This window comes from Klebsiella sp. CB_Kp196 (assembly GCF_040061575.1).
Classification (GTDB): domain Bacteria; phylum Pseudomonadota; class Gammaproteobacteria; order Enterobacterales; family Enterobacteriaceae; genus Klebsiella; species Klebsiella michiganensis.
The window spans coordinates 1-57,164 of sequence record NZ_JBEAFH010000003.1 but is presented as its reverse complement, the minus strand read 5'-3'; the positions used below and the strand labels follow the sequence as shown (position 1 = coordinate 57,164).

Sequence of the window (57,164 nt, the reverse complement as noted above, 5' to 3'; positions counted from 1 at the left end):
CGGAGACGGTTCGCGAAGCGCGCGCCGAGGCCTATGTTGAAATGCAGGCTACGACGCTGGCGATGATTATCGACGGTAGCCATCACAAAGGCGATGTCTTTGCCACCGCGCGCATTGCCGGGATCCAGGCGGCAAAACGCACCTGGGAGCTGATTCCGCTTTGCCATCCGCTGATGCTGAGCAAAGTCGAAGTCAATCTGCAGGCGCAGCCCGAGCATAACCGGGTGCGTATCGAATCCCTGTGCCGTCTGACCGGGAAAACCGGCGTTGAGATGGAAGCCCTGACCGCCGCTTCCGTCGCCGCGCTGACGATTTACGATATGTGCAAAGCGGTGCAGAAAGATATGGTGATAGGTCCGGTGCGCCTGCTGGCGAAAAGCGGCGGCAAGTCCGGCGATTTCAGAGTGGAAGATAGCCATGATTAAGGTTCTTTTTTTTGCCCAGGTGCGCGAACTGCTCGGCACCGACTCCCTGACGCTCGATCCGCAAGGCCTGACCACGGTTGAAGCCGTTCGCCAGCAGCTGATCGCCCGAGGCGGCCGCTGGGCGCTGGCGCTGGAGGAGGGCAAGCTGCTGGCGGCGGTAAACCAGACGCTGACGACGTTTGATCACCCGCTGGCGGCCGGTGATGAAGTGGCGTTTTTCCCGCCGGTCACCGGGGGGTAACATGACGCAGACGCGTATTATTGTCAGCCATGACCGCTTTAAGGTCGGCGACGAATACCCCTGGCTGGCCGAGCGCGATGAAGACGGCGCGGTAGTGACGTTTACCGGCAAGGTCCGCAACCACAACCTTGGCGACAGCGTCAAAGCGCTGACCCTCGAACACTATCCGGGGATGACGGAAAAGTCGCTGGCGGAGATTGTGGAACAGGCGCGCGAGCGCTGGCCGCTGGGCCGGGTGACGGTGATTCACCGTATCGGCGAGATGTGGCCCGGGGAGGAGATTGTCTTTGTCGGCGTCACCAGCGCCCACCGCGGTAGCGCGTTTGCGGCGGGGGAGTTTATTATGGATTACCTGAAGACCCGCGCGCCGTTCTGGAAGCGGGAGGCGACGCCGGAAGGCGAGCGCTGGGTCGATGCGCGAGATAGCGACCGTGAAGCGGCAGAACGCTGGTAGTGTGGTACGCTTAGAAGATAAATTTCGTTAATCAGGAGACAGTCATGGATAGATATCCTCGTTCCGGGTCGATCGTACAGGGTCGCAGCGGACTTCAAACTTATATGGCGCAGGTGTACGGCTGGATGACGGTCGGGCTGCTGCTCACGGCGTTTATCGCGTGGTTTGCGGCCAACACCCCTGCGGTGATGATGTTTGTCTTTTCCAGCAAAATAACCTTTTTCGGCCTGATCATCGCCCAGCTGGGGCTGGTATTTGTGCTCTCCGGCATGGTGCAGCGGCTGAGCGCGGGAATGGCGACCACTCTGTTTATGCTCTATTCGGCGCTAACCGGGCTCACCTTATCCAGTATATTCCTCGTCTATACCTACTCATCGATCGCCAGTACCTTCGTGGTGGCAGGCGGGATGTTTGGCGTGATGAGCCTTTACGGCTATACCACTAAACGCGACCTGAGCGGCTTCGGCAATATGCTGTTTATGGCGCTTATCGGTATCCTGCTGGCGTCGCTGGTTAACTTCTGGCTGAAGAGCGAAGCGCTGATGTGGGCGGTGACCTACATCGGGGTGATCGTCTTCGTCGGCCTGACCGCCTATGACACCCAGAAGCTGAAAAACATCGGCGAGCAGATTGACGTTCGCGATGCGTCAACGCTGCGCAAATACTCGATTCTTGGGGCGCTGACGCTGTATCTGGACTTTATCAACCTGTTCCTGATGCTGCTGCGCATTTTCGGCAACCGTCGTTAACTCGTTCCCGGATGGCGGCGCGATGCGCCTTATCCGGGCTACCAGACCGCAGAAAACGATGAACCTGTAGCCCCGGTCAGCATCCGCGACCGGGGCTTTTTTGACTACTCGCCCGCCAGCTTGCGCTGGTTTTTCTCCCGCAGATGCTTCGCCCGGCTCTCCAGAATCAGGTAGCCGATGGTCGCCAGCAGCAGCGGCAGGAAGTAGTACAGGGCGCGATAGGCAAGCAGGGCGGCAATAATCGCGCCGCGCGAAATCTCTTCCCCGGAAAGCATGGCGATAAATACCGCCTCAAGCACGCCAATGCCTGCCGGAATATGCACGATAACCCCCGCAATGCTGCTGACCAGCAGCACGCCGAGCACGAGAAAATAGTCCACCTGCGGGCCCAGCAGCAGCCAGATAATCGCCCCCATCGCCATCCAGTTCAGGCTGGAAACCGCCATCTGCAATAACGCGAAGCGCCAGGACGGCAGAACCAGCCGCTGGCCTTTTATCGTCAGATGGCGCTTTTTAGCAAAGGCGCAGGCCCACAGGTAAAACGCGGAAATCAGCAGTAAAACGACGCCCAGAATTTGCAGCGACGACTGGCTGATATACCAGCGCTCGGGCACCTTCACCATGCCGGAGCTAAAAATAATGCCGCCGAGCAGAATATAGCCCAGCCAGTTGGTGGTAATGCTCAGGGAGAAGATACGGGTAATGGTTGCGCCGCTCAGGCCGAGGCGCGAGTAGAGCCGATAGCGCATACCAATCCCACCCACCCAGGTGCTGAGCGTCAGGTTAAAGGCGTAGCAGATAAACGACACCAGCATCACCTGGCGTTTAGCCAGCTTGTGGCCGCAGTAAGCGCGCCCCAGCAGGTCGTAGCAGCCATAGATCAGGTAGCTGGCGATAACCAACCCGATGGCGCTGAGCAGCGCCGTACGGTTGTAATCGCGAATGACCTTCCACACGTCCTGCCAGTCGATTTTTTGCGCATAGACCACCAGCAGAACGACGACGGCGATAAAAAAGAGCACCGTCAGGATTTTTTTCGCCATCCGCCAGCGAGGGTGAGATTTCGCCATCAGGATTTCACCTCCTGGTTTTCCGGGTCCACGCGGTCCTGGGTTTCTATTTCTGGCTGTACCGGGGGCTGAACCCGCGACAGCAGCGGCGTATGGGCCGGTAGCCATCCGACCCAGGCAGGGAAGTGGCGCAGGAAGTGGAACGCCAGCACGCTAATGCCGAGCCGCCACCAGGTTCGTTTCGACAAAATGCGCTTATCGACCTCGCGGCAGTCGTTAAGGATTAAGCCATTGAGATTATCGCGCAGCGTCTGGTTAAACTCGCGGTCGTGAATCACCAGGTTGGCTTCCAGATTCAGCGACAGGCTCAGGGGGTCGAGGTTGCTGGAGCCCACAGTGGCCCAGTGATCGTCCGCCAGCGCCACTTTGCCGTGCAGCGGACGGCGGCGATATTCGAAAATCTGCACGCCGCCTTTTACCAGATAGTGGTAGAGCAGGCGCGCGCCGAATTTGACAATCGGAATATCCGGCTCACCCTGAACGATGAGCTTAACGCGCACCCCGCGGCGGGCAGCGTTGCGCATAGCGTGCAGCAGCCGATAGCCGGGGAAAAAGTAGGCGTTAGCGATAATCACTTCCCGGCGGGCGCTGGTCAGCATCTTCAGATAGTGACGCTCAATATCATCGCGATGATCCTGATTATCCCGCCAGATAAACAGCGCCTGCGCTTCGCCGGGGTTGCGGTTGATTTCAGGCTTATGCCGACGCCGCTGCCACCAGCGTCGGGTCGCTTCGCTGGTGGGGAGGTTTTCGAGTTCAAATTGCAGAATATCGAGCACCACCGGCCCTTCGACCTGTACGGCGTAATCCTGTTTGGCCTCCGGACCGTAATCGGTCATGTGCTCGGCGGAGTAGTTAATGCCGCCGACAAAGGCGGTAACGTCGTCGATCACCACGATTTTGCGATGCATACGGCGAAATAAATTAGTGCGCATGCCGAGCAGGCGCGGGCGCGGATCGTAATAGCGAAAAATCACGCCAGCCGACGTCAGCTCGCCCACAAAGCTTTCGCTTAAATCCGGCGAGCCGTAGCCGTCCAGTAAGACCTCGACGCGCACGCCGCGCTGGGCCGCTTTTAACAGAACGGCATGGAGCTGTTTGCCGACGTCATCTTCAAACCAGATAAAAGACTCAAGGATCACCCGCTGCTGCGCGCGGCCGATGGCGGCAAACAGGGCCGGATAATAGTTATCGCCATTTTCTAATAGCCGAATGCGGTTTCCTTCCTGCCAGCTGCATTTCACAGATGTATCTCCACGCTAAGCGGTGCATGATCGGACAGATGACGCCACTGTTTTAACGCCAGCGCTCTGGGCTGGCTGGCGTGGGCGTTTTTTACGTAGATGCGGTCAAGTCGCAGCAGCGGAAAGCTGACCGGGAAAGTGCGCGCCGGGCGCCCTCTGGCGCGGGTAAAAATCTCCTCCAGCCCGGCCTGGGCTTTAAGCTGGCGGTTCGCCTGCTGCCGCCAGTCGTTAAAATCACCGGCTACCACCACCGGTTCGCCCGCGGGTAAACCGTTCACCCAGTCTGCCAGCATCGTCAGCTGGGCCTGACGTTGATGAGCGCGCAGTCCCAGGTGCACGCAGAATAAATGGATAGCGATGCCGCTTTCCGGCGGGACGATGCGGCAGTAGAGCAGGCCGCGCTTTTCGCTGTTGCCGACCGAAACATCGAGATTTTGATAATGTTCGATGGGGAAGCGGGAGAGGACCGCGTTGCCGTGATGCCCTTCCGGGTAAACGGCGTTGCGGCCGTAGGCATAATCGCTCCACATGGTATCGGCCAGAAACTCATAGTGGGTGGTATCCGGCCAGTTTTCGATATGCAGCGGATGAATTTCGTGCGCCCCCATTACCTCCTGCAGGCAAACAATGTCGGCGCTGACGCTGCGCACCGCTTCGCGTAATTCGGGCAAAATAAAGCGGCGATTGAACGCAGTAAACCCTTTATGGGTGTTAATTGTCAGCACGTTTAACGAAAATCGCGGCATTTGTTTGTCCTTATTTCTCTGGGCAATGTCACTTTCCTGTAGGAAATAGTGTAGTAGAGGTCACAAAAAGATGCGGTGATACGGAATTTTCCGTAAAGTGCGGTACTCTGAGTAGCAGAGAAAAATCCTTCAGGAGAGAAGCCATGAAGTGGCAACAACGTGTACGCGTCGCAACGGGTCTTAGTTGCTGGCAGATTATGTTGCATCTACTGGTCGTGGCAGTACTGGTGATGGGTTGGATGAGCGGCGCGCTGGTGCGCGTCGGATTAGGTTTGTGCGTGCTGTACGGCGTCACGTTAGTGTCGATGCTGTTTTTGCAGCGCCATCACGATGAGCGCTGGCGCGACGTCGGTGATTTCCTTGAGGAACTCACCACCACCTGGTACTTCGGCACCGCGGTGATCGTGCTGTGGCTGCTGTCGCGCGTGCTGCACAATAACCTGCTGCTGGCCCTCGCCGGGCTGGCAATACTGGCCGGTCCGGCGGTGGTTTCACTGCTGGCAAAAGATAAAAACAGATACGCTAAATCGTTCGGGCTACAACAAGGCGGCAACGCAGCGAATCCCCAGAAGCATAGATAACTATGTGACTGGGGGGAGCAAGGCGAGCCAGCACAGTTGTGGCTTGAACGATGACGAGTATTACGCGATCTTTCTTCGGAACATCGCATACGCCGCCGAGCCGGTGGTGGCCGCTATGACCAGTAGCGGCCACAAACTTCCCCACACGATTTCCAGACTCGCATCCTTCAAATAGATCTGCTTGGTGATATCGGTGAAATGACGAATCGGGTTCACCCACGTCAGGTTTTGTAGCCATACCGGCATATTTTCCACCGGCGAAACGTAGCCGGAGAGTAAAATCGCCGGCATCATAAAGACGAATACGCCGATAAACGCCTGCTGCTGCGTGGAGCACAGCGACGAAATCAGCAGTCCGAATCCTACCAGCGACAGACCGTAAACGATCATCGTGAAGTAAAACAGCAGCAGTGAGCCAGCGAAGGGAATCTGATAGGCCCAGATACCGATCCCCAGCACGATGGTCGCCTGCAGGGTGGCGACAATCAGCGCCGGGACCGCTTTACCGATAAAGATCTGCCAGGTTGCCAGCGGCGAGACCAGCAGCTGGTCGAGCGTCCCCTGTTCGCGCTCGCGGGCAACGGAGAGCGAGGTGACGATCATTACGCCGATGGTGGTGATCATGGCGATCAGCGACGGCACCACGAACCATTTGTAATCGAGATTCGGGTTATACCAGTTGCGTACCACCAGCTCGCTATTGTTCGGTTTGGCTTTGCCTTCCAGCAGGTCCTGCTGATAGCTTTTGACGATCTGCTGGAGGTAGTTGGCGGCAATTTGCGCGCTGTTGGAGTTGCGCCCGTCCAGCAGCAGCTGGAGCGGGGCGGTCTGGTTGGTGTCGAGGTTGCGCGAAAAATCCGCCGGGAAACGCACGACCAATAGCGCTTTTTGTTCATCGATGGTCGGTCTTATTTCCTGAGGGCTTTTCAGTAACAGCACGTGGGTGAAGGCTTTGGCGCGGGCAAAGCGCTGGGTCAGCTCCACGGCGTGCTTGCCGTTGTCTTCGTTATAGATGGCGATGGTGGCGTTCGTTACCTCCAGCGTGGCGGCAAAGGGGAACAGCAGCACCTGAATGAGCACCGGCATAATCAAAATCGCCCGCGTCTGCGGTTCACGCAACAGCGACTGTAGCTCTTTGCGGATTAACGTCCATAAGCGATGGAACATCTTATATTCTCTCTTTATACTGCTTTGTATTCCCGGACTGCGCTTATCCTGGCTACCCAATCTGGCAGAAACGGTAGCCCGGGTAAGACGTTAGCCGCAACCCGGGGGCACGCAGGCAAATTAATCCAGACGCCGTTTGGTTTTCAGCCACGTCAGGCCGATAAACATCACCGCCGAGGCGATTAAAAACATCACGTTCACCAGCAGCACCACCGGGATGTTGCCCGCCAGAAACAGGCTTTGCAGGGTGCTGACAAAATAGCGCGCCGGGATCACGTAGGTCACCGCGCGGATTATCGCCGGCATGCTGTCTATCTGAAAAATAAACCCGGACAGCATAATTGAAGGCAGGAATGCGGCATTCAGCGCCACCTGCGCGGCGTTAAACTGGTTGCGGGTAATGGTGGAAATCAGCAGCCCCATTCCCAAGGTGCTCAGCAAAAACAGGCTGGTGATAAAAAACAGAATCACCAGCGAACCGCGAAAGGGCACGCCGAGAATAAACACCGCCACCAGCATACACAGCAGCATCGCCAGCATGCCGAGGAAATAGTAGGGGATCAGCTTGCACAGCAGCAGCTCGGCGCGCGTAATCTCGGTCGACAGCAGCGCCTCCATGGTGCCGCGCTCCCACTCGCGGGCCACCACCAGCGAGGTCAGGATCGCGCCGACTACCGTCATAATGATGGTAATCGCGCCGGGGATAATAAAATGCTGGCTGATCGCGGCCGGGTTAAACCAGTAGCGCGTCTGCACGTCGATTAGCGGCTCGAAGGTTTCGCCGCGATCTTCCGCCCGCTGCTGCTGCCAGATTTGCCAGATGCCTTCGACGTAGCCCTGAGCGAAGTTAGCGGTATTCGGTTCGCTGCCGTCGGTGATGAGCTGGATCGGCGCATCGTCGCCGGGGCGGGCCATCTTCTGGTCGAAGTCCACCGGCAGGGTTACCAGGGCGCGAATGCGTCCCGCCTGCATCATCTGCACCAGTTCCTGGCGGTTATCGCTGATGGTGGCGTCGATATAAGGGGAGCCGGTCATGGTATGGACAAAATCTAGCGCCTCTTCGCTCTGCTGCTCCAGCAGCACGCCCACCCGCAGCTTGCTGGAGTCGAGGTTAATCCCGTAGCCAAAGATAAACAGCAGCAGCAGGGGGATGACCACCGCAATCAGCCAGCTGCTGGGGTCGCGGACAATCTGCCGCGTCTCTTTCACGCACAGGGCGCGTACGCGCCGCCACGATAGCAGTTTACCGCTCACCGGCGTTCTCCTTATCCCAGTCGTGAATGAGGGTGATAAACGCCTGCTCCATCGTCGGGTCAGGCTGTTCATCATCCGCCGCCAGCGCCTTCAGATCGTCCGGCGTGCCGCTGGCGATCAGTTTGCCGCGATAGACCAGGCCGATACGATCGCAATACTCCGCTTCATCCATAAAGTGGGTGGTGACCATCACCGTCACGCCTTTATCCACCATACTGTTGATATGCAGCCAGAATTCGCGGCGGGTGAGGGGATCGACCCCGGAAGTGGGTTCATCAAGAAACAGGATATCCGGTTCGTGCATCAGCGAGCAGGCCAGCGCCAGGCGCTGTTTATAGCCGAGCGGCAGATCGTCGGCGGCCTGCCGGGCGATGCTTTTCAGGCCAAACGCCTCGCTCATGCTGGCGATTTTGTCGTTCTGCGCCCGTCCGCGCAGGCCGTAGACGCCGGAGAAGAAGCGCAGGTTCTGCTCAACGGAAAGGTTGCCGTAGAGCGAGAACTTCTGCGCCATATAGCCCAGATGCTGACGCGCCTTGCCGGAGCTGACTTTCAGGTCCATGCCCAGCACCAGCGCTTTCCCGGAGGTGGGGACCAGCAGGCCGCACATCATCTTAAACGTCGTGGACTTTCCCGCGCCGTTAGGCCCGAGGAGGCCGAAAATCTCCCCGCGTTTGACCTGAAAATCAACGTGGTCGGTGGCGGCAAAATCGCCGAATTTCTTGGTCAGGGTCTGCGCCTCAATCACCGTGTCCTCATGGGAGCCTTCCACGGTGTGGATAATGTTGCCCAGCGGCGATTCGGCAGTACCGGCGCCGCCCAGCAGGTCGATAAAGGCATCCTCGAAGCGCGGCGCGGTTTCGGCGACCTCCAGCGGCGGCATATCGCCAGCCTTCTGTACATCGCTGATGCTGGCCTCTTTTTTAAGGATCAGGCGTACCGATTTACCCTGAATCACGCCATCGCTGACCTGCGGTAGCTTCAGCGTACGCTGGAGGAGGCGGCGGTTATTCTCCCGGGCGCTGGAAACCAAAAAGCTGCGTCCGGCCATGGTCTGCGTCAGCTCTTTTGGCGCCCCCTGGTAGAGCAGCTGGCCCTCGTTCATCAACAGAACGTCCCGGCACTGCTCGGCCTCATCAAGATAAGAGGTGCTCCAGAGGATCAGCATTCCGTCGCCCGCCAGTTCGTGCACCATCTGCCACAGTTCGCGGCGGGAGATAGGGTCGACGCCGACGCCGGGTTCGTCCAGCAGCAGGACTCTCGGTTCGCCGACGAGGGTGCAGGCCAGGCCAAGTTTCTGCTTCATGCCGCCGGAAAGCTTGCCCGCCAGCCGGCCGGTAAAGGGGCCGAGGGAGGTAAACTCCAGCAGCCTGGCGAAGGTTTTTTCCCGCGCCTCGCCGGTCACGCTGCGCAGATCGGCGTAGAGCGTCAGGTTTTCCATCACCGTCAGATCTTCATACAGGCCGAATTTCTGCGGCATATAGCCGAGCACCGCATGCAGGGCGCTATCGTCGGCAATCGGGTCGAAGCCGATCACTTTTGCGCTGCCTGCGTCGGGCTTCAGCAGCCCGGCGAGCATGCGCATCAGGGTGGTTTTTCCGGCGCCATCCGGGCCCACCAGACCGGTCACATAGCCGGAGTGAATGGTGCAGTCCAGCGGCGCGACGGCCGGGCGATCCATGCCGGCAAAGCGCCGGGTCAGGCCGCTCAGCGTAATCACGTCCTCGCTCATTGGCCGTTTCCGTGACTGAAGGTGACGGTGACCGGCATCCCCTGGCGCAGCGCGTCGTCGGCATCAGTGACCACAATACGCAGGCGATAAACCAGATCGGTGCGCAGGTCCGGCGTTTCCACGGTTTTCGGCGTGAATTCAGCGGTAGGGGAGACGAAGCCGATTTTGCCGCGGTAGGGTTTATCCGGGCGACTATCGGTGTAAAGCAGCACTTCGCGACCCGGCTGGGCCTGACCGAGGTTTTTTTCATCGATATAGGCGCGCACCCACACCGGATGGGTTAACGATAACGTCATCACCGTGCCGCCAGCGCTGAGCATGCTGCCCGGCTCGACGGCGCGGGTCATCAGCGTCCCGTCGGACGGTGAGGTCAGCGTGGTATCGTGCAGATCCAACTTCGCCTGCGCCAGCGCGGCCTGCGCCTGTTCAAGGCTGGCTTTGGCCTGGGCGATTTCCTGCGGACGATTACCGGCGCGGTACTGGCGCAGCTTATCCTGCGCGGACTTCAGCGTCGCCTGGGCCTGATCGCGCGATGAGCGGGCGTTTTCCAGGTCGTTAGCGGAGATGGCGCTGCTTTTGCGCAGCCCCAGCTGGCGCTGGTAAAAATTCTGCGCATAGTCGTAAGCGGCCTGCGCCTGGTTGACCGCGGCGGCGGCCTGGGCGATCTCTTCCGAGCGATACCCCGCCATCATCAGGTCGTACTGCGCCTGGGCGGTGGAAACGTTGGCCTGAGCCTGCTGCAGGGCATTCTCGTAGGGCGCGCGGTCCAGCTCGCCCAGGGTCTGCCCGGCTTTAATCGCATCGCCCTCGTCGACGCTGAGCGACGCCAGCCGCCCGCCCACGCGGAAGCTGAGGTTGACGGTACGAATATCCACGTTGCCATACAGCGTGAGCGCTTTCTGCTGGCTGCTCTGGTACCACCACCAGCCTCCGCCAATGACAGCGGCCAGCAGGAGAAGCAGCACAACGACGATGAGCGGTTTTTTCATGACTCCAGACTCCTTTGCGATAATCCTTCCAGAACGAAATCAATATGGCAGGTGATAACCTCAATAATTTGCGCGGTTTTGTTCCGATCGAACTCAGCCCAGCCCGCGCGGCGCAGCACCGTTTCCCGACCAAGGCGAAAAGCGAGAACTTCGCCCAGCAGCGCGTGGGTGTGGAGGACCATTTCCGTGCTGTCAGCGTTAAGGCCGGTATAGGCGGCGATTAAGCGGGTCAGGTAGCAGTGTAGCGGAGCAATCACCTGATCGTGGATGAGCCGGTAGGCCGGCGTTGGCGACAGCTGCTCGCGGGAGATAAATTTGCTCAAATTGACGGTGTCGTCCTGGGTCAGCAGCAAAATCAGATTCTGGCAGGCGCCCAGTATCAGGGTGCGCATGGCGGCTTTATCCGGAACAGGCTCAGCGCACAGCGCTTCCGCCGCCTGCGCGTGGGGGCGGAAATTGTGCTCGATAAAATCGGCAATCCACTGGGCGCAGGCGAGATAGAGATCGTCCTTGGAACCAAAATAGTAGGTAATGGCGGCGATATTCTGCCCGGCCTGGGCGGCAATATCGCGGGTTGTGGCGTGCAGGCCGTATTCGCCAAACTGGGCGATTGCGGCGGCGATAAGCTGGCTTTTCGCCTGCTCGCCCTTACTGGTCGTAGGAGTGGTTGTCATCGCGCGAGAAAAGTTAATCAATCGATTGATTAACTCTAGGCGCAGGTTGGCGGTTTGTCCACCGTTTGCTGCTAGATATGAAATCCTTCGCGACTCAGCTCTTCGGCAACCCAGGCAAAGAAGATCTTCACTTTCTCTTTTTGTTCATTCGGGTGCGGTAAAACGAAGTGATGCGCGTTAACCGGCATGCTGACGTCGCGGGTAAAGACGGGTTCCAGGTGGCGTTGGCTCACGCTCTGCCCGGCCAGCAAATTACTCTCAAGAATAATCCCCATCCCCATCCGGGCAGCCTCAATACTCATATAGGAGCGGTCAAAATTAAAAATAAAGTTTTTATTCCAGCCGCGAACCTTATGCCACGACAGCCAGTTGCTCCAGCCGATCAGCGTGCTATCGGAATGAATAAGGTCGCAGGCCAGCAGGTCTTCAATGGACTGAACGTCGCGGCCGGCTAAATAAGTCGATGAGCTAAAGGGGAGCACGCGTTCATTTTTTATGGTCTTGACCACCAGGGTTGGCCACTGTGAGAGCCCGTGGCGAATATCGATATCAATATTATCGCGGGAGAACTGGATGCTTTCATAAGAGCAGGTCAGGCTAATTTTAAGCTCCGGCCAGGCCTGGCGAAATTTATTCAGACGGGGCATCAGCCACAATAATCCAAAGCTCGGCGCGGAATGAATCCGTAAATAATCCTGGTGGATATCATTAATCACCTGGTTAGTGGCCTGACCAATAATATTTAACGCCCCGGAAACCTCTTTAAGGTATTTTTCGCCAATTGTGGTTAATACCATCCCTTTACTGCTACGGGAAAATATCTTTTTTCCCAGATACTGTTCCAGGCTGGCTATCTGATGACTTACCGCGGAGGCCGTAATATTAAGATTCTCTGCCGCCAGGTTCAGGCTGCCGGTATCAGCCACTTCAATAAAGGCCTGGATATTACGTAAGGATGGCATCGGCAAGCTTTTATTCTGCAGCGGCTGGTTCATGATTTCCTCCGGCGGGGGGAATAACGCAAGGCGTTTTTTTTACTCAGAGAGAAGGACGTCCAGCCGTTATCCCAGAAAATGATGGTCAGCATAGCACAGCCGGAAAATAAGTGATGGCGCAATCCGTGATGAAGTTAACAGTTTTAAATGCACAACGCTCGAAAAAAAAAATTGACAGGAATTTGAGTGCAGTCACGAAGCAAATTTTTCTCACGCGCAATTGAGCTTTTTTGAATACCCTTTCTTTTTGGGATTGTTATATTGCAACTACAGGCCTGATAACAGGGCGCGATGCGGTAAGGGTCGCGACAAAAACATAAAAAAATAAAGAGGATACCCTATGTCACGTATAGATACTGTTGTCTGTACTGACGCCAGAAAAACAAAATATCGTTTCGTGGTTTTGACGATGATTTTCCTGGTGTATGCCATAAATTACGCCGACAGAACGAATATCGGCGCGGTACTGCCGTTCATTATTGACGAGTTTCATATCAACAACTTTGAGGCCGGGGCCATCGCCAGCATGTTTTTCCTCGGCTATGCGGTAAGCCAGATCCCGGCCGGTTTTTTTATTGCCAGACGCGGCACCCGGGGACTGGTCTCGCTGTCTATTTTCGGCTTTTCCGCTTTTACCTGGCTGATGGGCACCGTGAGCTCGGTATTTGGCCTGAAGATGGTGCGACTGGGGCTGGGGCTTAGCGAAGGGCCGTGCCCGGTGGGGCTGGCTTCAACCATTAATAACTGGTTCCCGCCGAAAGAGAAGGCCACGGCAACGGGCGTCTACATCGCCGCCACCATGTTTGCGCCGATAATCGTACCGCCGCTGGCGGTGTGGATCGCGGTTACCTGGGGCTGGCGATGGGTCTTTTTCTCCTTTGCGATACCGGGGATTGTGGCGGCGGTCGCGTGGTACCTGTTGGTTAAGTCAACGCCCGCGGAAAGCGGATTTGTTTCGCAACGCGAACTGGAAGAGATTAATGCCGGGCGTGAAACCGATAAAAACGCCGTCCGCGAAAATATATTAATTGCCGACCGCTTCACCTGGCTGGATAAAATTATTCGGGTGAAAAAGATGGCGCCTATCGATACGGCGAAAGGATTATTTACCTCGAAAAATATTCTTGGTGACTGTCTGGCCTATTTTATGATGGTCAGCGTGCTGTACGGGTTATTAACGTGGATCCCGCTGTATTTAGTGAAAGAGCGCGGTTTTGACGTGATGAGTATGGGCTTCGTGGCGAGTATGCCGTGCATCGGCGGCTTTATTGGCGCGATTGGCGGAGGCTGGATCTCGGATAAAGTGTTAGGCCGCCGGCGTAAACCCACCATGATGTTCACCGCGATTTCAACCGTGGTCATGATGCTCATTATGCTGAACATTCCAGCAAGCACCTGGGCGGTATGTATTGGATTATTCTTTGTCGGTTTTTGTTTGAATATTGGCTGGCCGGCTTTTACCGCCTACGGAATGGCCGTTTCGGACAGTAAAACCTATCCGATTGCCTCTTCTATTATTAATAGCGGCGGCAACCTTGGCGGCTTTGTCGCCCCGATGGCCGCCGGTTTTTTACTTGATCAGACCGGCAGCTTTAATTCTGTATTCACCTATTTTGGTATCTGCGCCGCAATAGGTCTGGTGGTGATTCTTTTCCTCGATGAGCCACAATAACGGCAATATTTCTGTTAATTAATATGACGTCATGTCATGGAGTGAAAATATGTTATTAAAAGATAAAGTCGCCATTATTACTGGCGCGGCCTCCGCACGCGGTTTGGGTTTTGCCACCGCCAAATTATTTGCCGAGAACGGCGCCAGCGTGGTCATTATCGACCTCAATGGCGAAGCCAGCAAAGCCGCAGCGGCGGCCCTGGGCGAAGGCCATCTTGGTCTGGCAGCGAACGTCGCCGATGAAGTTCAGGTGCAGGCCGCAATCGAACAGATTCTGGCGAAATATGGCCGGGTCGATGTGCTGGTGAATAACGCCGGCATTACCCAGCCGCTGAAGCTGATGGAAATTAAGCGCGCCAACTATGACGCTGTGCTGGACGTCAGCCTGCGCGGCACGCTGCTGATGTCGCAGGCGGTTATTCCGGCGATGCGGGCGCAAAAATCGGGCAGCATTGTCTGTATCTCTTCGGTTTCCGCCCAGCGCGGCGGCGGTATCTTCGGCGGCCCGCACTACAGCGCGGCAAAAGCCGGTGTGCTCGGCCTGGCGCGGGCGATGGCGCGCGAGCTTGGCCCGGATAACGTCCGCGTAAACTGCATCACGCCCGGGCTGATTCAGACCGATATTACCGCCGGCAAGCTGACCGACGACATGACGGCCAATATCCTCGCCGGGATCCCGATGAACCGTCTGGGCGATGCGGTGGATATCGCGCGTGCCGCCCTGTTCCTCGGCAGCGATCTCTCTTCCTACTCGACCGGTATCACCCTGGACGTGAACGGCGGCATGTTAATCCACTAAGCGAGGCAATCAGATGAAGATGACAGAAACACAACAAGTTGCCGCGGCGGCGTGGCGTATCCGTCGCTATGCCCTGCAAATGGGCGAAGTCCAGGGGCAGGGCTATATCGGCCAGGCATTAGGCTATGCGGATGTGCTGGCCACCGCCTTCAGCCACGCGATGCGCTACCGTCCGGAAGATCCGCAGTGGGAAGGGCGTGACCGTTTTCTGCTCTCTCACGGTCATTACGCCATCGCCTATTATGCGGCGCTGCTGGAAGCGGGAATTATCCCGGAAGAGGAGCTGGAGACCTACGGTTCCGACGACAGCCGCCTGCCGATGTCGGGCATGGCGACCTATACGCCTGGAATGGAGATGTCCGGCGGCTCGCTGGGGCAGGGGCTCTCCATCGCCGTCGGGATGGCGCTCGGTCTGAAGAAGAAGGGCAGCGCATCCTGGGTTCTTAACTCTATGTCGGATGGGGAGCTGGACGAAGGTTCAACCTGGGAAGCGGCGATGTCGGCCGCCCACTACGGCCTGACTAACCTGATTAACCTCGTTGACGTGAACAAACAGCAGGCGGACGGCGATTCGCGCAAAATTCTCGGCTTTGAGCCGCTGCATGAAAAATGGGCCGCCTTCGGCTGGTACGTGCAGCGCGTGGACGGTAACGATCTGGCGGCGGTGGTGGCCGCCTTTGATAACGCGAAAAATCATGCGGGCAACCAGCCGCGGGTCATTTTATGCGACACGCTGATGGGCAAAGGGGTGCCGTTCCTTGAAACCCGCGATAAGAACCATTTTATCCGCGTCGATGCCGACGAATGGCAAAAAGCGATTGCGGTGCTGGACGCCAACAAACCGGAAGGAGTGCTGTAATGAGCCAGAGTAAACCACGCTTAAAAACGTCGGCGATGATCGCCTCCATTGCTGATGAAGGTCAGGCGACCGTTTCCGCGCCGTTTGGCGTCGCGCTCTCGAAGCTGGCGGCCCAGCGTCCGGAAATCGTCGGTATGACCGCGGACCTGTCAAAGTATACCGATCTACATATTTTCGCCCAGGCCTTTCCGGATCGCTTCTTCCAGATGGGAATGGCGGAGCAGCTGCTGATGGGGGCCGCCGGGGGAATGGCGAAGGAGGGATTTATTCCCTTCGCCACCACCTATGCCGCTTTTGCCACCCGTCGCGCCTATGATTTTATCCATCAGGTGATTGCCGAAGAGCATCTGAACGTGAAGATCTGCGCGGCGCTGCCGGGCCTGACCACCGGCTACGGGCCGAGCCATCAGGCAACGGAAGATCTGGCGATTATGCGCGGTATTCCCGGCATGGTCATCGTCGATCCCTGCGATGCGCTGGAGATAGAGCAGGCGGTACCGGCGATTGCCGACCACGACGGTCCGGTCTATATGCGTCTATTGCGCGGTAAGGTGCCGCTGGTGCTCGATAAATATGATTATCAGTTTGAGCTGGGCAAGGCGAAGCTGCTGGAGGACGGTAACGATGTACTGATTATCTCTTCCGGGCTGATGACCATGCGCGCCCTCGAGGCGGTTGAAAAACTGCGGGCCGATAATATCAGCGCGGCGGTGCTGCATGTCCCCACCATCAAACCGCTTGATGAAAAAACGATCGTTGCGCAGGCTTCGAAGCCCGGCCGTCTGGTGGTGACCGCGGAAAACCACACGTCGGTCGGCGGGCTGGGGGAGGCGGTTGCCGCGCTGCTGATGCGTAAAGGCGTACGCTGCGAGCTGGATACCGTCGGTTTGCCTGACGAATTCCTGCTGGCCGGCGCGCTTCCGACGCTGCACGACCGCTACGGCATCTCCACCGCGAAGATGGTCGAAAAAATTAAGTATCGCCTGCGTTAATCGCTTTCGCCGCCGCGTTCTGCGGCGGCGTTTTTCTGCTTTTGTTCGCGGTTTCCCCGTCGAGGCATTAAACGGGCTATTTCGGGGACGCCTGGCGCGAAGCGCCATCGCCGCTTCTCATCGACAGGACGGGGAGTAGTGGTTTGTTAGCCGGAGGATTCTTTTCGGCAGATTTTATGCGGTTCGTCACAAAATCTGCTAGACTGCGCAGCTTCATGGCATTGTGGTTTTTGCCATCTCTTTCGCAATAATCTCCCTGAAAACTACGCCTGTGACGGGCCGGGGCGGTTCGGAGTTGTTATGTCTTTTGATTCCCTTGGCCTGAATCCTGAAATCCTGCGCGCCGTCGCTGAGCAGGGCTACGTTGAGCCAACCCCAATTCAGCAGCAGGCTATCCCGGCAGTATTACAGGGGCGCGATCTGATGGCCAGCGCTCAGACCGGTACCGGCAAAACGGCGGGATTTACGCTGCCGCTGCTTCAGCATCTGATCCAACAGGAGCCGCATGCTAAAGGGCGTCGCCCGGTGCGTGCGCTGATCCTGACCCCAACGCGCGAGCTGGCGGCGCAAATTGGCGAGAACGTCCGGGATTACAGCAAATACCTCAACGTTCGCTCGCTGGTGGTGTTCGGCGGCGTGAGCATTAATCCGCAGATGATGAAGCTGCGCAGCGGCGTCGATATCCTGGTGGCAACGCCGGGTCGTCTGCTGGATCTTGAACATCAGAACGCCGTGAGCCTCGACAAAGTCGAAGTGCTGGTGCTGGACGAAGCCGACCGTATGCTGGATATGGGCTTTATTCACGATATTCGCCGGGTGCTGGCGAAGCTGCCGGCCAGACGTCAGAACCTGCTGTTCTCCGCAACCTTCTCCGATGACATTAAATCGCTGGCGGAAAAGCTGCTGCATAACCCGCTGGAGATCGAAGTCGCCCGCCGCAACACCGCCTCTGAGCAGGTGAGCCAGCTGGTGCATTTTGTCGATAAAAAGCGCAAACGCGAGCTGCTGTCGCAGATGATCGGTGAAGGTAACTGGCAGCAGGTGCTGGTCTTTACCCGCACCAAGCACGGCGCAAACCATCTGGCGGAACAGCTCAATAAAGACGGCATCCGCAGCGCCGCTATTCACGGCAACAAGAGCCAGGGCGCGCGTACCCGCGCATTGGCTGACTTTAAATCCGGCGGCATTCGCGTACTGGTGGCCACCGATATCGCCGCGCGCGGTCTGGATATTGAAGAGCTGCCGCACGTGGTGAACTACGAGCTGCCAAACGTACCGGAAGACTATGTGCACCGTATCGGTCGTACCGGGCGCGCCGCGGCAACGGGTGAAGCGCTGTCGCTGGTTTGCGTTGATGAACATAAACTGCTGCATGATATCGAACGCTTGCTGAAAAAAGAGATCCCGCGTATTGCCCTGGCGGGCTACGAGCCGGATCCATCGATTAAAGCCGAGCCGATTCAGAACGGTCGTCAGCAGCAGCGCGGCGGCGGTCGCGGTGGCCAGAGTCAGGGCCGCGGTGGCCAGGGGCAAGGTCGCGGTCAGCAGTCCGCTCCGCGTCGTACCGATGGCGAAGCGTCGAAAGCGCGAACTCAGGACGGTAAGCCTCCTCGCCGTCGTCGCCCGCGTAAACCCGCCGCGGCGGAGTAACACTATCCCGTCACTCCTGTGGCGAGTGTCGCAATCGCGCGGCTAAGCCACTGATGGGTTGTCCGGGTAAGACTCCTTACCCGGACGCGCTTCGCTCAGCATAACCTCGAGCGTGATTCCAGTTTGCTCAGAAAGACGTTCCTTCCGACGGCTAAAAAATGGCACAATAGTGGCTGTTTATACAGTATTCAGGTTTTCTCATGGCTTTGACCGCAGCGCTGAAAGCGCAAATCGCCGCCTGGTATAAGGCGCTTCAGGAACAAATCCCTGACTTTATTCCCCGTCCTCCGCAGCGGCAGATGATTGCCGATGTGGCGAAGACGCTCGCCGGGGAAGAGGGGCGACATCTGGCGATAGAAGCCCCGACCGGCGTCGGCAAAACCTTGTCATACCTGATTCCCGGCATCGCCATTGCCCGTGAAGAACAAAAAACGCTGGTGGTCAGTACCGCCAACGTTGCTCTGCAGGACCAAATCTACAGTAAAGACCTGCCGCTGCTGCGCAAAATCATTCCCGACCTGCGATTTACCGCCGCCTTTGGCCGCGGGCGCTACGTCTGCCCGCGTAACCTGGCCGCGCTTGCCAGCACCGAGCCAACGCAGCAGGATTTACTGGCCTTTCTTGATGACGAACTCACGCCTAACAACCAGGCGGAACAGAAGCTGTGCGCGACGCTGAAAGCGGACCTTGATAGCTACAAATGGGACGGCCTGCGCGATCATACCGATAAAAATGTGGATGATTCATTATGGAGCCGCCTGAGCACCGATAAAGCCAGCTGCCTGAACCGCAACTGCCACTATTATCGCGAATGTCCGTTTTTTGTCGCCCGCCGGGAAATCCAGGAAGCAGAAGTGGTGGTGGCGAACCATGCGCTGGTGATGGCGGCGATGGAAAGCGAAGCGGTGCTGCCGGAACCGAAGCATCTGCTGCTGGTGCTGGATGAAGGCCACCATCTTCCGGAGGTGGCCCGCGATGCGCTGGAAATGAGCGCGGAAATCACCGCCCCCTGGTACCGCCTGCAGCTGGATCTTTTTACGAAGCTGGTCGCGACCTGCATGGAGCAGTTTCGCCCTAAAACCACGCCGCCGCTGGCGAATCCCGAGCGTCTGAATGGGCATTGCGAGGAGCTCTATGAGCTTATCTCCTCCCTGAATAATATCCTCAATCTGTACATGCCGGCCGGGCAGGAGGCGGAGCACCGCTTCCCGATGGGGGAGCTGCCGCAGGAAGTGATGGAGATTTGCCAGCGGCTGGCGAAGCTCACCGAAACGCTGCGCGGTCTGGCGGAGCTGTTCCTTAACGATCTGGGCGAAAAAACCGGCAGTCACGACGTGGTGCGTTTGCACCGGGTTCTGCTGCAGATGAACCGAGCGCTGGGGATGTTTGAAAGCCAAAGTAAACTGTGGCGGCTGGCATCGCTGGCGCAGTCCTCTGGCGCGCCGGTGACCAAATGGGTCACCCGCGACCTGCGGGATGGCCAGATGCATATCTGGTTCCACTGCGTGGGGATCCGCGTCAGCGATCAGCTGGAGAGGCTGCTGTGGCGCAGCGTCCCGCATATCGTCGTTACCTCTGCGACGCTACGCTCGCTTAATAGCTTTTCGCGTCTGCAGGAGATGAGCGGGCTGAAAGAGAAAGCGGGAGACCGCTTTGTGGCGCTGGATTCGCCCTTTAATCACGTCGAACAGGGTAAAATCGTCATTCCGCAGATGCATTATGAACCTCTTATCGATAACGAAGAGCAGCATATTGCCGAGATGGCCGCCTATTTCCGGGAACAGGTTGAGAGCAAAAAGCATCTCGGCATGCTGGTACTCTTCGCCAGCGGAAGAGCGATGCAGCGGTTTCTCGAACAGGTTACCGATCTGCGCCTGCTGCTGCTGGTTCAGGGGGATAAGCCTCGCTACCGGCTGGTCGAGCTGCATCGTAAACGCGTTGAAGGCGGCGAGCGCAGCGTACTGGTTGGGCTGCAATCCTTCGCGGAAGGCCTGGATTTAAAAGGCGAACTGTTAAGCCAGGTGCATATCCACAAGATCGCTTTCCCGCCGATTGACAGCCCGGTGGTGATCACCGAAGGCGAATGGCTCAAAAGCCTCAACCGCTATCCGTTCGAAGTTCAGAGCCTGCCCAGCGCGTCATTCAACCTGATTCAACAGGTTGGCCGCCTGATCCGTAGCCATAGCTGCTGGGGAGAGGTGGTAATTTATGATAAACGCCTGTTGACCAAAAACTACGGTAAGCGTTTATTGAATGCATTACCCATATTTCCGATAGAGCAGCCAGCCGTCCCTGAGGTTATAGTAAAAACTAAAACAAAACAGACGCGTCGCAAACGGCGTTAGCGGTGCAATGTCGACGCGGTGAGACGCTCAGAGGAGCCTGCAATGGACTACAGCAAGATCGTTAAAGAAGTCGGGCGCGGAAAAAACCACGCTCGCGACCTGGACGTGGAAACGGCCCGCGCGCTCTACTCGCGGATGCTTAACGGCGAGGTGCCTGACCTTGAGCTCGGCGGCATTCTTATTGCCCTGCGCATCAAGGGCGAAGGTGAAGCGGAGATGAAGGGCTTCTATGAAGCGATGCAGGAGCACACCATTAAGCTGACGCCGCCGGTCGGCAAGCCGATGCCGATTGTGATCCCCAGCTATAACGGCGCGCGTAAACAGGCTAACCTGACGCCGCTGCTGGCCGTCCTGCTGCATAAGCTCGGCTTCCCGGTTATCGTTCACGGCGTGAGCCACGATCCCACCCGCGTGCTGACGGAAACCATTTTTGACCTGATGGGGATCCCGGCAACGCTTCACGCGGGCCAGGCACAGGCGCGGTTAGATAGTCACCAGCCGGTTTACGTTCCGGTCGGCGTATTTTGTCCGCCGCTGGAAAAACAGCTGGCGATGCGCTGGCGCATGGGCGTGCGTAACAGCGCACACACCCTGGCCAAGCTGGCGACGCCGTTTGCCGAAGATGCGGCGCTGCGCCTGTCGAGCGTTTCGCATCCTGAGTACGTCGGTCGGGTCGCGAAATTTTTTGCCGGGATCGGCGGCCGGGCGCTGCTGATGCACGGTACCGAAGGCGAGGTTTACGCTAACCCGCAGCGCTGCCCGCAGATTAGCCTGATTGATGAGACCGGTACGCGGGTGGTTAACGAGCGTCAGGATGGCGCCGCTGCGCAGGCAGTCGCTCTGCCGGAGTCAAAAGATCCCGAAGTGACCGCGCGCTGGATCGAGCGCTGTATGGTCGGGAGCGAACCGCTGCCGTCATCGTTGAAAATTCAGCTGGCCTGCTGTCTTTTAGCCACCGGCGTGGTCTTGTCTCTGGAGCAGGGGCTGGCGAAGGTGGCTGAGAGCTGGTAACCCTATCGCAGGATCGCAGGCAAAAAAAAGCCCGTCCAGTGGCATGGACGGGCAAGGCAAGGGTATTAAAGGATCTTACAGGGTTAAAACAGTGGCATTACAGGGTGTTGCTGTTGCTACAGGGATAACTGACGATTATTTATAGATAACCGCAGTACCGCTCAGTTTGTTGTTGCTGTTAGCGGAGGTAATGCTATAGCCGGTTGCACCAGCGGCCTCGGCTTTTTCAGCCAGTTTAGCTTCCAGTCCATCCAGCGTCGTCGCGCCTTCAGCGGAAACCACACCAATTTTGTTCATGCTCTCTGCCTGAGCCGATGTCACCGGCTGAGCGGCGAACGCGCCGAAAGACAGAGCGGAAAGGGCGATAGCGGCGGCAGCATATTTGATGTTTTTCATAGTTAATCTCTCGCAGGTTGTTCTGTATAGGGGACGATGTTCCGTCGATGTGATAAGTATCACGGTTTTTAGCGGGAGATAAAATCGAAGGAAATTAACAGTCTTCATCTAATTTTTTGAACGACTATTAATTTATTGAATATTAATAAATTATTTTAGCCGGCGGCGGCGAAACAGGTCGGGGCGACGAACGGGGGGCTGGAAGGGCACATTTTGCCACGCCGTTTGCCAAAAAACGTGCGCGAAAAGATAACGCGATGTGCGTAATGAACGGTAAATATTGGTCAGCGAAGCTGGCTATCCTTGGAGCCTCTGCGATTATATCCTGAAAATGTATTGTTATGTAAATCTTTCTCCTGTTGGCATTTTACGCAGTATTTCACCCCCGCCACCGCCCGTCGGCGCGCCTCAGGAATCGGCTCCCCGCATTCTTCACAAAATTTGTTGCTTTCCCCCGATGACAGTTCGTTTCGCGCCCGAGCTATCGCGTCGTTGATGGTGCTGTCGATCTGTTCCTGCACCGCGTCATCATTCGCCCAGCCTGATGCCATAGTTCACCTCGCTATCTCGCCTCTCTTTAGTATAGAGAATATGGGGATAAAAAATGACCAGACAAGGCTCAGATCTCTGACCATTCACGCAGCAGGTTATGGTAAAGATTAAGCAGAGACAGGACTTCGTCACTTTCGCCGTGGCGGCTTTTTAATTTCTGAATATTGCCATCCAGTTCAAACAGCATACTGCGGCGTTTATCGTCGCGGATCATTGACTGAACCCACAAGAACGAGGCGACGCGAACGCCAGAGGTCACCGGAGTGACGCAGTGCAGGCTGCTTGAAGGATAGAGCACCAGGTCCCCGGCAGGGAGCTTAACCGAATGCTGTCCGTAGGTATCGTTCACGACCAGCTCACCGCCTTCGTAGCTCTCCGGGGGGCTTAAAAAGAGCGTGGCGGAAAGATCGGTGCGCATCCAGCCTCCCTGCGCCTGGCTGCGTACCGCGCCGTCGACGTGGAAACCATAAGTTTCGCTCTGCTGATAACGATTAAACAGCGGGCTGGAAATCGCTTTCGGCAGAGCGGCGGCAAAAAACAGCGAACTGCGATTCAGCGCCGCCAGTACGTTGCCCTGAAGTTCGCCGTAAAGATTGCTGTGGGTATCAACCTGCTGGTTATTTTTGACCTGGGCGCCCAGATCGCCGGTCGTCACGCGCCCGTCGACCCATTCCGCCTGCTGCAGCTGAGCGATAAAATCGTCCACTTCCTGAGAGCTGAGAACGGCGGGAATATGATACATCATCGTTTTATCTCCGGAGAAAACGGGGCGCAGCCGCCCCGGTGTGGATCAGAAGTGCATATTGGCGGTGAGCACGAAGGTTCGCGGTTCACCCGGGTGATAACGGTAGCCGCTCTTGTTAATCGAGGCGACATAGTCGGTATCAAACAGGTTGTAGACGTTCAGCTGCAGGTCGAGATTACGGTTAATGCGATAGCCGACTTTGGCATCAGCCACCCAGTAGCCTTCGGTATAGGAAGGCGTGCCGACCGCACCGTCGCTGCCGCGATGCATGCTGCCGACGTATCGCGCGCCGGCGCCGACGGCGATCGCATCGGTGGCCTGATACTGGCTCCAGAGGGTAAACGCGTGCTCTGGCGTATACGGCAGCGCGCTGGTGCCATCCTGGGCGGTATTCGCGCCTTCACGAACGCTGGCGTGCTGTTGGGTATAGCCGCCAATCACCTGCCAGTCGGGCGTGATATTACCGGCCAGAGAGATCTCATAGCCTTCAACGCGCTTCTTACCGTACTGCGAATAGCTGCCGTCGTCGTTCTGCTCGACTTCGTTTTCAATATCGGTGCGGAAGAGGGCGGCGGTCAGCAGCAGGCGCTTATCCATCAGCTCCCACTTGGTGCCGACTTCGCTGGTTTTGGCCTTCTGCGGTTTAAAGTCGGTTCGGTTGGCGCTGCTGCCGGTGCCGCTTTGCGCGAGGGTGAAGTTGCTCCCTCCCGGCGGCTGCTGGGAGACGGCGTAGTTGACGTAGAGGTTGCCGTTATCGGTCAGGTGGTACAGCGCGCCAGCCTTCCAGTTAACCAGGTTACCGCTGGTTGAGGTATCGACGGTGGTGACGGGGGTATTTTTCGCGACTCCGGTCGGGCAGGCGATGGCGCCGCGTCCGGTACCGCCGCACAGGCTGGCGCTATCGTATTTGGTCTGGTAGTTATCCAGACGGATCCCGCCGTTAAGTTCGACGTCCTGGGTTATCTGCAGCGTATCGAAAGCATAGACGCCGAAGGTATCCGTCTGTCCGTTAGCGTTGGCGCCGCTGCGGTTCAGGCCGCCGATGGAGATATCGCTGTTCGGATGATAAATATTCACCGCCGGAGGCGTGAGCGGATATACCCCGTAGTTGGTCTGGGTTTCGCGGGTAAATTCCACACCGGTGCTGACGTCATGACCGATGGCCCCGGTATAGAACGTCGACGTCAGGTTAGTCTGGTTGGTCAGGATCTTGTTGCTGGTATCTTTGGTGTTCGCCAGGCGCGACCAGGTCCAGGTGCCGACATCGTTGGGGTTTGGCTGAGTGATGTTTGACGCGCCGCCCATCACCGCAGTCATCAGGTAATCCTGCTTCACGCGAGACCAGCGGGTGGTGTTTCGAATCGTCGTCGTGTCGCTCAGGTCGTGCTCGAAGCGCATCGTCACGGTATCGGTTGTGGAATCATCGTAGTCGGAGTCGGTGCCGTAGAAGTTGCTGGTGGCGACCTTGCCGGAGTGATTCAGCGCCGAGGTGCTGGCTCCAGGGGCGGAATAGCCCGGCAGACCGATGGTGGGAATGCCGCCGTCGGGCGTGTTGTGCTGGGTTACGTGCAGATAGTTAAGATACAGGCGGTTTTCGGTGCCGAGGCCAAATGCGGCCGATGGCGCGACGCCGTAACGCTCGTTTTTCACCTTGTCCCGGCCCGCATCGTGGGTTTTCTCGCCCATCAGATTCAGACGCACCGCGCTGGTTTCGCCAATGGCCTCGTTAATATCCAGGGTGCCGCGTCGGAACCAGGCGCTGCCCGCGCTGGCGGAGGCGTCGATGCCGGAATCGAGGCGCGGCTGTTTGCTGATCATATTGATTGAACCGGTCGGCGCGCTGCGTCCGTAGTCGGAGCCTGAAGGTCCCTTGATGACTTCGATCTGCTCGGTATTAAAAGTATCGCGGCTGACGCTGCCGATATCGCGGATGCCGTCGACGTAAATGCTGTTGGAAGTGTCGGCCCCGCGCATGTAAATCGCGTCGCCGGTCGTCGAGTTGCCGTTTTCGCCGGCAAAGAAAGCGCCGACGCCGGGAACGTTTTTCAGCGCGTCGGTGAGGTTAGTGACGCCCTGGTCCTTCATCACCTGCTCAGAGACCACGCTAACCGTCCGCGTCGTGTCGGCGATCGGGCGTGAAAATTTAGGATCGGCGGAGCGGGTCGGCGCGTACAGCGATGGCGTCTGCGCTTCGACCACCAGCGTTTCGCCGCTATTTTTTTCAGTGCTATCCGCGGCAAGCAGCTGGCCGGTCGGAGAAAGACTCAGGCATAAGCCGGTGAAGAGAGTGAGCGAGTGAAAACTGCTGAACGGCAAATTGTTATTTTTTTCCATATCAATAAGTGACTTATGATTTTAATTAGGCCATAACGACCGCAGACGAAGCGTTGCTTCGCCCCGACCACTGCAGGTGATTTTTTACAAAAGCAATGAGTTTGATAATGATTGTGATAATCATTATCAAACAACAGGCGAATTTCTATCACTCATTTATAAAAAAATAAATACATTTATTTACATTGGCTGCATTTTTTCTACATAAAGGCGCGCCGGGCAGGCGAGGTTGTCGCGGGAAATGGCATTCAGCTACCCGGCCTGGAAAACGGCGTTAGTACAGGCCGGGTGGGAGGGTTAGCGGGCGTCCGGACGAACGAGGTCAAAGCGCAGGCTTTCATCAATGCCATAATAGGCGCTGGGGCCTCCGGCGCGCAGAATCGGCTGGGCCCTGGCGGTCTGGTAAATTCCGTCTTCCAGCAGCGATTCATCGATATGCACCGCCACCACTTCGCCCAGCACCAGCCAGGTGTCAACCGCTCGTCCTTCTGCGGTTGTTAACTGGATGCATTGTGAAAGGCGACACTCGAAGTTTACCGGGCTTTCGGCGACCCGCGGCGCGCTGACGATGCGGCTGGGAGCGGCAGTCAGCCCGGCGCGGATGAATTCATCTTCATTATGGGGAAGGGTGGCGGAGGTTTCGTTCATCGCGACCGCCAGAGGCCGGGTGGCCAGATTCCAGACGAACTCTTTAGTCTCGGCGATATTCTGTACGCTATCTTTCCAGCCGCTGCTGGCAAAACCAATAATCGGCGGCCGATAGTTAAAGCAGTTGAAAAAACTGTACGGCGCGAGGTTACGCTGGCCGCTGTTATCAAGGGAGGCTATCCAGCCGATGGGGCGCGGCCCGATAATGGCGTTAAGCGGGTCGTGCGGCAGCCCGTGTCCGTGCGAAGGTTGGTAGAAATACATACGACACCCGTGACAAAAAAGAGATAACCAGACTCACTTATTTACCGCGCCGCCGTCAACGGGTATCTTACGCGGCTGTTCAAAGGAGATTGCCATGAAAGCCCAGAAACCGGGGTTACACCCGCGTAACCGTCACCAACAACGCTACGACCTGCCCGCGCTGTGCCAGGCCCACCCTGAGCTCCAGGGCTTTATCACCCTTAACCCGGTGGGTGGGCAGACCATCGACTTTGCCAATCCGCTGGCGGTGAAGGCGCTGAATAAAGCGCTGCTGGCGCACTTCTACGCGGTGAAATACTGGGATATTCCCGACGGCTTTCTCTGCCCGCCGGTGCCGGGCAGGGCTGACTACATCCATCATCTCGCCGATCTGCTGGCGCTGGATAGCGGGACGATCCCGGCCAACGCCAGCATTCTCGATATTGGCGTTGGCGCAAACTGCATCTATCCGCTCATTGGCGTGCACGAGTACGGCTGGCGTTTTACCGGCAGCGAAGTGAACGCCGACGCGTTCGCCAGCGCCCAGGCTATCGTCAACGGCAATCCCGGCCTGACTCGCCAGATCCGCCTGCGTCGTCAAAAAGACGCTAAAGCGATTCTGACCGGCATTATTCATAAAAATGAGACCTACGACGCGACCCTGTGTAACCCGCCTTTCCATGATTCCGCCGCCAGCGCGCAGGCGGGCGGTGAGCGTAAACGTCGCAACCTGGGACTGGGCGAGGAGAGCGTGCTGAACTTTGGCGGCCAGCAGCAGGAGCTGTGGTGCGAAGGGGGCGAGGTTGCGTTTATTACGCAGATGATTGCGGAGAGCCAGCAGTTTGGCCGTCAGGTGAAGTGGTTTACCTCCCTGGTTTCTCGCGGCGACAATTTGCCGCCGCTCTACCGTGCGCTGACCGACGTCGGCGCGGTGAAAGTAGTGAAAAAAGAGATGGCCCAGGGAAATAAGCAGAGCCGCTTTATCGCCTGGACCTTTATGGACGAAGCCAAACGTCGCCGCGCTTTATAACGTGGGCTCGGCGGGTGCCGGCGGTCCCGCCGGTGCCGGCATCGGCAGAACCTGGTAAGTTTGTACCGGCGCCCGCACGCCCGCGAGGTCAAAATGCCTTTTCACCTGAGTGTCGAGGGCGAACCTTACCGTCCACTGCTTCAACGGCAGGGTGGTAAAGGTGACGCGCAGGGTGAAGGCGGTATTGCTTAAGCCCACCAATCCTGCGAAAGAGGGCTCGCCAATGATCAGCCCGCGAATCTCTTCCTGCGCCATCACTTCCGCGACCGCGTCTTTCAGCGCCTGGTTGGCCTTATCCAGATCTTCTTGCCGGTCAACATCATAGTTGGCCACCACCGAGCCGATACCGCGCACGAAGTTGGCGAAGGTGGTTATCGAAGACCACGGAATAATATGATAGGCGCCGGTATCCTGGCGTACGCCGACGGAGCGAATCGACATGCGCTCCACCGTTCCGGTTAACGGCCCAATCGTCACGAGGTCGCCGGTGTTCATGCCGTTCTCAAACTGGATAAAAATCCCGGTAATAATGTCTTTGACCAGGGTTTGCGCGCCGAACGAAATCGCCAGGCCCAGCGCGCCTGCGCCGGCCAGCAGCGGGGCGATATTCACGCCCACTTCCGAAAGCAGGATCATGATAGTAATGGTGCTAATGACCACCGCCAGCGCGTTGCGAAACAGCGTCAGCAGCGTTCGGGCGCGGGCGCTGGGCAGCGGGCGGCCGTGAATATCCGATGCCAGCCGGTTCTCAATCAGGCTGGCGAGCAGCGTCCAGCCAATTGCCGAGAAGAAGAGGATCAGTGCGATACGAATCAGCACATCCACCGCTTTTTGCCCGCTGCCGTTATGCATCCACTGCCAAAAATCGAACAGCCCCCACGCGCTGAGCAGCAGCATGATCGCCACGCAGACCGTCAGGATACGCGCGGCTTTCAGCGACGCGGAGATCCAGCCGTTCAGCCGTTTTTGCAGTTCGGGGTAGTTGCGCTGGGTTTCCGGCGACAGGGTGATGGTTTTCGCAATCCAGCGCGACAGAATACCGGAGACCAGCGCGGCGGCGCCGATGATGGCCAGGCTGCGCAGCGTCGCGCCCATCATAAATTTCAGGCTGTTGCCGGGATCAAACAGGGAGAAGAAAAACAGCACGATAAAATAGGCGCAGGCCAGCCAGTGCCAGATCAGCGCAAAGGCGCGGATAAACAGGCTAAAGAAGGCCAGCGAGCGGTCGGCGAGATGGATAAGCCCTTGGGTAATCAATTTCTTATTGTGAAATATCAGGTACAGCGCCCAGAGCGTAATGCACAGCATAATCACCACGTTGGCCAGCGCTCCGAACTGTACGTTGACCTGGTTGGAGATAATCGGCACCGCGACGATGAGCCCGTAGCCAATCAGGCTGCTCAGCGCGCTGAGACGCAGGTTCCAGTATTTCGCCGCTTCATCGCTGAGGTTGAACGGGCGTAGCTCCGGGATGCGGGGGCAAAAAATAAGCCGCAGAATGGCCTTGAAAAATTCAATCAGCGCGAAGGCGTTGAGAAACAGGCTTTGTTGAAAGGCGATGGTGGGGTTGTTACCGTTCAGGCGGTCGCTTAAAAGCTGGCCCACGAAGAGCGTGAGCGCCAGCAGAAGCAGGTCAAAAATAAACGCGCCGGCGATCGTTGCAGGTAGCTGAAGCCAGTTGCTGCGGTCGCGGTTTTTATGCCGTCCCCAGTGGCCCATTTTGCGATACAGCGGCAGGGCCGCCAGGCGTACCAGCCACCAGAACGCAAAGACCAGGCCCGCCAGCAGCAGGAAATGCCAGGCGGCGTTGGTGAAAGTCTGAGAATTAAACGCTTTGTGCGGAGAACCGGTGATGTTGCGCCACAGCTGGGAGAAGCGCGAAGAGAGCTGCTCTCCGTATTCGCGGCTGATGTGAGTGACGTTCTCCAGCACCGTGGTCTCGTCTTTTATTTCCGGCGGCGTCAGCTTCGGCGTACTGTCCGGCGGCGGCGTGGCGGCGGCTTTCCGCAGCTGCTCGATAAGCTCCTGACGGGCGTCGGCGTTTTCAAGCACGTCGGCCAGCGCGCCGTAGGCCGCTTTCTTCTGCGCCACATCGGGTTCACTGCTGCTGGACGGGTCCGCTGTGGTTGCCGGAACGCCGGGCAGCGTCGCGGCCCATAGCGGAGCGGTGAAGAGTAGGGCAAGCAGTAACAAAATCCGCGGCACAGGCACCTCCATTGCATCTCAAACCAATAAGTATAGAAGATGAGATCCGCAGAGCGAGGTTGGGATGATTCTGGAAAGCGGCTCTCCCGCGAAGGGAGAGCCGGGGGGGATCAGGCTACGTGCTGCAAAAACTCGCGCAGGCGCGGGCTGGGCGGGTTATTCACCAGCATCTGCGGATCGCCATCTTCCGCAATGCGCCCTTTATCGATAAAGATCAGGCGCGACGCCACTTTTTCGGCGAAGCCGATTTCGTGGGTAACGATAACCATGGTCATGCCTTCTTCGGCCAGATCCTGCATCACTTTCAGCACTTCATGACGCAGTTCAGGGTCAAGCGCGGAAGTCGGCTCATCAAACAGCATCATTTTAGGTTTAACCGCCAGCGCCCGGGCAATGGCCACGCGCTGCTGCTGTCCGCCTGAAAGTTCAGAAGGGTAGTGGTGCGCACGTTCCGCGAGGCCCACTTTCTCCAGCAGGTCTTTCGCCAGTTTTTCCGCCGCCGCTTTATTGGTACCGCGAACGCGCAGCGGGCCGAACATCACGTTTTCCAGGGCCGTCAGGTGCGGGAACAGATAAAACTGCTGGAATACCATCCCGGCTTCCTGGCGAATCAGCCGCTCGTCAACCTTCGGGTCGTTGACCTTCAGACCGTCGACGATCAAATCGCCGCTGGTAATCTCTTCAAGTTTGTTAATACAGCGCAGCAGGGTCGATTTACCGGAACCGGACGGCCCGATAATCACCACGACTTCGCCCTGGTTGATCTTCAGATCGATATCATGCAGCACCTTGGTTGGGCCAAAATGCTTGGAAACGTTTTTAAATTCAATCACAGGATTTTCATCCTTCTTTCAAGACGACGCAGAACAAAGCTCAGCACCAGGGTGATGATCAGGTAGATAACCGCAACGGCGCTCCAGATCTCCAGCGCGCGGAAGTTACCGGCAATAATTTCCTGGCCCTGACGGGTCAGTTCGGCCACGCCGATGACGATAAACAGCGAGGTATCTTTGATGCTGATAATCCACTGGTTGCCCAGCGGCGGCAGCATACGGCGCAGCGCCAGCGGCAGGATCACATAGCGGATAGTTTCGCGACGAGAAAGGCCCAGCGCGAGGCCGGCTTCCCGGAAGCCTTTATGGATCGACAGCACCGCGCCGCGGGTGATTTCCGCAATATAGGCGCCGGAGTTGATCATAATAGTCACCACCGCCGCCGAGAACGGGTCGATGCGTAAATCGCTAAACGCCATCGGCAGGGCGAAGTAGATGAACATGACCTGCACCACAATCGGGGTGCCGCGGATGATTTCGATAAAGACCAGCGCGATGTGGTTGGCAATCCAGCCGCCGAAACAGCGGGCGAAACCGGCCACCAGACCGATTATCAGACCGCCGACCAGGCCGAGGACCGAAATCCACAGCGTCATTTTGGCGCCTTCCAGTAAAATTGGGATGGCGGGCCAGATGGCACTCCAGTCAAACTGCATAATGTGTTCCTGTTACCGTGTCGAAAACAGAGGAAAACCCCCTGAGAAAACTATTCAGGCCTGCTGACGGGTAGCCCGGAGAGCTCCAGGTCTACCAGACCACAGCAGGCCTGGAAGAGAGTATCGCTAATTATTATTTGGGTTCAGTACCGAACCATTTTTTATAAATTTCGTTGTAAGTGCCGTTCTCACGCAGCGTTTTCAGCGCGCCGTTCACTTTTTCACGCAGCTCGTCGCTGCCTTTCGGGAAGGCGATACCGTAGTTTTGCGCTTCCAGCGAGTCGCCTACCGCTTTGAACTTGCCGTTACCCGCAGTTTTGATGAAGTAAAGGATGTTTGGTGTATCGTGCAGAACCGCATCAGCGCGACCGGTACCCAGTTCCATATAGGCGTTATCGATGTTCGGGAACTGGCGCAGATCTTTGGTTTTGATATTGGCTTTCGCGTAATCAACGGAGCCGGTGCCGCCCTTCACGGCAACCACTTTACCGTTCAGATCTTTGACATCTTTAATATCGTTATTATTCGCGTTAACCATGACCAGCAGGCCGCTTTTGTAGTAGCCGTCAGAGAAGTCGATCGCTTTTTTACGTTCGTCGGTGATGGTGATCCCCGCCAGCGCGAGATCGATGTTTTTGGTCTGCAGCGCCGGAATGATACCGCTGAAGTCCATTGGCTTCAGGGTGTAGTCAAGCTTCAGCTCTTTCGCAATGGCAGCCCACAAGTCAACGTCGAAACCGACATACTTATCGCCCTGTTTAAATTCGAACGGTACAAACGCCGTGTCGGTCGCGACAACCAGTGTTTTATCAGCAGCGTGAGAAGAAACCGCAAAAGCCAGGGTCAGTGCAGCCAGTGAAACTTTAAATACAGACTTCATAGCATTTCCTTTTATATCCACGGGACGATCCCCTGCGAGAACGAGTTGCCTTATGAAAAAATCATGCCACTTTTACAACCTGTTGTTTTATAACAAGCAGTAAGAGTCCTGTTGCACAATTTTGATAACGGATAACGTTAAATGCACCGATATGGGGCGCAGTTTTGGTGCGTCATAAAGGCATCGCATAACAAGAGCATTTTTAACGCAAACCCTGATGTTAAAACAATCTCGGCGTAACGATTGTGTGAGGTGATTATTACAATTGATTTACTTTTGCGCGTATTTTGTACATTCTCATGCACTGAAGTGGTGCGCGGCGGGGAAGTGGAAAGAAAAAAAGCCGCCAGCGTGGCTGACGGCAGTTGGCCTTACTCGATATTGGCTTCGATGAACCACAGGAATTTATCCAGGTCGCGTGAAGCGGCGGTGAAGATATCAGCGGTATCTTCATCTTTGGCTTCATCGATGGCTTTACGCACATCGTTGGCGACGAGCGCATAGCGGTCGGCCAGCTCTTTCAGATGGTCCTGGACGCTATGGATATCCAGCGGGTAGCTTTTCAGCGGGCTTTTGCTGTTAATGACCTGAGTCGTACCCAGCGCTACGCCACCAAGCTGTACGGCACGTTCTGCCATCGTATCAAGGTGGTCGACGAGCGCAGTGCGGAAGCCGTCCAGCATCTCATGAACGGCAATAAAGTTTGCACCGCGCATATTCCAGTGAGCCTGTTTGGTAATCAAAGACAGGTCAATGAACTGGATCACCTGGCGATTCAGCAGCTCAACGGTCGCTTTCTTCGCGCTATCAGCGACGTCGTTACGGGTATAGAGCAGATTCGTTGCTTTAGTTTTAACCAGTTTTGCGGTACTCATAGTGTCATATCCTCTTGATATTTGTACTCGTCATACTTCAAATTCGAATTATTCGGAGCGTCTCATCCCAATAACTTGCGGAATTAAGTATAGCAACGGATTTGAGCTTTGCAGCGGCGGTAGTCTCTATCGGTCTGATAGCGCAGGGCTGTTAGTCAGGAAAAATAGTTTATAAATTAAGGAGATGATTGAGTTTCTCGTCAATCAGCTCCTTTTCGCTAGCTGATGTCGACCTTCTGAATCTTCGTTTCCCGACGCATCGTCAGCGTGGAGCCCATCGAGGCAAGAATAATCGCCCCCAGCGCCAGCGTTTGGGCCGCGGTTAGCGTTTCGCCAAGAAACACCATTCCGGAAAGCGCGGCGAGAGCCGGCTCCATGCTCATCAGGGTGCCAAAGGTCTTGCTGGGCATGCGGGTCAAGGCAACCATTTCCAGAGAGTAGGGCAGCGCGGTCGATAAAATGGCGATCCCCAGTCCCGGCAGCAGCAGCCCCCACTGAAAGAGCGTATCGCTGGCCTGGATCATCCCCATCGGGACGAAGACCACCGCAGCGATCAGCGACCCCATAGCGACCGTTGCGGGGCCATGCTCTTCGCCGGCGCGCTGGCCGGTCAGAATGTAGACCGCCCAGCAGGCGCCAGCGCCGAGGGCCAGCAGCGCGCCAATGGGATCGATCTGCGCCACGCTTTGCCCCAGCGGCAGCAGAAACCAGAGCCCGAGTACCGCCAGCGCCACCCAGACGAAATCGAGAGGGCGACGGGAGCCAAAGAGCGCCACCGCCAGGGGGCCGGTAAATTCCAGCGCGACGGCGACGCCTAGCGGAATGCGTTGAATCGATAAATAGAACAGGTAGTTCATCGCACCGAGCGACAGGCCGTAGAAGAGCAGCGGCAGGCGCTGCTCCGGGGCAAAGCGCAGGCGCCAGGGTTTGAAGATAACCACCAGGATGAAGGTGCCGAGCGCGAGGCGCAGGGCGGTAACGCCTGGCGCACCCACCAGCGGGAAGAGTGACTTGGCCAGCGAGGCGCCACTCTGGATCGAAATCATGGCAATTAAAATAACCAGTATCGGCAACCATGCCGGTACTTTGCGGGACGAGCCGGGCATCCTTTCTCCTGTCAATTTTGTCAAATGCGGTAAAGGTTCCAGTGTAAATGAATTACCCCGCGCCGGTTGAGCTAATGTTGAAAAAAAGGGGTGTAAAAGCAGTACAATAGCGCGGGGTTGAAGATAATTTCACCAGAAGATTAGGAATAATCTGGATACACGTCTGGCGCTTTATGAGCCTTAATAGGAGTATATTTGTAAAAAAGGTTTGTTTTCCAGTTTGTTATAGAAACGTAGAAACCTTTAGTTACATGAAAAAGTACGTTAGACAATGTAAAGTGAAAAGAGTTTCCCAAAAGTTTTTGTTATATTTAAGGCTTAGGACTTATTAGAAACACATTTGAGGTGGTTATGAATAAAATTGCACGTTTTTCAGCACTGGCCGTTGTTCTGGCTGCATCCGTAGGTACCACTGCTTTCGCCGCGACTTCTACCGTTACCGGTGGCTACGCGCAGAGCGACATGCAGGGTGAAGCGAACAAAGCAGGCGGTTTCAACCTGAAGTACCGCTACGAGCAAGACAACAACCCGCTGGGTGTTATCGGTTCTTTCACCTACACCGAAAAAGATCGTTCTGAGTCTGGCGTTTACAAAAAAGGCCAGTACTACGGCATCACCGCAGGTCCGGCTTACCGTCTGAATGACTGGGCGAGCATCTACGGCGTAGTGGGTGTTGGTTACGGTAAATTCCAGGACAACAGCTACCCGAACAAATCTGACATGAGCGACTACGGTTTCTCTTACGGTGCTGGTCTGCAGTTCAACCCGATCGAAAACGTTGCTCTGGACTTCTCCTACGAGCAGTCTCGCATTCGTAACGTTGACGTTGGCACCTGGATTGCTGGCGTAGGTTACCGCTTCTAATCACTCCGGTGATATAAAAAATCCGCCTCAAGGGGCGGATTTTTTTTGCCTGCGGTTTACGCAACCGTGTTAATTGACGGTAAACGCGTCGGTACCCAGATGGGTATAGTCCACTTTCTTCAGCTGGAAGTTAGTGATGTAGATGGGGCCGGCCTTCTGTTCCGAGATAAAACGATAGCGCGGGGCAATCTCCTGAGCGCTGATGCCGGTCCACTGCGAAAAGAAGCTGAGGAAGTCGTTGGCGGACCGCCGCGCTTTAATGACCTTATGCGCTTTATCATCGCTGGAGATCACCATAAAGGGGACCTGGAAATTCTGCTGGTACTTATCATCGTGCGCCAGATACTGCACCTCTTTCCCGCGCTCCTTAAAAGCCAGACCGTGATCGGAAAAATAGGTCATCGAGAAGGTTTCGCCCGAGTTTTGTAGCTGAGTATAAAGATCGCTCAGCAGCGTATCGGTTTGCGTCATGGTGTAGAGATAGCAGGAGGTCTCTTTCGACTGAACAAAAACCGCGTATTTCCCTTTAGTGCGGTCGCAGGCCTGCGGATGCGAACCCATCAAATGCAGGACAATCAGCTGCGGCTGGGTGCGGCGGGTGGCAAGCACCTGCGCGGTCAGCTTTAATAGCTGCTCATCCTGAGTGTTTTTATTGGCCTCGAAATCGCCGTTCTTGAGGAACTGAACTTCGTCCGCGCGTTTGGCGATGCTGGCAATCGCCGTATCGTATTCGCCAATTTGCCCCTGATTCGAGAACCACCAGGTCTGAAAACCGGCGCGGTTGGCGAGGGTGACAAAGTTATCCTGAAACTGCGGTTTATCATCAACCACCCGGTTGAGGGTTAAACCGAGCGATTTCTGCGTTGAACCGCTGGCGGCAACGTAGTCATTGAACAGATAGCCTTTTACCGAGCTGGCGAACGGGGTGTTGTCCCAGTGGCCGCCAAAGGCGCCGAGCGCATCGCGACGCGCGCTCTCGCCGATCACCACCACATACAGATGATATTTGGGCTTTACCGCCAGCACGTGCCAGCTGTCTTTCATATTCGCCAGCTGCGCCATTCGCGCCTGCTCATCCAGCACTTCATTATTATTCACCACCACATCTTTAACGAAGCGTACGGCGGGGTAGCCGGTGTCGGTAACCTTAAAGACGCCGCCCCAGGCGAGGTTTTGCACCGGCTGGAGAAAGAAAATAGCGGTGCAGAACAGCAGCCCCAGCGTCTCCATTTTCCCCCATCGCGCCGATGCGTCCGGCTTGCGCCGTACGGCAATCACGCCGAGCGCAAAGATAAACACGGCCAGCAGATAGTTGTACCACGGGAAAATGGTCAGGATCTCGGTGGATTCTTCGATGTTTGTGGCATGCAGCGCCAGCAGCGTGTTGAAATTGGGCGCGCCGTAGGCCTGGCCGAAAGGATAGTACATGGCCGCCAGCAGCGAATAGGCGCCGATCACTACTTTTTGCGCGCGCGGAAAGCTGCGCCACAGCAGATGCAGCACGCAGGTAAAAGCAACGGTATAGAGCAGGCTAAAGTCGTAGCCCAGCGCCAGGTTAATAAACAGCGATTGTAAAAAGTAGAATCCTGTCCATGGGTTCAGTACCAGTCCGCGGGCGACCAGCGTTTCTTTCAGCGTGACATTCATAGTAAACAATCAAAAAGAGCCATGTGCGTCCCCTGGCATCAAGGGGTAAAACCTGCTGGACAGTGCGTGAAGAGGGTCTCTGCGAGCCGCAGTAGTGGCAGGGCTGACAAAAGATAGGGCTTGCAAATGTTAAGGTCAACCATCCATAACGGATTGTTTTGGGAGGAAGCTTACAAAACTTGAAAAAAGTTGCCGTAGCGCTGAGTAATCAGCCAGTTTGACGGGAAATTATGACAGAAAAATGAAGCGGCGTACCGCGACGCCGCGTTAGTTGTTGGGTTTATCCTGCTGGGGTTTGCCGTTGATCAGATCGCACAGCATACCGACAAGCATTAACCGTACTTTAAAAGGAGAATGGGTAAACACGTTTAAACACCTCTTGAATTCATTCATCTCGACCTCCTGTAACTTCGTCCTTCACTCCTTGAAGGATGTGTGTATTACATACAGATATAGCACAGGCTATATTTTATAGCTATGGCTAAAACGTTAATTTTTTGTTCTCTGTGCGCGATCCATTACAATAGGGATCCTTTTATATGATGCTTGATGCGTCACAGGAATGAGGAAGCACAATGAACCGTCGCGCAGGTAAGCCAATAACAAAAAAAGTGACGCAGCTAGTGAATGTCGAAGAACACGTTGAGGGGTTTCGTCAGGTGCGCGAGGCGCATCGTCGGGAGCTGATTGATGACTACGTGGAGCTGATCTCCGATCTGATTATGGAAGTGGGGGAAGCCCGTCAGGTGGACATGGCCGCGCGTCTTGGGGTGTCGCAGCCAACGGTTGCGAAAATGTTAAAACGACTGGCCAGCGTCGGGCTGATCGAACAGATCCCATGGCGGGGGATCTTTTTAACCCCGGAAGGTGAGAAGCTGGCGCATGAAAGCCGCGAACGCCACCAGATCGTCGAAAACTTTTTACTGGTGATCGGCGTTAGCCCGGAAATTGCGCGTCGCGACGCCGAAGGCATGGAGCACCACGTCAGCGAAGAGACGCTGGCGATGTTTAAACAGTTTACCCTCAAGCAGGGGTCACCGGGAGAATGAACCTCGTCTTTGTTCAGTCGCTAATCCGCGACCGTTTTTTGCATCTGCTGCTGATCGTCGGCGTTGTTTTAAGCTTTTTTGTTCCGTTTGCCCCTGCAGGCTGGCTACACGCCATTGACTGGCATACGATTATCACCCTTAGCGGGCTGATGCTACTGACCAAAGGTATTGAACTGAGCGGCTATTTTGACGTAATAGGTCGCAAAATGGCGCGCCGCTTTGTGACCGAGCGCCAGCTGGCCATCTTTATGGTGCTGGCGGCCGCGCTGCTATCCACCTTCTTAACCAACGACGTGGCGCTGTTCATCGTCGTGCCGCTCACGCTGACTCTGAAAAAATGGTGCGCCATCCCGACAAGCCGTCTCATCATTTTTGAAGCGCTGGCGGTGAACGCCGGGTCGTTGTTAACGCCCATCGGTAACCCGCAAAACATTCTTCTCTGGGGGCGCTCGGGCTTCTCCTTTCCGGCCTTTATCGGCCAGATGCTGCCGCTGGCGGCAGCGATGATGCTCACCCTGCTGGCGCTGTGCTGGTTCTGTTTCCCCGCGAAGCGTCTCGACTATCAGAGTAGCGACAGGGCGCCCTCCTGGCGGCCAAAGCTGGTCTGGAGCTGCCTGGCGTTCTATGGGGTCTTTTTGACCGCCTTAGAGCTGAAGCAGGAGCTGTGGGGACTGGCGCTGATCGCGCTGGGTTTTTTGCTGCTGGCGCGGGCGGTCATTATCCACGTCGACTGGACGCTGCTGCTGGTCTTCATGGCGATGTTTATTGACGTTCACCTGTTGACCCAGCTACCGGCTCTCCAGCATGCGCTTAACGGCGTCGGCCAGCTCTCGGCAGGCGGATTGTGGCTGACGTCGATTGGCCTGTCGCAGTTTATCAGCAACGTCCCGGCGACCATTTTGCTGCTCAATTACGTTCCACCATCGGTGCTGCTGGCCTGGGCGGTAAACGTCGGCGGGTTCGGCCTGCTGCCGGGCTCTCTGGCAAACCTGATTGCGCTGCGCATGGCTGGCGATCGCCGTATCTGGTGGCGTTTCCATATCTACTCTCTGCCCATGCTGCTGTGGGCCGCGCTGGTAGGGTACGGATTGCTGCAGCTCTGATTTTCAGAGAATTGGGCAAGAAACGGACAGAAACGCCACATTCGCGCTCTCCTTTTCCGGGGTATAACTTTATTCACGATGGTGAATCACCCTGATTGAAGGAGAGTCCTATGCGTTATCAAAAACTGGGCCATACCGGCCTTTTTGTCTCTGAGCTGTGCCTCGGCACCATGACCTTCGGCGGCGAAGGCGGCCTGTGGGGGAAAGTGGGGCAGCTGCGCCAGGCGGAGGCAGAGCAACTGGTGGGCAGCGCGCTGGATGCGGGCATCAACTTCATCGACACCGCTGACGTCTATTCAGAAGGGCGCTCGGAAGAGATTACCGGCCAGGCGCTGAAGAATCTGAAAGTACCGCGTGAAAACGTCGTCGTGGCGACCAAAGTGTTTGGCGAAACCGGCACCGCAGGCGTGAACTCGCGCGGCAGTTCGCGCTATCACATCATCGGCAGCGTGAAGGAGAGCCTGCGTCGCCTGCAGCTCGATCATATCGATCTCTATCAACTCCATGGCTTCGATCCGGCGACCCCGATCGAAGAGACGCTGTATGCGCTGGATAACCTGGTGCAGCACGGGCACGTCCGCTATATCGGCGTGTCGAACTGGGCGGCATGGCAGATAGTCAAAGCGCTGGGCATTTCCGAACGTCTGGGGCTGGCGCGTTTTGCCTCGTTGCAGGCTTACTACACCCTTGCCGGACGGGATCTGGAGCGCGAGCTGGTGCCGATGATGCAGAGCGAAGGCCTGGGCCTGATGGTCTGGAGCCCGCTGGCGGGAGGGCTGCTCAGCGGTAAGTACGATCGCGATGGGCACTCGGCGAGCGGCGGCCGCCGTCAGGAGTTTGATTTCCCGCCGGTGAATAAAGCGCGGGCTTTTGACTGCATTGATGTGATGCGCGAGATTGCCGATGCGAAGGGCGTTTCGGTGGCGCAAATCGCGCTGGCCTGGCTGCTGCATCAGCCGGCGGTAAGCAGCGTGATTATTGGCGCGAAGCGCGCTGAGCAGCTCGCCGATAACCTCGCGGCGACCAGCATTGCCCTGAATGATGATGAACTGGCGCGGCTTGACGCGGTCAGCGCGCTGCCGCGAGAGTATCCGGGCTGGATGCTGGAGCGCCAGGGCGAATACCGCCGCGACCAGCTCGCCCAGCAGTAACTTCCTCTCTTGCACGCCGGATCGTCTGTTTCGCGATCCGGTTTTTTTATCCGTTGCGCTCACAAAACGCGATCCTGGACTTTGCCTGACGGGAGAATTTCGTTTATATGACTAGTCATGAAATTAATATGACTAGTCATAGGTGCGAGCGATGAACAGAACACTACCGGCAGATTTTTTATGGGGTAACTCGGTTTCCAGTATGCAAACCGAAGGGGCGTGGAATGAGGGCGGGAAGGGGATGTCGGTTTACGATATCCGCCAGCCGGCGGAATTTGCGTCTGACTGGAAGGTGGCAACCGACTCGTACCACCGCTACCGGGAAGACTTCGACCTGATGCAGGATTTGGGCATGAACTGCTACCGCTTCCAGATTGCCTGGAGCCGCGTTTGCCCGGAAGGCGACGGTGAGTTCAATGAAGAAGGTATCGCCTTTTATCACCAGTTTATCGATGAACTGCTTGCCCGCGGCATTGAGCCGATGATCTGCCTCTATCACTTCGATATGCCGCTGTCGCTGGCTGAACGCTACAACGGTTTTACCGACCGTCGGGTGATGGAAGCCTTTATTCGTTACGGGCAGAAGATGATCGACTGCTTTGGTGACAAGGTGAAGTGGTGGCTGACCTTTAATGAACAGAATCTCTACCACATGCCGGACGCGTTTCTGATTTCAGGCTATATGCGCGGCGAGAAGACCCTGCGCGAGCTGTATCAGATCCAGCACCACGTGATGATGGCCCACGTGCACCTGACGCAGTATCTGCACCAGGCGAAGCCGCAGTGCCTGATGGGCGGCATGCTGGCCCACGCGCTGGTCTATCCGGCGACCTGCAAACCGCGCGATATCCTTTGCGCCCAGCAGCTCGATGAGTTTTTAAACCAGAACCTGCTGCGCGCCTTCGCCGGAGAGGGCTACAGCCCGGAGGTCATGCACGTTGTCGCCCGCGAAGGCTTTGCGGATATCTACCGCGCAGAGGATCTGGCGCTGATGGCGCAGGTTAAAATCGACTATCTGGCCTTTAGCTACTACGCCAGCAAGGCGCTGGATAGCGACCCGATCCCGCCGGGCACGCCGGTGAACCACTACATGCAGTTTGGCGATAAAAAGAATGACTTTCTGCAGGCCACCGAGTGGGGCTGGCAGATTGACCCGCTGGGCTTTCGCACCATCATTACCCGCTACTACAACGACTGGCGTCTGCCGGTATTCCCGATTGAAAACGGCATCGGGGTGATTGAGTCCTGGGACGGAGAAAATCCGGTCGCTGACGATTACCGCATCGCCTATCATCGCGACCATATCAACGCCATGAAAGAGGCGATGTTTGAGGACGGCGCGCGGGTGATTGGCTATCTGGGCTGGGGGTTAATCGATATTCTCAGTTCGCAGGGCGATATGCGCAAGCGCTACGGGGTTGTCTACGTGAACCGTGAAAACCACGACCTTAAGGACCTTAAGCGCGTCCCGAAGAAAAGCTATGCCTGGCTGAAGCGGGCCATCCGCAGCCACGGCGAAGAGATGTAGCGGCGCCTCGCGCGGGCAGATGGTATATTCTGCCCGCCAGCCACTATCAGACACGTAAAAGGATCCGGGAATGACGGCCAAATATCTGAGTATCGCGCGGGAAATCAAAAAACGTATTATCAGCCGGCAGTATCCCGCCAGCGCGCCGTTACCCGACCAGTTCGCCTTAGCGGCGGAGTTCAGCACCAGCAGGATGACCATCCAGCAGGCGATGCGCCAGCTGATTGTCGAAGGCCTTATCTACACCCGTAAGGGGCAGGGAACCTTCGTGCGCAAAAACTTCCTCCAGCTTTCGCAGTGGGAGCTGCCCGGCAGCGACTATTTTGGCGCCACCAAAACCTGGGAGCATGTAGGGGAAGTGACCAGCCGGGTGATTCGCTTCGAGCTGCGTTTTCCGTCGGAAAAAGAGCAAAGCTCGTTGCTGATTGACGCCGATGCCCCGGTCTATGATTTCGTCCGCCTGCGGCTGCTCAACGAGGAACCCGTGTCGCTGGACCTCACCGTGATGCCCGTTGCGCTGGTGCCTGGCCTGAATAAAACGCATCTCGAAAGCTCGGTATTTCGCTACGTGCAGGAGGCGCTGGGGCTGAAGATGATGGGATCGTATCGGGTGGTGCGGGCGATGAAACCGCAGGCGCTGGACAGGGAGCATCTCAACTGCGAAGCGAGCGACCCGGTGCTGGAGGTGGAGCAGGTGATCTATCTGGAGGACGGTACGCCGCTGGAGTATGCCCATTGCCACTATCGCTACGACCACGGCGGAATTATTCTGGTCAATAACGGATAAAAAAATGGCGGGCACCGGGCCCGCCACTCTGTGCGATGCGTTTTAGTTCAGACGCACCGGCATACCGGAACGGTTCTGGATCGCCTGATCGACCACGCTCTGGTCTACGTCAGCCTGGCTGGTAATCGCCTGTACTGATTTGGTCAGGTTAATCGGCACGATTTCGCCGCCCTGGAACTGCTCTTCCGTGGTGGACAGCGGGTTGTGAACTTCAATGAAGCGGCTGCCGTCAGGTTCGGTAGTGGCTTTTACCGGCTCATCGATAAACTCAACGCGGGTGCCGACCGGCACGTTTTCAAACAGGAATTTGATATCGTCGTTACGCAGACGCACGCAGCCGTGGCTGACGCGCAGGCCGATGCCGAAGTTAGCGTTGGTACCGTGAATAGCGTACAGGCGGCCGATATACAGCGCGTACAGGCCCATCGGGTTATCAGGGCCGGCAGGAACAACGGCCGGCAGCGGTTCACCGGCTGCGGCATATTCAGCGTGCATTTTGGCGGTAGGCGTCCAGGTCGGACCGGCTTTTTTACGCTCAACTTTCGTCACCCAGTTGATCGGCGTGTCTTTGCCTAACTGGCCGATACCGATCGGCAGCACGATGACGGTGTTGGTGCCTTTCGGATAGTAGTAGAGGCGCATTTCCGCGCTGTTGATGACGATACCTTCATGCACGGTGTCCGGCAGGATCAGCTGCTGCGGGATATTCAGCACGGTGCCGCCTTTCGGCAGGAAGGTGTCCACGCCCGGGTTGGCTTCCAGCATGTTGGATAAACCCATCTGGTATTCAGCGGCGAAATATTCCAGCGGCTGCTTGTTGCCTTCCGGAATGGTGATCACCTGGTTCTGGCCAATCAGACGGCTGCCGTCGGTGGGCAGAGGGTAGGTTACAGCAGAAGCTGTGTTGCAAAAGCCCACGATGGCGAAGGCTGCCGCGAAGAGTGTTGATAATTTCATAATCTTTATGTCGTGGGCGATGTTAATGCCGCACAGGCCTTTGTCAGTTTAAACAGGAAGTCGATGGGAGCGCATTATATGTGCTTTCCGGCAAACAGGTAAATGAGATGTGTACGAAATCACATTTTTTTCCTGTGACCCTGAGTGTAGCCCGTCAACGCGGGCTCTGCAGCCTGAAAACGGGAGGGGATTACCCCTCCAGAAGCCGCGACTGGAGCGCTTCTCGCGCCTGCGGCGTGAGCTGATACTCTTTCTCCAGCCAGGCATCGACGCTGGCGTAGCGTTCGTCGATTTGCGAAAGCGCGGCGGCAAGGTAGGACTCATGCACCGTCATCATTTCCGCCAGGTTCTGCCGGCCGCGGGGGGTCAGCGCATTGCCGAGGGACTGGAGCATGAAATCTTCGACCTGCGTCAGCATGCCCTGGGTGAGCAGATATTCCTCCATGACCGTATGACGATCGCAGCCGAGGGCGAACAGCGTCAACGCGCAGCCAACGCCGGTGCGGTCTTTTCCCACCGCGCAGTGCTGCAGCAGCGCGCCGTCGAAAGGCTCCATCAGCCAACCGGCCAGCTGGCGATAAGCGGCGTTATTGAACGGCAGCTGGCGGTAGAGCGCCAGCATAAACTGCTCGCCGTTAAGGGCGTTCAGGGTGGCGGCGTTGAGCTCGGTGACTTTGGCGTTGACGTCGCGAACGTGCGGATTCGCCGGGGCGTTGAGGTAGTGAGCCGCTTCGTTCAGCTTATCGGGGCTGCGATTCACTTCGCCCGGGTCGCGATAATCAATCACCCGGCTAAGCGGGATCGCGTCCAGATGGGTGAGGTCATCTGCCGTCATCATATGCAGCGAGCCGGAGCGGAATAACTTCCCGGTACGCACGCGACGGCCGTCGGCGGTACGCTGGCCGCCCAGGTCACGAAAGTTGATACCGCCCTGCAGCGATAAGAAAGCCGGATGGCGGGAGTGTGTGGTCATAGGTTCCTTCCAGATTAAGGTAAAAAATTACGCATTAAGCAGTGTAACCGCGCAATATGACATGACCCTAACACAGGCGTCATTGATGATTTTATAACGCCCCGTGAAAAGTGAAGCATTTGCTGGCATAATGTCTGGTTCATCACACTTCTCATTCTCTATTTTCAGGATAACCCCGTGCTAGTATCCAGCAACGTCACCATGCAGTTTCAAAGAGGGGAATAAAATCAAGCGTGTATCTGTTTCCGTCAACCTGTCAAAGTTCGTTTTCATTGTTGCATGTTTTGGTTTCATCAACTGCAACTTCGCTCTGGCCTAGTGGCTAGATATCCCCTAAGAACGTTGGAAGGGTAATCTATGAAAGTTGAATTAGTTGTCCGACACTGAAAAAAAGATTGCATAATTATTTTGTGGTTGATATAATTATAAGTTGAGTAAATACTTTCGTAAACTTTGTTCCGTAGTATTTCCCCCCTTGAAAACATCCTCTATGTCAGATACAAAGCGGTTTTGCTATGTAGCAAATGCGCGCATTTTGCCGTGGTTATTAGGTAGTAACTATTTAATAGTGTGGTGTGATCTTTATCAGAAAAAATAAAAAAAAATGAGATTTAACAATAATGCAACAACATCAAATTCAGTCCCATTCATCGATTCTATCAGTCCCTTGCTTCCATACCGTCTACCATGAGCACGGTCGTTACAAAATCATCAATGGCGGCTCTTTTGTCCATGATGGTCATGAATACCCTATTAACTCCAAAGGATCTGGTGTTCGGCATGATATCCTTGTGGCGATGGTCAACGAGCTAAAAGCAGTGCTGGGGCTTTATAGCCGAGTGTTCCTTACCCGTTTTGATCTTCATCTCCCTGAATTCACTTCTGTAGAAGCTGGTAACAAATACATACGTCAACTGTTCAAGCGATTACGTGCACGTCTGGAGTCTAGGAACAACGGCTTTTCGGAAAAAATAATCAACTTTGCTTATGGCTGGGTGTGTGAACAGGAAAAAGCATCACAACCCCATTACCATTGCTGGATTGCGCTTCCACATAGGCTGGTCAACTGGTTTGGTACTCCGGACAGAGGGATAGCTGGTATTATTACTGAAGTCTGGATGAAACTGACGGGTGGTAAAGCGACGCTGGTAAACTTGTCTAAGGCTACTAAAGACTATCCTGATCACTACGTTGTTCACCGTGATGATCCTGAGTCACTTGAAGGCCCGGTATTCTGGTTATCCTATCTGGCAAAAGAGAGAAGTAAGTTGCAGACGGGAAAGGGAACACGAAACTATTCAACATCGAAACTAGGTTGCAAAACGCAACACTCGTAAATATCGCGTAGGAAGCTCGTAGAGCGATTTCATTTGAACGGTCTTGGGTATGGTTGATTTTGTAGTGAAAAGGGCTGAGGGACGCTCTCAGGGCTTCTGAATGGTGTGTTTTGGATATGGTTGTTGGCTAACTTTTAATTTTAGCGTACTCAAGTAGATTTTAAAACCCAAGAGATTATGCCTATTGAATCGCCACGGATAATCTAGACACTTCCGAGCCGTTGATAATACTGGTTTTCATATTCTGTCGGTGACATCTGATTGCTTGAACCATGCCGACGCTTACTGTTATAAAACATTTCGATGTAATCAAAAATATCGCTGCGGGCTTCTTCCCGCGTTCCGTAGATCTTTTTCTTTATCCGTTCGCGTTTCAGCAACTGGAAAAAGCTTTCTGCAACCGCATTATCGTGACAGTTACCGCGACGGCTCATACTCCCCTCCAAGCCGTGTGATTTCAGAAACGACTGCCACTCATGGCTTGTGTACTGACTGCCCTGGTCCGAGTGAACCAGCACCTGTTTTTGGGGATTACGCCGCCATACAGCCATCAGCAGTGCGTTCAGGACAATGTCCTTTGTCATCCGGGATTGCATTGACCAGCCGATAATTTTGCGTGAGAACAGATCAACAACCACGGCAAGATACAGCCAGCCTTCGTGGGTCCTGATGTAGGTTATGTCCGTTACCCAACGCTTATCCGGAGCATCCGGATTGAACTGTCGCTGGAGCCTGTTGGGCGATACAATACTGGCCTCGCCTTTGCGTGCCCGCGGGCTCCGGTACCCGACCTGAGCCTTTATCCCGGCACGATTCATCAGTCGCCAGACTCTGTTCACTCCGCACTGTTGCCCGCTATCCCGCAAGTCCAGATGGATCTTGCGATAACCATAAACGCAACCGGACTCCAGCCAGAACTGTTTGATCTGTCCCGTCAGTCTCAGATCTACCTGGTGGCGCTGAGAATACGGTTGCTTAAACCAGGCGTAAAAGCCACTGGGATGAACATCCAGCACCCTGCAGAGCAGACGAACAGGCCAGCAACGGGAGTTGTCACGAATAAAGGCGTACCTCAGTCGGACAGCTTTGCGAAGTACGCCGCGGCTTTTTTTAATATGTCCCGTTCGTCAGTAACCCGCTTCAACTCCTTCTGGAGTCGGCGGATCTCGGCCTGAGTATCTGACTGTTCTTTATTAGTGGATGAGTCCGGACCGAACTTCTTTATCCAGGCGTAAAGGCTGTGGGTGGTGATATCGAGACGTGTTGCAACGCTGGAAACAGAATGACCGCGATCAATAACCTGTTTGACTGCTTCAATTTTAAACTCTTCGGGATAACGTTTACCGCTCATGGGCACCTCTCTTTAAGTCATCTTAAATGACTCTGAGGTGTCTGTTAAACCCGTGGCGATTCAATATAAGGCGTAACCCGGATTGTGACGGTCATGTCCTGATGGGAGGAATCGACCTTTCAGACCAGGCAAAATCTGATTTCAAAGAAATTCAAGATACACAGGCAGAGGTTGGGAAGACAGTTGTGTATATTCCTAATTCAGGAATTGAAAACCTTGAGCAACATTACACAGCTCTGCCTAAAAGCTCTAGTGGCGATGAAGATCAAACCTAACAAGGCGCTGCCGTCGGATAAATTTTCCGCTGGGTGCGGCGTTAATGTTTGCTCCTCGCTTACTGCGGGCTTTCCTGTTACGATTCGTTGGGCTGCCTCCTTCATTATTAAGTGATGCCACCATTGAGAATCTGTTCCATAGGGAAGCATGATTGCTCATCACTCAGAGTGGGCGGTCAGATTCGGTTGCAGTCTACCGCTGATACTGTCAGTCAGAGTCCGGGCTAATGTAATTAGCTTACTAACTCCTTCTTGATTCGGTAAAACGTGGCGCGACTGATACCCGCAGCTTTCATGATGTGAGCTGGTTTAACGTTCTGCGCCAGCATTTCGCGAACCGTGTCACGGGCTTCCAGATCTTTTTCTTTCCCCGTGTACAAACCTGCCTGTTTTGCTTTCGCGATCCCCTGCGCCTGACGTTTACGCCGGGTTTCATAATCTTGTCGTGCCATTGTCGCGAGGATATCGATCAGCATTGCATTGACTGCACGCAGAATGCCACTGGTAAGGTCATTCCCGGACATTTCAACCATCTGCCAACTGGTTGGCAAATCCATTGATACAATAACCAGCCCTTTACTATTCAGCGTAGCTTTGAGTTCAGCCCATTCTTCATGTTTAAGACGGCTGAGACGGTCAATCGCTTCAATAAGAAGCAGATCACCCGGTTGAGCTTCCGCAAGGAGGCGCATTAGCTCTACGCGATCCAGCTTCGCACCGCTGGCATTCTCAATGTACTCTGCGGCAATCTGCCAGTTCTTGCTTTGCGCAAATTCGCGCAGGCTAATCAGTGCACGATCGGCATGTTGGCCTTCTGTAGATGCGCGGCAATAGATACGGACATTCATGGGTTTTCTCATTAGGGTGTTTAATTGATACCCATATGATACATCACCTGTATTTGTAGTCAATAGAGTTCATTGAAACCCTATTGAGACAATGTTTCATGGTCTATATCGGGTATACCCAAATGAGATTTTGCAGTTAGTTTTCATGGTAATGAAACTCACCTGTTAAGGGTGGGGTGGTTTCATTTGTAATTATATTAATTGATTATATTGATGAATGTTAATGATTGTGTATTGGAGACGCACGAGCTTGCTAGGTCTAAATTTATGGTGGGGCAAGGGCTTAGCTTTTGTTAGTGAAACTGCGTTTAATCTGGAGCATGGAGCATGGAGCATGGAGCTAGAAGCGGGGGTTCCAAACATCATGGTATGTTAATCTGTCGGGAGCAGACAATCGTATCTATATAGACTCTTGCTCCAGGCGCCTGGTTCTGATTTGTGATAAATTAGGTGACCTTTGACAAAGTTTCTACTCAATGGATTGCCGATTGGTAATTGTTATGTTTATGGAGAATTATGATATATGGCGATCAATCTTGATAAGCCACAGCGTTGGAAAGAAGACGTAGCGCGTTCTGTAGATATGTATAATCAATGGTTTTTAGATTTCGCGCCAGGAACTTTTCGTGCTACGCGAATTTCAGCTACAGCTTCCGTTGAAGCTAGCCTTCTTGTGACGTCATATCTGCGGGATATTCGACCACAAACCATGCGAGAAACCCCTAGCATTCTTGCTACGTTAAGGATGGCTACCTGTCCACCACTTGCGGTTGATAGATTGATCGGGCTAGCTGGTGTAAATCCTAGCTTAGTCAAAACCATGGAGAAGGATAACAGACTGCCCGTACGCATGGCAGCAGATGTCCTCGATCGAGAGTTGCAAAAGATTGGGGAGATCGTGGAGCGAATGGCAGATCCGGATATTTTTGTATGGCTAGCCCGAGGGGATGAACCTAAACAAGAGGAAATCCACCGGGCCGCGACAATCGTAGCCGATCGGCTATGTGGTGCTCAGGCTAATCCCATAATCCGTAATGAGCAGGAAAAGCGACAGCTAACAAAGGTCAAAGCATGGTTAGAAGCAAGGGGATATACTGAAATAGACTCCAACGCCCGCGTTAACTTTTTGGAGATGGAACCCGGCACGTTCAGCTTTCGTCTTAACGTAAAAGTCCGTAATAATACGGTCAATATCCCCGTTGATGCAGTCATAATGCCTCTCAATGCAGAAGAAGGTGATTTGCCTCTGTTGATTGAGGCCAAGTCTGCGGGGGATTTCACAAATACGAATAAACGGCGCAAGGAAGAGGCCACAAAAATGGCACAGCTCAAACAATCTTATGGGGAGAGTGTACGCTTTGTACTATTCCTATGTGGTTACTTCGACAGCGGATATTTAGGTTACGAAGCTGCTGAAGGAATTGACTGGATTTGGGAACACCGAATTGATGACATGGCAGAGCTGGGGTTGTGATGATTGAAAAATTGGAAGCAGAGCGGTTATCCATACAATCTGCCTTAGACAAAAAGAAAACTTCTGCGGAACGAAATAGGCTTGGTCAGTACGCCACTCCGTCGGCGCTAGCTCAGGACATCCTAACTTATGCTAAAGGGTTATTGCCTAAGAACTATCCAATCAGTTTTCTTGATCCAGCGCTAGGTAGTGGTGCGTTCTACGCTGCTCTGAAGCGAGTTTTTGCTTCTGATGCGGATTTGATTGCACATGCGGCTGCGTTTGAAATTGATCCACACTATGGCAAACCAGCTCAAACCCTTTGGGCACCCTTGGGACTACACTTGACTCATGGTGATTTTACCAAGTTTGAACCCAACCCACGTTTTAATTTGATCATATGTAATCCACCTTATGTTCGGCATCATCATTTGTCTGCCGATGACAAGGTGAGACTACAGAAGCGGAGTTTCGAAGCTAGTGATTGCAAATTGAGTGGGTTCGCTGGGCTTTATGCGCATTTTCTGCTGCAAGCCCATGCTTGGATGGCTCCTGGCGCGATTGCTGGATGGTTAATCCCGTCCGAATTCATGGATGTTAACTACGGACATGAAGTAAAACGTTACTTGTTGGAAAAAGTGACCCTGCTGAAAATTCATCGATTTTCTCCTAATGATGTTCAGTTTAGTGATGCACTTGTTTCTTCTGCAGTAGTGTGGTTTAAGAATGAATTGCCAACCAAAGAGAACCAAACGATTTTTACCTTTGGAGGCAGCCTTTTATCTCCGCAAGTTGAAAAGGCTTTGTGTCGAAAGGATCTTGCAGAAGAAGGAAAGTGGACTCGGTTTCCCACATATGATGTTCGAGATAAAAACGTTACGGGAACCCAGCAGCTTGGTGAGTTGTTTTTTGTGAAGCGGGGGTTAGCTACAGGCGACAATAAGTTTTTTGTGCTAACTGATCAGCAGGTACAGGAGCGAAACCTTCCACTGGCAGTTTTACGACCCATCCTGCCTAGCCCACGCTATGTAGAAGGTGATGAAATATTGGGTGATGCTGATGGTATGCCCGATAATGTTAGTCGTATGTTCTTGCTTGATCCTAAAATGGATGAGGATGAAATTAGAGATACCTATCCAACAGTGGCAGCTTATTTAGATGAAGGGAAAGCTGCTGGCGTTGATGCCGGTTATTTATGTCGTGGAAGAAAGCGATGGTATGACCAAGAGCAGCGACCACCAGCTCCGATTGTCTGTACATATATGGGGCGTTCCGATAGCAAGAGCGGGAGGCCGTTTCGCTTCATTCGTAACCGTTCTCAAGCAACGGTGGCGAACTCCTATTTAGCATTGTATCCCAAGCCTGCTTTATTGGAATTGTTAAACCAAGATCCAAAGCTCATTGACAGTATATGGCAACAACTTAACAATATCCCTTCAGAGATCTTATTGGGTGAAGGTCGGGTTTATGGTGGTGGTTTGCACAAGCTGGAACCAAAAGAATTGAGCAAAGTACCTTTAAAACTATCCTAGATGGTTAGGTCCAGATGCGAGTGTCTTTGGTTGGTGTCCAAACGTTACTACTTTTAATCTTGGGCGCTTCATGGTTATCACTGCTTCATATGCGTTACATGATGTATGCATTGTTGGCTATAATCCGCATTCCAGCGGCTGTAATACCTGTGAAATGGGATGTAAAGCGGGTTTAATGGTCGGAGATGCCTTGAGCTAATCCTAAACCGTAGGTCATGACTTATTGAATGATAAGGTAAGTTTTTGGTGAACCGTGCAGGGGATGTCCCCCTGCATTTGGAGAGTATGAAAACGTCTTACTTACGACAAATCACTCTGTCAAAAATTCCACCACTGGGAACAAGAATTTGTCGTTGTTTGTGTGGTTCCTTGGAGATCATGTCTGACATTAGTATAGAGTCCTCGAGAAATACGCCACCAAAGGATCCTTTTTCTGCATTTATCCCGGCGATCACTATCGATTTTCCGATATCCAACGCAGCCACTTCGTCGTTATTGGAATCCGTATTTTCGAATATGAACTTCACCCCCTCATCAGAACCGGGAATACTTAATGTTACCAAAGGCTTTTTGCTGAAAGTAACAGTACCAATATCTGTTATTTTCCCTGTAACCATCAATCGACAATTTTTGAAGTCATTTTTTGCGCGGAATTCATGCTCTTGAAATCGTGCATACACTTCCCCGGTTGTGTACATTCTCGGAAATATATCAACTGTCAGTGGCTTTGTTGGTTCCGTTGGTTGGTGTGACGGGGCTGTATTCGTATTTTCTACGACCTTTGTTTCCGGTGTGTTAGGTTGGTCTGGAGTGGTTGATAGTCCGTACAAGATGTTACCGATGCCATAAATTATAGCAACAGCTATAAAGGATTTTTTAATATAGTGTACGTATGATGAATTCATTTCATTCTTCCATGATTTCTATACTAATTACTTGATCGCTATTTCGATATAATCTCATGTTTTCTGGTGGGGATTTAATCGCGTTACGGATCTCGTTCATTGTGTCATTCGATAACATATCACTGCATTCCATATACATAACCTTGCGGGTATCGATATCTGGTATGTTAGTGAAACTATTACTAACCCACGAATCCGGTATATCGACTTCATGTACCAGCATCATATATTTTACGATGAACGTATCTGTTAGATGAAATCGTCCAACTATATGTTTCCCGGAGTAGGAACTATCAGGAGATGACTGCAACCATTCGTTTTTCAATACTCTAACTAGTCCATTATTTTCCATTTTCAGCTTCCAGTTCAAGAATACGCTCGTTCGTCATATTAGTGAGACATTCCCAGTTGCCATTGCAGGCAGACTTTGATTTTATCCATTGTCTTTGTGCGGGTAACAAACTCTTACGGGTTTCTTTATTTAAATTTTGCCATGCGTCGTTTAATTTTTGATCGCTAACATTATATTCTTTGCTGAAATCAGCCTTGTCTTCGCTTTCGAAATTTGGTTCTGTGTCATTATTTTTACTATCACTGCCTTTCTTTTTACTCTTTTTAAGATATGATTTTTCTGAACAGGCTTTTTCCCAATTTTTTGCCGCAGCGTTAGTCACATCGTCTATGAACATTTCACGGAATGTAGTTCCGTTCAATTTTGCGGCCTCCTCCATAAGAAGGCGTCCCTCATAAGGCATTTTTCTTAGTTGCTCATCAATATCAATTTCGTTCGATTCCTTTATAAAAACCTTGAGTTCGTCTTTAGTTGGCGCACCGGCTTTGCACATTTCTTCCTCATTACTAAGCATTGCCTTCGTCAGTTTTCGTAGGGGGACACTATCTTTGGCTGAACATTTTTGCTTAATCTTGGCTCTGATTTTTTGGGATTGTTCTTTGAGAAGCAAGCGAGCTGCATTTGGATCATTTTGATACATAGGCAGGGCTAGTGGCCCATCAAGGAGTATTAGATCGATTTCACTTCGCGACGGCCCGCCGTTCGAACAAAGCTCCTCTCGTGGAAGGGCCATTAATTCATCTATAGAACCAATATCATGGAAACCATTGAAGCTACTTGGAGTTGCTAGTGCTGCTGCTGGGAGAGTAATCGATAGCAACATAATGATTTTAAAAGATTTTAACGGTTTCATTTTTTAGAGCATCCTTGTTTTAGTTGTTATTAACAAACCCTGAGTAAAGGGTACATAGGTTCTTTGTCTATGCGGCTTATATGTTAAATTGATCTGTTGTTCCTATCAAGAATTGAAAATCGATCGTTTTAATCGATCGATATAGTGGTGTAAAAAACATCAAACGATGATTGTGGATATCATCAACATATTGATTTAAACGCTTTTATCTGCTAGTGAAGGGCAAAGGGAATATTCTGGGGGTCTTACACAGGGAGCAGATCAATGATCCCATAAGAAGTGGAGCAATGGGTTCAGCTTGTAGATGTAGTGAATATGATGTGATTAATAGTCATTGTGCTAAAACGCCCTGTATCGAGTTTTACGGGGTTTTGGTATTAAATGATACCTTGGGTTGTTTTGAATGTTCTGACAAGATAAAGAGTGATTCATGGCGATTGAATGATGGGTAGAAACCAGTGAACCTGTGCGTCATTCTGTGAATTCTACAGAGTTTTAGATGTAAATTGACACTGAACTATTGACTTCTTAGACTCCCCGTCTCTCAGGGAATAAAGCCAGAATCGATCTGGCTAGACTTTACGGCTAATATGTCAGTGTGGCTAAGGAATGTTTCTTTCGTATACATATTAAATCCATGAGTTAGCGAGATCTAATATTTTTTTAGTATCAGAAATAAAGCTCGTTTTTTCACCATCCCAAATGAAGCTCTGAACGTGTCTGTTTCTGTATAAAACTTTTATTCTCCATTTTTTACCAATATTATAGATGGTTATATTTTCTATGATTCGCTTAAGCATCATGTTCAGTTCTTGGGGCTGTTGAATCTCCTGCAATAAATTAAAATCAAAAGCCTGCTCTGATATTATCATACTATTCTGCATCTTGATTTTTGCTTCAAGTTCCTCTACTTTTTTCTCTAAGTTATGTATTGTTTGTATTACACTTCTAGGCGGTTCCGAAAACTCAATAAGCACATCGTTTAACCGTTGGATATTCGCCTTTATTGCATCCCGTTCTGCTAGTAATGTTTGATCAAAATTGGTGTTCTTCTCGACTTTAAGTTCTTTCATTATCCGAAAGAGTGCTACTTCAATATTTTTAAAATTCTTTGTTACGTGACATTTTCCATCTCTTGCGTTAGCACAAACATGGTATTGATATGTTTTTCCAGAAATGACATGGAATTTTCTGACAAGGGCTCCTCCACATTCGTGTTTTAATATTCCAGCGAAGGCATTGTGTTCAGACTTATATCCAGGTTTGTTCTGTTTCTGATCAGACTGTAAAAGTATGAATTCATCTTTGCTGATAACAGCAGGGTAATAATTCTCTATGATATCAAGCAGAATGACTTTCCGGTCTTTGGTCGTCTCTGATGTTTGGTATGCACCGTAAAGTGCAACTGAGTTGATTGTTTTTCCTACAGTTGTATGATTCCAACCAGCAGAACGTAATGGTTTATGCCCTTCATCATTTAACGTTCTAGCGATTTTATTTGTTCCAAGTCCTTTTCGTCGCAACTCTATGATTCTTTTGACTGTATCCAATCTATCACTAAAAACAATTTTATCCTGTTTTCGTTCTAACCAGAAAGGTAGGATTTTGTTGATAACTTCACCGTTTAACGCTCGTTGTCGCTGTTGTCCTTTTGTTTCTCGTAGACGCTGTGACTTTTTCTCGGACTCTTTATATGCAAGGTCAGCTGCTAGAGCTATCCTGATAACACTTACGAGGTCGTTGACGGATTCTCGGTTCAGTAATAGACCATCGACCAATGAAGCGATAAAGACGTTGTGTTGCAGAATCGACTTAATTATCTGTTGAGTCACATCGATGCCTCGGCGACTCAGGCGGTCTAACGATTCAATGATGATAGTTGAGCCTTGTTCGATCTGACCTTTCTCTATTGCTTCGAGCATATCACCGAGTGAAGGTCTGTTTCCCTCCTTGAATGCTGAGATTCCGAGGTCTTGAAAGTTCTTATCTGATAGAATCAAGTTATTCGCATGTGCGTACTGTTCTGCAAGCTCGGTTTGGCGTCTTACAGAGTCGCCTTGCTCTTGCTTCTTTGATGAAAATCTTATGTAAGAGTAAGCTTGTCCGTTTTGTTTCATAATCACCTCAGTAACTTACAAGAGAGTATCAATTTTGCTTCTTTGCAACAATATTACCATGCAGTTCGGCAGTAAGCCGCTGTTCGAAAATATTTCCGTCAAATTTGGCGGCGGCAACCGTTACGGCCTGATTGGCGCCAACGGTAGCGGCAAATCCACCTTTATGAAGATCCTCGGCGGCGATCTTGAGCCGACGCTGGGCAACGTCTCCCTCGATCCGAACGAGCGTATCGGTAAGCTGCGTCAGGATCAGTTTGCGTTTGAAGAGTTCAGCGTGCTGGATACGGTCATTATGGGCCACGGCGAGCTGTGGGAAGTGAAGCAGGAGCGCGATCGCATCTACTCCCTGGCGGAGATGAGCGAAGAAGATGGCTACAAAGTGGCTGACCTGGAAGTGCTGTACGGCGAGATGGACGGTTACTCCGCTGAAGCGCGCGCCGGCGAACTGCTGCTCGGCGTCGGCATCCCGGTTGAACAGCATTACGGCCCGATGAGCGAAGTCGCTCCCGGCTGGAAGCTGCGCGTGCTGCTGGCGCAGGCGCTGTTCTCTAACCCGGACATTCTGCTGCTTGATGAACCGACGAACAACCTGGACATCGACACCATCCGCTGGCTGGAGCAGACCCTCAACGATCGCGACAGCACCATGATCATCATTTCGCACGACCGTCACTTCCTGAATATGGTCTGTACCCACATGGCGGATCTGGATTACGGCGAGCTGCGCGTTTACCCGGGCAACTACGATGAGTACATGACCGCGGCGACCCAGGCGCGCGAACGTCTGCTGGCGGACAACGCCAAGAAAAAAGCGCAGATTGCCGACCTGCAATCTTTCGTCAGCCGCTTTAGCGCCAACGCCTCTAAATCTCGCCAGGCGACCTCGCGCGCCCGTCAGATTGACAAAATTAAGCTGGACGAAGTGAAAGCGTCCAGCCGTCAGAACCCGTTCATTCGCTTTGAGCAGGATAAGAAGCTGTTCCGTAACGCCCTGGAAGTGGAAGCGCTGGCGAAAGGCTTTGATAACGGCCCGCTGTTTAAAAACGTCAATCTGCTGCTGGAAGTGGGGGAGAAGCTTGCCATTCTGGGCGCCAACGGCGTGGGTAAATCCACGATGCTGAAAACCCTGGTCGGCGATCTGACGCCCGATAACGGTACCGTTAAATGGTCTGAGAACGCGCAGATTGGCTACTACGCGCAGGATCATGAGTATGAATTTGAAAACGATCTGACGGTATTCGAGTGGATGAGCCAGTGGAAACAGGAAAGCGATGATGAGCAGGCGGTGCGCAGCATCCTGGGTCGTCTGCTGTTCAGTCAGGACGATATCAAGAAGCCGGCGAAAGTGCTCTCCGGTGGCGAAAAAGGCCGCATGCTTTTCGGTAAGCTGATGATGCAAAAACCGAATATCCTGGTGATGGATGAACCAACCAACCACCTGGATATGGAATCGATCGAATCGCTGAACATGGCGCTGGAGATGTATCAGGGCACCCTGATCTTTGTTTCCCACGACCGTGAGTTTGTGAGCTCGCTGGCGACCCGAGTGATTGAAATTACGCCGGAGCGCGTTGTGGACTTCACCGGTAACTACGAAGATTATCTGCGCAGCAAAGGTATCGAATAATATTGCTGTTGTCTGTCCCGGATTGCGGCGCTGCTGCGCCTTATCCGGGCTACCGGCCCGCAGACGGCGGTGAACCTGTAGCCCGGGCAAGGCGCGTTAAGCGCCGCCCCCGGGAGCGGTGCGCAGCGTGGCTGAATTCCCCGGAGGCGATGCTGCGCATCTGTCCGGGCTACCGGCCCACAGACAGCGGTGAACCTGTAGCCCGGGCAAGGCGCGTTAAGCGCCGCCCCCGGGAGCGGTGCGCAGCGTGGCTGAATTCCCCGGAGGCGATGCTGCGCATCTGTCCGGGCTACCGGCCCGCAGACG

At 54.2% G+C, this 57,164-nt stretch carries 53 protein-coding genes (1 of these 53 running past the window's edge); 24 read left to right on the top strand and 29 right to left on the bottom strand.

Annotated elements, in window-relative coordinates:
• The 4 genes in view from moaC to ABLU87_RS02150 are tightly spaced (at most 44 nt apart) and all read left to right on the top strand, a layout consistent with a single transcriptional unit that may run on beyond the window.
• Positions 1–425, top strand: partial view of a cyclic pyranopterin monophosphate synthase MoaC gene (moaC, locus tag ABLU87_RS02165; protein WP_014228494.1) — the 3' portion only. 64 nt of this gene lie to the left of the window's left edge; only the last 425 of its 489 coding nucleotides appear in the window; its start codon lies off the left edge, out of view; it ends in the stop codon at positions 423–425.
• Entirely contained in the window at positions 418–666 is a 249-nt protein-coding gene (gene moaD / locus ABLU87_RS02160) for a molybdopterin synthase sulfur carrier subunit (RefSeq protein ID WP_122117186.1), read from the top strand. Before moaC ends, moaD begins: the two co-directional genes overlap by 8 nt.
• Position 667: 1 nt before the next feature.
• Positions 668–1,120 (top strand): molybdopterin synthase catalytic subunit MoaE, encoded by a 453-nt coding sequence (gene moaE, locus ABLU87_RS02155; RefSeq protein WP_004849058.1) that lies wholly within the window; start codon positions 668–670, stop codon positions 1,118–1,120.
• A 44-nt stretch (positions 1,121–1,164) separates the two neighbouring features.
• A complete protein-coding gene (locus ABLU87_RS02150; protein WP_025108111.1) occupies positions 1,165–1,869 on the top strand; it encodes a Bax inhibitor-1/YccA family protein in 705 nt (234 codons plus the stop codon).
• 104 nt (positions 1,870–1,973) lie between these two features.
• On the opposite strand, the gene ABLU87_RS02145 is transcribed toward ABLU87_RS02150, so the two are convergent.
• From ABLU87_RS02145 to ABLU87_RS02135, 3 genes are read right to left on the bottom strand one after another with little or no spacing between them, the layout of a single operon-like run.
• Positions 1,974–2,939 (bottom strand): YbhN family protein, encoded by a 966-nt coding sequence (locus tag ABLU87_RS02145; RefSeq protein ID WP_025108110.1) that lies wholly within the window; start codon positions 2,937–2,939, stop codon positions 1,974–1,976.
• A complete protein-coding gene (clsB, locus tag ABLU87_RS02140; RefSeq protein WP_014837867.1) occupies positions 2,939–4,183 on the bottom strand; it encodes a cardiolipin synthase ClsB in 1,245 nt (414 codons plus the stop codon). The genes ABLU87_RS02145 and clsB overlap by 1 nt, the downstream gene beginning before the upstream one ends.
• Positions 4,180–4,929 carry an endonuclease/exonuclease/phosphatase family protein gene (locus ABLU87_RS02135; protein WP_014228498.1) on the bottom strand — a complete coding sequence of 250 codons (750 nt, stop codon included), beginning with the start codon at positions 4,927–4,929 and terminating at the stop codon, positions 4,180–4,182. Before ABLU87_RS02135 ends, clsB begins: the two co-directional genes overlap by 4 nt.
• A gap of 143 nt (positions 4,930–5,072) precedes the next feature.
• Here ABLU87_RS02135 and ABLU87_RS02130 point away from each other — a divergent pair, with 143 nt between their 5' ends.
• Positions 5,073–5,510, top strand: coding sequence for a YbhQ family protein (locus ABLU87_RS02130; protein WP_004130686.1), 438 nt, complete (start codon positions 5,073–5,075; stop codon positions 5,508–5,510).
• 60 nt (positions 5,511–5,570) lie between these two features.
• On the opposite strand, the gene ABLU87_RS02125 is transcribed toward ABLU87_RS02130, so the two are convergent.
• The 6 genes from ABLU87_RS02125 to ABLU87_RS02100 form a co-directional block, all read right to left on the bottom strand.
• The gene (locus ABLU87_RS02125) at positions 5,571–6,677 is read right to left on the bottom strand and encodes an ABC transporter permease (protein ID WP_004849064.1); all 1,107 of its coding nucleotides are present in this window, start codon (positions 6,675–6,677) and stop codon (positions 5,571–5,573) included.
• 120 nt (positions 6,678–6,797) lie between these two features.
• The gene (locus ABLU87_RS02120; RefSeq protein ID WP_014228500.1) at positions 6,798–7,931 is read right to left on the bottom strand and encodes an ABC transporter permease; all 1,134 of its coding nucleotides are present in this window, start codon (positions 7,929–7,931) and stop codon (positions 6,798–6,800) included.
• Positions 7,921–9,660 (bottom strand): ATP-binding cassette domain-containing protein, encoded by a 1,740-nt coding sequence (locus ABLU87_RS02115; RefSeq protein ID WP_049101310.1) that lies wholly within the window; start codon positions 9,658–9,660, stop codon positions 7,921–7,923. The genes ABLU87_RS02120 and ABLU87_RS02115 overlap by 11 nt, the downstream gene beginning before the upstream one ends.
• Entirely contained in the window at positions 9,657–10,649 is a 993-nt protein-coding gene (gene hlyD / locus ABLU87_RS02110; protein ID WP_025108107.1) for a secretion protein HlyD, read from the bottom strand. Before hlyD ends, ABLU87_RS02115 begins: the two co-directional genes overlap by 4 nt.
• The gene (gene cecR, locus ABLU87_RS02105; protein ID WP_102803325.1) at positions 10,646–11,323 is read right to left on the bottom strand and encodes a transcriptional regulator CecR; all 678 of its coding nucleotides are present in this window, start codon (positions 11,321–11,323) and stop codon (positions 10,646–10,648) included. The genes hlyD and cecR overlap by 4 nt, the downstream gene beginning before the upstream one ends.
• Before the next feature lie 71 nt (positions 11,324–11,394).
• Entirely contained in the window at positions 11,395–12,318 is a 924-nt protein-coding gene (locus ABLU87_RS02100) for a LysR substrate-binding domain-containing protein (RefSeq protein ID WP_014837871.1), read from the bottom strand.
• A 340-nt stretch (positions 12,319–12,658) separates the two neighbouring features.
• Here ABLU87_RS02100 and ABLU87_RS02095 point away from each other — a divergent pair, with 340 nt between their 5' ends.
• The 7 genes from ABLU87_RS02095 (at position 12,659) to ybiB (ending at position 21,646) form a co-directional block, all read left to right on the top strand.
• A complete protein-coding gene (locus tag ABLU87_RS02095; protein WP_046876461.1) occupies positions 12,659–13,990 on the top strand; it encodes an MFS transporter in 1,332 nt (443 codons plus the stop codon).
• A gap of 49 nt (positions 13,991–14,039) precedes the next feature.
• On the top strand, positions 14,040–14,789 hold the full coding sequence (locus ABLU87_RS02090) for a glucose 1-dehydrogenase (protein WP_014228506.1): 750 nt from the start codon (positions 14,040–14,042) through the stop codon (positions 14,787–14,789).
• A 13-nt stretch (positions 14,790–14,802) separates the two neighbouring features.
• Positions 14,803–15,648, top strand: a complete 846-nt coding sequence (locus ABLU87_RS02085; RefSeq protein WP_048261142.1) for a transketolase — start codon at positions 14,803–14,805, stop codon at positions 15,646–15,648.
• A complete protein-coding gene (locus tag ABLU87_RS02080; RefSeq protein WP_014837873.1) occupies positions 15,648–16,640 on the top strand; it encodes a transketolase family protein in 993 nt (330 codons plus the stop codon). The genes ABLU87_RS02085 and ABLU87_RS02080 overlap by 1 nt, the downstream gene beginning before the upstream one ends.
• A 300-nt stretch (positions 16,641–16,940) precedes the next feature.
• On the top strand, positions 16,941–18,290 hold the full coding sequence (gene rhlE / locus ABLU87_RS02075; protein WP_122117185.1) for an ATP-dependent RNA helicase RhlE: 1,350 nt from the start codon (positions 16,941–16,943) through the stop codon (positions 18,288–18,290).
• 200 nt (positions 18,291–18,490) lie between these two features.
• Complete coding sequence (dinG, locus tag ABLU87_RS02070) at positions 18,491–20,635, top strand: ATP-dependent DNA helicase DinG (RefSeq protein ID WP_014228509.1); 2,145 nt, start codon at positions 18,491–18,493, stop codon at positions 20,633–20,635.
• 42 nt (positions 20,636–20,677) lie between these two features.
• The gene (gene ybiB / locus ABLU87_RS02065; RefSeq protein ID WP_014228510.1) at positions 20,678–21,646 is read left to right on the top strand and encodes a DNA-binding protein YbiB; all 969 of its coding nucleotides are present in this window, start codon (positions 20,678–20,680) and stop codon (positions 21,644–21,646) included.
• 135 nt (positions 21,647–21,781) lie between these two features.
• Here the strand turns inward: ybiB and ybiJ are convergent, their stop codons facing one another.
• The 5 genes from ybiJ to ABLU87_RS02040 form a co-directional block, all read right to left on the bottom strand.
• Entirely contained in the window at positions 21,782–22,042 is a 261-nt protein-coding gene (gene ybiJ / locus ABLU87_RS02060; protein ID WP_004130722.1) for a DUF1471 family protein YbiJ, read from the bottom strand.
• 284 nt (positions 22,043–22,326) lie between these two features.
• On the bottom strand, positions 22,327–22,593 hold the full coding sequence (locus ABLU87_RS02055) for a DksA/TraR family C4-type zinc finger protein (RefSeq protein WP_004130731.1): 267 nt from the start codon (positions 22,591–22,593) through the stop codon (positions 22,327–22,329).
• Between the two features lie 68 nt (positions 22,594–22,661).
• Positions 22,662–23,339 (bottom strand): PKHD-type hydroxylase YbiX, encoded by a 678-nt coding sequence (gene ybiX / locus ABLU87_RS02050; RefSeq protein WP_004849092.1) that lies wholly within the window; start codon positions 23,337–23,339, stop codon positions 22,662–22,664.
• A gap of 45 nt (positions 23,340–23,384) precedes the next feature.
• The gene (locus ABLU87_RS02045; protein WP_122117972.1) at positions 23,385–25,673 is read right to left on the bottom strand and encodes a catecholate siderophore receptor Fiu; all 2,289 of its coding nucleotides are present in this window, start codon (positions 25,671–25,673) and stop codon (positions 23,385–23,387) included.
• 297 nt (positions 25,674–25,970) lie between these two features.
• On the bottom strand, positions 25,971–26,585 hold the full coding sequence (locus ABLU87_RS02040; RefSeq protein WP_025108097.1) for a flavin reductase family protein: 615 nt from the start codon (positions 26,583–26,585) through the stop codon (positions 25,971–25,973).
• Between the two features lie 94 nt (positions 26,586–26,679).
• Here ABLU87_RS02040 and rlmF point away from each other — a divergent pair, with 94 nt between their 5' ends.
• Complete coding sequence (gene rlmF, locus ABLU87_RS02035; protein WP_032694519.1) at positions 26,680–27,594, top strand: 23S rRNA (adenine(1618)-N(6))-methyltransferase RlmF; 915 nt, start codon at positions 26,680–26,682, stop codon at positions 27,592–27,594.
• Here the strand turns inward: rlmF and ybiO are convergent.
• From ybiO to rhtA, 6 genes are all read right to left on the bottom strand, one after another.
• On the bottom strand, positions 27,589–29,799 hold the full coding sequence (gene ybiO, locus ABLU87_RS02030) for a mechanosensitive channel protein (RefSeq protein WP_032694518.1): 2,211 nt from the start codon (positions 29,797–29,799) through the stop codon (positions 27,589–27,591). The two genes, rlmF and ybiO, sit on opposite strands and share 6 nt — an antisense overlap.
• A gap of 110 nt (positions 29,800–29,909) precedes the next feature.
• Complete coding sequence (gene glnQ / locus ABLU87_RS02025) at positions 29,910–30,632, bottom strand: glutamine ABC transporter ATP-binding protein GlnQ (protein ID WP_122117512.1); 723 nt, start codon at positions 30,630–30,632, stop codon at positions 29,910–29,912.
• A complete protein-coding gene (glnP, locus tag ABLU87_RS02020; protein ID WP_004100490.1) occupies positions 30,629–31,288 on the bottom strand; it encodes a glutamine ABC transporter permease GlnP in 660 nt (219 codons plus the stop codon). The genes glnQ and glnP overlap by 4 nt, the downstream gene beginning before the upstream one ends.
• 133 nt (positions 31,289–31,421) lie before the next feature.
• A complete protein-coding gene (glnH, locus tag ABLU87_RS02015; protein ID WP_004849110.1) occupies positions 31,422–32,168 on the bottom strand; it encodes a glutamine ABC transporter substrate-binding protein GlnH in 747 nt (248 codons plus the stop codon).
• Between the two features lie 371 nt (positions 32,169–32,539).
• Positions 32,540–33,043, bottom strand: coding sequence for a DNA starvation/stationary phase protection protein Dps (dps, locus tag ABLU87_RS02010; RefSeq protein WP_122117511.1), 504 nt, complete (start codon positions 33,041–33,043; stop codon positions 32,540–32,542).
• A gap of 218 nt (positions 33,044–33,261) precedes the next feature.
• A complete protein-coding gene (rhtA, locus tag ABLU87_RS02005) occupies positions 33,262–34,149 on the bottom strand; it encodes a threonine/homoserine exporter RhtA (protein ID WP_064379206.1) in 888 nt (295 codons plus the stop codon).
• Between the two features lie 351 nt (positions 34,150–34,500).
• On the opposite strand from rhtA, the gene ompX reads away from it, so the two are divergent.
• A complete protein-coding gene (gene ompX / locus ABLU87_RS02000) occupies positions 34,501–35,013 on the top strand; it encodes an outer membrane protein OmpX (protein ID WP_004130755.1) in 513 nt (170 codons plus the stop codon).
• A 69-nt stretch (positions 35,014–35,082) separates the two neighbouring features.
• Here the strand turns inward: ompX and ABLU87_RS01995 are convergent, their stop codons facing one another.
• Together ABLU87_RS01995 and mntS are read right to left on the bottom strand one after the other, a co-directional pair.
• Positions 35,083–36,660 (bottom strand): phosphoethanolamine transferase, encoded by a 1,578-nt coding sequence (locus ABLU87_RS01995; RefSeq protein ID WP_122117510.1) that lies wholly within the window; start codon positions 36,658–36,660, stop codon positions 35,083–35,085.
• Between the two features lie 267 nt (positions 36,661–36,927).
• A complete protein-coding gene (mntS, locus tag ABLU87_RS01990) occupies positions 36,928–37,053 on the bottom strand; it encodes a manganase accumulation protein MntS (protein ID WP_004100500.1) in 126 nt (41 codons plus the stop codon).
• 182 nt (positions 37,054–37,235) lie between these two features.
• Here mntS and mntR point away from each other — a divergent pair, with 182 nt between their 5' ends.
• The 5 genes from mntR (at position 37,236) to ABLU87_RS01965 (ending at position 42,278) form a co-directional block, all read left to right on the top strand.
• Positions 37,236–37,709 (top strand): manganese-binding transcriptional regulator MntR, encoded by a 474-nt coding sequence (gene mntR / locus ABLU87_RS01985; RefSeq protein WP_014228517.1) that lies wholly within the window; start codon positions 37,236–37,238, stop codon positions 37,707–37,709.
• Entirely contained in the window at positions 37,706–38,812 is a 1,107-nt protein-coding gene (locus ABLU87_RS01980; protein WP_122117509.1) for an anion transporter, read from the top strand. The genes mntR and ABLU87_RS01980 overlap by 4 nt, the downstream gene beginning before the upstream one ends.
• 110 nt (positions 38,813–38,922) lie before the next feature.
• A complete protein-coding gene (locus ABLU87_RS01975) occupies positions 38,923–39,963 on the top strand; it encodes an aldo/keto reductase (RefSeq protein ID WP_025108092.1) in 1,041 nt (346 codons plus the stop codon).
• 151 nt (positions 39,964–40,114) lie between these two features.
• Positions 40,115–41,491 carry a glycoside hydrolase family 1 protein gene (locus ABLU87_RS01970; RefSeq protein WP_025108091.1) on the top strand — a complete coding sequence of 459 codons (1,377 nt, stop codon included), beginning with the start codon at positions 40,115–40,117 and terminating at the stop codon, positions 41,489–41,491.
• Between the two features lie 70 nt (positions 41,492–41,561).
• On the top strand, positions 41,562–42,278 hold the full coding sequence (locus ABLU87_RS01965) for a GntR family transcriptional regulator (RefSeq protein ID WP_109241053.1): 717 nt from the start codon (positions 41,562–41,564) through the stop codon (positions 42,276–42,278).
• Positions 42,279–42,320: 42 nt separating this feature from the next.
• Here ABLU87_RS01965 and ldtB read toward each other — a convergent pair whose 3' ends face one another.
• Positions 42,321–43,235 carry a L,D-transpeptidase gene (gene ldtB / locus ABLU87_RS01960; protein ID WP_049069220.1) on the bottom strand — a complete coding sequence of 305 codons (915 nt, stop codon included), beginning with the start codon at positions 43,233–43,235 and terminating at the stop codon, positions 42,321–42,323.
• 190 nt (positions 43,236–43,425) lie between these two features.
• Positions 43,426–44,208, bottom strand: coding sequence for a tyrosine-protein phosphatase (locus ABLU87_RS01955; RefSeq protein WP_014228522.1), 783 nt, complete (start codon positions 44,206–44,208; stop codon positions 43,426–43,428).
• A gap of 620 nt (positions 44,209–44,828) precedes the next feature.
• Between ABLU87_RS01955 and ABLU87_RS01950 the strand changes: the two genes are divergently transcribed.
• Positions 44,829–45,545: an inovirus-type Gp2 protein gene (locus ABLU87_RS01950; RefSeq protein ID WP_226329003.1), complete on the top strand. Its 717-nt coding sequence runs from the start codon at positions 44,829–44,831 to the stop codon at positions 45,543–45,545.
• A gap of 203 nt (positions 45,546–45,748) precedes the next feature.
• Here ABLU87_RS01950 and ABLU87_RS01945 read toward each other — a convergent pair.
• A protein-coding gene (locus ABLU87_RS01945; RefSeq protein ID WP_126034238.1) for an IS3 family transposase occupies positions 45,749–46,896 on the bottom strand; the annotation gives its coding sequence in 2 pieces (ribosomal slippage) (positions 45,749–46,659 and positions 46,659–46,896; 1,149 coding nt in all).
• A 101-nt stretch (positions 46,897–46,997) separates the two neighbouring features.
• Here ABLU87_RS01945 and ABLU87_RS01940 point away from each other — a divergent pair.
• Positions 46,998–47,171, top strand: coding sequence for a hypothetical protein (locus ABLU87_RS01940; protein WP_348866034.1), 174 nt, complete (start codon positions 46,998–47,000; stop codon positions 47,169–47,171).
• Positions 47,172–47,404: 233 nt separating this feature from the next.
• Here the strand turns inward: ABLU87_RS01940 and ABLU87_RS01935 are convergent, their stop codons facing one another.
• On the bottom strand, positions 47,405–48,019 hold the full coding sequence (locus tag ABLU87_RS01935) for a recombinase family protein (RefSeq protein WP_119834570.1): 615 nt from the start codon (positions 48,017–48,019) through the stop codon (positions 47,405–47,407).
• A 523-nt stretch (positions 48,020–48,542) separates the two neighbouring features.
• Between ABLU87_RS01935 and ABLU87_RS01930 the strand changes: the two genes are divergently transcribed.
• Entirely contained in the window at positions 48,543–49,493 is a 951-nt protein-coding gene (locus tag ABLU87_RS01930) for a XamI family restriction endonuclease (protein ID WP_064360044.1), read from the top strand.
• Entirely contained in the window at positions 49,493–51,004 is a 1,512-nt protein-coding gene (locus tag ABLU87_RS01925) for an Eco57I restriction-modification methylase domain-containing protein (RefSeq protein ID WP_064360045.1), read from the top strand. The genes ABLU87_RS01930 and ABLU87_RS01925 overlap by 1 nt, the downstream gene beginning before the upstream one ends.
• A gap of 296 nt (positions 51,005–51,300) precedes the next feature.
• Here the strand turns inward: ABLU87_RS01925 and ABLU87_RS01920 are convergent, their stop codons facing one another.
• The 3 genes from ABLU87_RS01920 to ABLU87_RS01910 form a co-directional block, all read right to left on the bottom strand.
• Positions 51,301–51,909 carry a hypothetical protein gene (locus ABLU87_RS01920; RefSeq protein WP_348866032.1) on the bottom strand — a complete coding sequence of 203 codons (609 nt, stop codon included), beginning with the start codon at positions 51,907–51,909 and terminating at the stop codon, positions 51,301–51,303.
• A gap of 341 nt (positions 51,910–52,250) precedes the next feature.
• A complete protein-coding gene (locus ABLU87_RS01915) occupies positions 52,251–53,114 on the bottom strand; it encodes a lysozyme inhibitor LprI family protein (RefSeq protein ID WP_040235921.1) in 864 nt (287 codons plus the stop codon).
• Positions 53,115–53,743: 629 nt separating this feature from the next.
• Complete coding sequence (locus ABLU87_RS01910) at positions 53,744–55,231, bottom strand: recombinase family protein (RefSeq protein ID WP_348866031.1); 1,488 nt, start codon at positions 55,229–55,231, stop codon at positions 53,744–53,746.
• Between the two features lie 34 nt (positions 55,232–55,265).
• Here ABLU87_RS01910 and ABLU87_RS01905 point away from each other — a divergent pair, with 34 nt between their 5' ends.
• Positions 55,266–56,858, top strand: coding sequence for an ABC-F family ATPase (locus ABLU87_RS01905; protein WP_042944703.1), 1,593 nt, complete (start codon positions 55,266–55,268; stop codon positions 56,856–56,858).
• Positions 56,859–57,164 lie beyond the last annotated feature (306 nt).

What these genes read in the sequence shown, in the direction of transcription:
- moaD (WP_122117186.1), top strand. Translation starts at nt 418, where the DNA reads ATGATTAAGGTTCTTTTTTTTGCCCAGGTGCGCGAACTGCTCGGCACC.
- moaE (WP_004849058.1), top strand. Translation starts at nt 668, where the DNA reads ATGACGCAGACGCGTATTATTGTCAGCCATGACCGCTTTAAGGTCGGC.
- ABLU87_RS02150 (WP_025108111.1), top strand. Translation starts at nt 1,165, where the DNA reads ATGGATAGATATCCTCGTTCCGGGTCGATCGTACAGGGTCGCAGCGGA.
- ABLU87_RS02145 (WP_025108110.1), bottom strand. Translation starts at nt 2,939, where the DNA reads ATGGCGAAATCTCACCCTCGCTGGCGGATGGCGAAAAAAATCCTGACG.
- ABLU87_RS02135 (WP_014228498.1), bottom strand. Translation starts at nt 4,929, where the DNA reads ATGCCGCGATTTTCGTTAAACGTGCTGACAATTAACACCCATAAAGGG.
- ABLU87_RS02130 (WP_004130686.1), top strand. Translation starts at nt 5,073, where the DNA reads ATGAAGTGGCAACAACGTGTACGCGTCGCAACGGGTCTTAGTTGCTGG.
- ABLU87_RS02125 (WP_004849064.1), bottom strand. Translation starts at nt 6,677, where the DNA reads ATGTTCCATCGCTTATGGACGTTAATCCGCAAAGAGCTACAGTCGCTG.
- ABLU87_RS02115 (WP_049101310.1), bottom strand. Translation starts at nt 9,660, where the DNA reads ATGAGCGAGGACGTGATTACGCTGAGCGGCCTGACCCGGCGCTTTGCC.
- hlyD (WP_025108107.1), bottom strand. Translation starts at nt 10,649, where the DNA reads ATGAAAAAACCGCTCATCGTCGTTGTGCTGCTTCTCCTGCTGGCCGCT.
- cecR (WP_102803325.1), bottom strand. Translation starts at nt 11,323, where the DNA reads ATGACAACCACTCCTACGACCAGTAAGGGCGAGCAGGCGAAAAGCCAG.
- ABLU87_RS02100 (WP_014837871.1), bottom strand. Translation starts at nt 12,318, where the DNA reads ATGAACCAGCCGCTGCAGAATAAAAGCTTGCCGATGCCATCCTTACGT.
- ABLU87_RS02095 (WP_046876461.1), top strand. Translation starts at nt 12,659, where the DNA reads ATGTCACGTATAGATACTGTTGTCTGTACTGACGCCAGAAAAACAAAA.
- ABLU87_RS02090 (WP_014228506.1), top strand. Translation starts at nt 14,040, where the DNA reads ATGTTATTAAAAGATAAAGTCGCCATTATTACTGGCGCGGCCTCCGCA.
- ABLU87_RS02085 (WP_048261142.1), top strand. Translation starts at nt 14,803, where the DNA reads ATGAAGATGACAGAAACACAACAAGTTGCCGCGGCGGCGTGGCGTATC.
- ABLU87_RS02080 (WP_014837873.1), top strand. Translation starts at nt 15,648, where the DNA reads ATGAGCCAGAGTAAACCACGCTTAAAAACGTCGGCGATGATCGCCTCC.
- rhlE (WP_122117185.1), top strand. Translation starts at nt 16,941, where the DNA reads ATGTCTTTTGATTCCCTTGGCCTGAATCCTGAAATCCTGCGCGCCGTC.
- dinG (WP_014228509.1), top strand. Translation starts at nt 18,491, where the DNA reads ATGGCTTTGACCGCAGCGCTGAAAGCGCAAATCGCCGCCTGGTATAAG.
- ybiB (WP_014228510.1), top strand. Translation starts at nt 20,678, where the DNA reads ATGGACTACAGCAAGATCGTTAAAGAAGTCGGGCGCGGAAAAAACCAC.
- ybiJ (WP_004130722.1), bottom strand. Translation starts at nt 22,042, where the DNA reads ATGAAAAACATCAAATATGCTGCCGCCGCTATCGCCCTTTCCGCTCTG.
- ABLU87_RS02055 (WP_004130731.1), bottom strand. Translation starts at nt 22,593, where the DNA reads ATGGCATCAGGCTGGGCGAATGATGACGCGGTGCAGGAACAGATCGAC.
- ybiX (WP_004849092.1), bottom strand. Translation starts at nt 23,339, where the DNA reads ATGATGTATCATATTCCCGCCGTTCTCAGCTCTCAGGAAGTGGACGAT.
- ABLU87_RS02045 (WP_122117972.1), bottom strand. Translation starts at nt 25,673, where the DNA reads ATGGAAAAAAATAACAATTTGCCGTTCAGCAGTTTTCACTCGCTCACT.
- ABLU87_RS02040 (WP_025108097.1), bottom strand. Translation starts at nt 26,585, where the DNA reads ATGTATTTCTACCAACCTTCGCACGGACACGGGCTGCCGCACGACCCG.
- rlmF (WP_032694519.1), top strand. Translation starts at nt 26,680, where the DNA reads ATGAAAGCCCAGAAACCGGGGTTACACCCGCGTAACCGTCACCAACAA.
- glnP (WP_004100490.1), bottom strand. Translation starts at nt 31,288, where the DNA reads ATGCAGTTTGACTGGAGTGCCATCTGGCCCGCCATCCCAATTTTACTG.
- glnH (WP_004849110.1), bottom strand. Translation starts at nt 32,168, where the DNA reads ATGAAGTCTGTATTTAAAGTTTCACTGGCTGCACTGACCCTGGCTTTT.
- dps (WP_122117511.1), bottom strand. Translation starts at nt 33,043, where the DNA reads ATGAGTACCGCAAAACTGGTTAAAACTAAAGCAACGAATCTGCTCTAT.
- rhtA (WP_064379206.1), bottom strand. Translation starts at nt 34,149, where the DNA reads ATGCCCGGCTCGTCCCGCAAAGTACCGGCATGGTTGCCGATACTGGTT.
- ompX (WP_004130755.1), top strand. Translation starts at nt 34,501, where the DNA reads ATGAATAAAATTGCACGTTTTTCAGCACTGGCCGTTGTTCTGGCTGCA.
- ABLU87_RS01995 (WP_122117510.1), bottom strand. Translation starts at nt 36,660, where the DNA reads ATGAATGTCACGCTGAAAGAAACGCTGGTCGCCCGCGGACTGGTACTG.
- mntS (WP_004100500.1), bottom strand. Translation starts at nt 37,053, where the DNA reads ATGAATGAATTCAAGAGGTGTTTAAACGTGTTTACCCATTCTCCTTTT.
- mntR (WP_014228517.1), top strand. Translation starts at nt 37,236, where the DNA reads ATGAACCGTCGCGCAGGTAAGCCAATAACAAAAAAAGTGACGCAGCTA.
- ABLU87_RS01980 (WP_122117509.1), top strand. Translation starts at nt 37,706, where the DNA reads ATGAACCTCGTCTTTGTTCAGTCGCTAATCCGCGACCGTTTTTTGCAT.
- ABLU87_RS01975 (WP_025108092.1), top strand. Translation starts at nt 38,923, where the DNA reads ATGCGTTATCAAAAACTGGGCCATACCGGCCTTTTTGTCTCTGAGCTG.
- ABLU87_RS01970 (WP_025108091.1), top strand. Translation starts at nt 40,115, where the DNA reads ATGAACAGAACACTACCGGCAGATTTTTTATGGGGTAACTCGGTTTCC.
- ABLU87_RS01965 (WP_109241053.1), top strand. Translation starts at nt 41,562, where the DNA reads ATGACGGCCAAATATCTGAGTATCGCGCGGGAAATCAAAAAACGTATT.
- ldtB (WP_049069220.1), bottom strand. Translation starts at nt 43,235, where the DNA reads ATGAAATTATCAACACTCTTCGCGGCAGCCTTCGCCATCGTGGGCTTT.
- ABLU87_RS01955 (WP_014228522.1), bottom strand. Translation starts at nt 44,208, where the DNA reads ATGACCACACACTCCCGCCATCCGGCTTTCTTATCGCTGCAGGGCGGT.
- ABLU87_RS01950 (WP_226329003.1), top strand. Translation starts at nt 44,829, where the DNA reads ATGCAACAACATCAAATTCAGTCCCATTCATCGATTCTATCAGTCCCT.
- ABLU87_RS01940 (WP_348866034.1), top strand. Translation starts at nt 46,998, where the DNA reads ATGGGAGGAATCGACCTTTCAGACCAGGCAAAATCTGATTTCAAAGAA.
- ABLU87_RS01935 (WP_119834570.1), bottom strand. Translation starts at nt 48,019, where the DNA reads ATGAATGTCCGTATCTATTGCCGCGCATCTACAGAAGGCCAACATGCC.
- ABLU87_RS01930 (WP_064360044.1), top strand. Translation starts at nt 48,543, where the DNA reads ATGGCGATCAATCTTGATAAGCCACAGCGTTGGAAAGAAGACGTAGCG.
- ABLU87_RS01925 (WP_064360045.1), top strand. Translation starts at nt 49,493, where the DNA reads ATGATTGAAAAATTGGAAGCAGAGCGGTTATCCATACAATCTGCCTTA.
- ABLU87_RS01920 (WP_348866032.1), bottom strand. Translation starts at nt 51,909, where the DNA reads ATGAATTCATCATACGTACACTATATTAAAAAATCCTTTATAGCTGTT.
- ABLU87_RS01915 (WP_040235921.1), bottom strand. Translation starts at nt 53,114, where the DNA reads ATGAAACCGTTAAAATCTTTTAAAATCATTATGTTGCTATCGATTACT.
- ABLU87_RS01910 (WP_348866031.1), bottom strand. Translation starts at nt 55,231, where the DNA reads ATGAAACAAAACGGACAAGCTTACTCTTACATAAGATTTTCATCAAAG.